This window comes from Allobosea caraganae, from assembly GCF_003351345.1.
Taxonomy (GTDB): domain Bacteria; phylum Pseudomonadota; class Alphaproteobacteria; order Rhizobiales; family Beijerinckiaceae; genus Allobosea; species Allobosea caraganae.
This window is the reverse complement of record NZ_QQTO01000042.1, coordinates 1-56333: the sequence shown is the minus strand read 5'-3', so window position 1 is coordinate 56333 and position 56333 is coordinate 1. Positions and strand designations below refer to the sequence as shown.

The following is a 56333-nucleotide window of genomic DNA, read 5'->3' as shown; positions in this document are numbered from 1 at the left end:
CTTCGTCCCAAGGCGGTGGATTTAATGATAAACTCGCAGTTACGACGGGAAAATCTGTGTCCCTCGTTAGAGAATAGGCGGGGGCTCAATATCAGATTTCCCTCCTCACGCTCCCTAATAAGCGTGACGAGGATTTGGTTCTGGCGTCTTAATGCAGCCCCGTGGCGAGCTTCGGCTCCGGGCTTTGCGAGCATTATTCGCGTCGTGCTATCAAGGTTCGTAATCTCATCGATGAGTCCAGCGATGGCCAGTTTAGCCACCTCGCTTAGGTGGTAAATATTATGCTCCGTCGAGTTAATTCGATCAACGCAGCGGCCATCACTCGAGGACATTAGCGATTCTCCCATTCGCTGCGGGGCCAATTTGCCTGCCCATTTTTGAGCCAATCGTTGATTTCTACATCGGTGGCCTCTGTGTAAATCTTGTGGCTGTGCGGACTTGTGTGATGCATGGCGGCTTGGATGAAGGGCCCGGGCAAGCCCATTTTCGCAAGTGTTGCACCGTACAAGTGGCGCAACCCGTGAGGTGTCGTCCCCGCTTTCTTTGATAACACCAGGCCTGCTTCCGGCCTGCGCTTTGAGAAGCGATTGAACGCTCGCTCCCAGGAATTTCTGAACGCAGAGGTCGTGTAGGGATCGCCGGCTGCTTCGTAGTCGTCGTTGTGCCGAGCGCCCCCAGCGGAGACGAAGAAAAAGGGGTGATCATCCTCTCCCCGGCCGGTTCGCTGTCTCATGAGGGCCGGGCGGATATTCGACGTATACTCCCAGTATAGATCCGTGAACATCTGGGATATGTCTTCTATTGGTAGCCAGTGCAGACGATCGCATGTGCCTTCCGACAATTTAATGTTCTTCCACCCCGCTTTATATTTTGTGCTTTCAAGATATCTTGGCTTCAGGCCACAGCGCTCTTTCAGGTATGTCTCGCGCGTGACGCTCCCGCCGTCCGGGGTCTCTACGCGTGAGAAGGCCGGATGATGAAGGAATACGCGTGGCTTGCCATCGACGATCTGGATGTCATTGACCCAGAAATGAAGCGGCTCACATTGACGCTTTCCAGTGCCAGCTAGGAGAATGCTCATAAGCCGTCCGACAACGTCCTGCCTTTGAAGAGCGTCTACTGCGCCAGAATCTTTGAAGAACGGCTCGGACAAGAATGGTATTACGTAGCGGTCCGGAAAGCGTTTTGCGGACTTGACGGGCGCGGGCCGAGCCAATCTTTCGATTTGCCCTATAAAGGGAACGCTCGGTGCCGAGCCCTTGGTCCGCTTGACATGCGCGAGTAGGCTGAACTCCCATGCATATTTCGCGGCATAAAGCCTACGCACCGTTTCTGCGGCCGAGAATGGGCTTTCACCCGTTCCATCCCAGGTTTCATAACCAGCGGGGAGCTTGGTTCCGAACCCATTTTGATGTTGCCACTTAATGTAGTCGTCCAGCGCTTGGACGAGCAGTGTGACTTGATCGGGTGACGCGCATGGTTGCCAGTGCAGCCCGGTCGGATCCTCACCATTTTGAACCGTCCCGAGGCGAATGTAGTTCGTAAACTCGACTAGGGCGTAGCGATGGATTGCGATGGGCGTGGCGTTCGCGGCTCGCTCGAAGTCCTGCCTCCGCTGCCGGAGGTAGTCGTGGATCAGGCCAAGACTGCGTGCCCGGAGCTTCATCCATGTCATCGAGCGTGCGCGGTGCGCCGTTAAATACTCGATGAGGCCGGGCACTACACGGAGTTGCTCAACGCCGTCGCTCGTTGGTTCCGAAATGTAAAGAACCGGGATCGCGATGCCGTCATCCGTTCGCTGCACCACGATCGTGTGATGGAGCGACCTAGTCATTGAGGGCATGCTTCTCAATCTCATTGTCGTGCCAAGGCTCGATCCTTGTGGATGTTGGCTGTAAGATCCAATGATAATTCTTAACGGATCGTTAAAATAATCGAGATCGTCCGCTAAATATTAAGTGCATCCCCGCCTATGCGTTGTAGCGTTTGCATTGATCGATGTGTTCTCTCAATTAATACGTAATTGTATTTCCGCCGTTCCCCCGTATCGCCATTCTATTGTTTCTGCGCTCCGCCGTTTTCCTACGGCGACGGGGCAACGATTTCCCAAAACGTCGAGGCGACGGTCTCCCGGAACGGAAATTGCTTGCCCCCGAAGTTGTGCGCTTTCTGGAGCCGGGCCGACGCTTGCCAATAAGGCGGGGTGCCGAGACCGAGAGGCGGCTTTTCGACCGCCCTCGATCGATCACATTTACCCGACCGAGGTCAGCGAAAATCCCGCGTCCTGACCTTGATGGTGTCGATGTGGAGGTCGGGAATGTAGATGTCCCGTGTCCTGAGACCTTTTGGCAGGAGGCCGCGTGGATCGGGCGTCGGAGAACCATGATGGAACTCGTCGCCGCGTCCGTGCGGCAAGGGAAAAGCCGTATCCCTCTCCCCGACGCTCGCCAGCTCCGCCGACAGATCGGTCATCCGCTGCGCGACTAGATGCACGACCTCGCCCTCGCGCTGGATCCTCCCACGAACCGCGACCATCCCGGCCGACAGGATCGTCCGTCGATGGGCCTCGAACACCTTCGTCCATACGACAAGATTGGCGATGCCGGTCTCGTCCTCGATGGTGATGAACATGACCCCCTTGGCGCTGCCCGGCCGCTGACGCACCAACACAATTCCGGCGGCCTCGAGCCAGCGCCCGTCACGCGCCTCCATCGCCTCCAGACAGGTGACGATCCGACGCCGCGTCAGATCCGCCCGCAGGAACGAGACCGGATGGTCACGCAACGACAAGGAGACGTGACGATAGTCCTCAACGACTTCGCCGCCCCCTGTCATCGGGCGCAGCAGGGCAGGCGGCTCGTCGAGCTCGGCGATGAATTCCCCGGCTCGACCCCGGCGCTGAAGAGTGCGGCGGCAGCTCCGTCGATCGCGCCGCTGCCGCCACTAGCGACCTCATGCAGAGCACCGAGCGCGAGTCCGCCCCCCGGGAGGCGCGTGTCGACCGTCGCGATCCCAAACGGAAGCACCGTTCGCTCGCGTGCGCCGCGACCCTCGATTCGCTCGATCCGGTCGCGCAACGACTGAAGAGCGGGCTGGGACCGCAATGGTGATGACCCGCATTAAATTGCCTAGTTCTCTCTTTGTTCTAATTCCCGCTGTCCGAGTCAAGCGCGTCTGCGGGTTCCAACGGCTCCCGGGGGCGCGCGGCACCGATCCAATAACGGTTTCACGCGTTGGATCGGCTGTGGATGAAAGGAAGGATCGATGTCCGAAGAACATTTCGAGGAATCCGACGATCTCGGTCGTTCGCTCGTGCAGAATGTCCGGCAGCAGGCCATCGCGGACGCCAAGCGCGCCTACGGTGACCGCGGTGAACGGACGCGCTGAGCGCCGGTGCGGATCGCGACCTTCAACGTCAACGGCATCAACGGCCGGCTCTCGGTGCTGCTGCGTTGGCTCGCCGAGGCGAAGCCCGATGTCGTCTGCCTCCAGGAGCTGAAGGCGGCCCAGAACAAGTTCCCGGAGAAGGCGATCCGGGACGCGGGCTACGGCGCCGTCTGGCACGGTCAAAAGAGCTGGAACGGGGTCGCAATCCTTGCCCGAGGCACTGACCCGATCGAGACCCGCCGCGGTCTTCCGGGAGACACGGGCGATACGAACAGCCGCTACATCGAGGCGGCTGTGAAGGGCATCCTGATCGGATGCCTCTACCTGCCTAACGGAAACCCGGCGCCCGGGCCGAAATTCGAATACAAGCTGCTCTGGTTTGAGCGCCTTTCCGTCCATGCCGAGGCCTTGCTCGCCCACCAGGTGCCCGTCGCGCTAATCGGCGACTTCAACGTTATCCCGACCGAGCTCGACGTCTACAAGCCAGAACGCTGGCTGGATGACGCCCTGTTCCGCCCCGAGGTTCGCGAAGCCTTCGCCCGGATCCGCGACCGGGGCTGGACCGATGCGCTCCGCGAACTGCATCCCGGCGAGCGCATCTACACCTTCTGGGATTACTTCAGGAACGCCTGGGGGCGGAATGCCGGACTTCGTCTGGACCATCTGCTGCTGAGCCCGGAACTGGCCGGGCGACTGAAGTCCGCCGGAGTCGACACCCATGTCCGCGGCTGGGAGAAGGCCAGCGATCATGCCCCGGTCTGGATCGAGCTGTCGAAACGGTGACGGTCGCGACCGTCAGCCTGTGATCATCTCATCCAATCTTCAGCCTCCCGGGCGCCGTAGCGTTCGACCGAACGCGGGATGGGGTGCTGAAAACTTCTGAGCAAAGTTCCCTTGAAGGCGAACGAAACACCCCGCTGTGCCGGGCAGTTTCGCAGCTATTCCGAGCCCTCGACGCCGGCCTGGCCGCCTCCGCGCAGGCGGTCGAGCCCTATGGGATCTCGCGCTACGGCCCGCTCAAGGCCTTCTGGAAGCCGTGTTTGAAAAGCAGGCTCGGCTCGTCTTGTCCTATGCCATGCCTGACGCCATTCTCAGATGGCTGCGGAGGCCAAGATGCGCGTTATCGGAAAACGGCGACTTCCTGAAGTTGGCATGAGGGCCCCCACTGAGGCCGAGATCGAAGCCAGCGTCGACAACTCGCGCCGCGCACCACGGGTCATTCGCAAAGGCATCTATCGCTATCGGTCGCATGAGGAGGCGAACGCCGATATGGAGCGATGGACCGTCGATGGCATGGTGGAAAGATCTCTGGAATTGGCTCGCGGGCCACGTTGACTCCGGGGCAAAGGCCCCTGCTGGAGCAATACCTCACGTTCTTAGGTGATCGATCCGCGTCATTTCTAGGAAATGAAAGCCCGGTCGAAGCCGGGCTTTTCGTGCGCTTTGGTGCGGCGGACTTCCGGGTACATTAAGGCGCACTTTGGGGTGAATCTGTCGCGCGGGCGGCTGGACGCCAGCCGCTCACGCGAGCAGCCCTAGGGATCGATATGCTCCGGCATCTCCTTCAACCGGTCCTTGGTCCAGGTCGTGACGGCGTGGACATCACCGTCCTCGTCACGCATGAACTCGAGCTCGCTCAAGGCAATCGCCACGGGCTTGGCGCCGATACCGAGAAAGCCGCCGACGTCCACGACAACCTTGGTCGTCGGTCCTGATCCGTGGATGTGAGATACCGAGCCGATCTTCTCGTCACCGGGTCCGTAGATTGTCGCCCCGTCGAGGACATCGGCGGTCAATTCGGTCGTCGTTAGGCGCGGATGCCGGGAATGGTCCATGGGCCTTCCTCCTCGTTGGAAACCTAATGAACGGGCGCGGTGCCTCGGTCGTTCCGCTGCGCTGCCGGCTTTCGCGATCGATCCGTCCGACGCGGTCGAGAAACTAGAGATGGCGCTGAAGAAAAGCTTGCGTTCGTCCGATTGCGTCGGGCCACGAAGCCAGCGAAAGGCCGTGGCCATCACCGGGATAGATATGGCTTTCGACGGTACCGCCCTGCGACCTGATCAGACGCTCGATCGACGCCGCATTATCCACCGGGACCACCCGATCGGAGGAGCCATGCAGGATCAGCGTCGGTGGCAGCTTGAGCCCCCAGCCGAGGCCGTCCGGCGCGAAGCCGAAGAAATCGACGACGGCTCGAACCCGGGGCGAGCGCGTAGCGAGAGCTAGCGCCAGGGCGCCCCCCAGCGAGAAGCCGACCAGCCCGATGCGCCCCGGCTCCGTCCCGGGCGAGGGCTCCGAGAGGATGCTCTCGAGCGTCCGCAGCCAGGTAGGGAACTTCGCCCGGATGTCACCGTAGCGAGCGCGGCTGTCGCCGGTCGCTTCGAAGTAGCGCGGCAGTAGCACCGTGTAACCGGCGTTGGCGATCGTCTGAGCCGCGAATTGATAACGACTGGCATTGGTCAGGCCATCGGAGCCATGCAGCAGGTAGACGGTCGATCCCGCCGAGCCGAAACGGTCTACGCCGATAGAGGACTGAGCCGTTGACCGGTCTGCCGTTCCCACCATGCAGACGGCGCCGAGAAAAGTTCGACGATCGATACTTCTCACTCGGCAGCCTCTGACCACCGCTCCTTGGCCTCGGCCGCCGGTACGATCAACCTGATCGTATCGCCCTCAACAGCCACGACCAGGCCAAGGTCGAGATAGTGGTGCGCGCCGCCGGAGTCGGGGTCGTTCTTCTTCAGCTTGAGAAGCTGTCCGCTCAGGCCGTCGATGGTGCCGACATGGCCGCCATCCGCGCCGATGACCTTCTGCCCTTCCTTGATCTGCTCAACGAACATCATGATCGGCTCCCGTGCTGAATGCTCCGCTGCGGCAACCGGAGCGGGACCGGGAAGTTCCGAGCATGAGACCGTCGAAGGCGTGTGCCGGTGAGTCTTGCGTGCATTCTCGAAGCCGCTGTCGCGTGTTTAAGCGAAGCCTGCTGACTTGTTCTGGTCGAACCGGATGCTGATTTAAGGCCGATGCCGAGTGAACGCGTCAGAGTGATCGACCTGGAGACCGCCGGAGGCGGACCGCACGACGTCTGCGAGATTGGATGGCAGGACGTCGCGCGCGGCCGGGACGGGCGCTGGCGCGTCGATGATCAGCGGGGTGCGCTCCTGGTCAATCCTGGTCGAGCGATCTCCGCCGACACGATGGCCGTCCACCATATCCGCGATGTCGACGTGGCAGGCGCTCCTTTCTGGAAGCAGATCGCTCCGTCCGTATTGCGCCCGGAAGGCGGCGTCGTCGCGCTGGCGGCCCATCGCGCCGGCTTCGAGATGCGCTACTGCACCCCATCGCTTACGGGAGGCGCACGCTGGATCTGCACCTGGAAATGCGCCCTGCGACTGTGGCCCGATCTGCCGCGGTTCTCGAACCAGATGCTGCGCTATCAGCGCATGCCGGAAGGGCTCATTCACGAGCTCGGCCTTCCAGCCCATCGCGCCATGCCCGACGCCTATGTCACCGCCCACCATCTGCGCGACATGCTGAACGAGGCACCTCTCGATCAATTGCTGCTTTGGAGCGGCGAACCCGGGCTCCTGCCGCGCGTCCCGTCCGGTCAGGACCGCGGTAAGGGGTGGGATCAGGTTTCCGAGGTTGCGCTGCACGCGCTGGCGAAGGATCGCGATATCGACATCCGTTTCAGCGCGGATACGGAGCTGAGGCGGCGGGGAGAACTCCGTGTTGCTGAGCCAGCTTCACCGATCCAGACGCGCTTGTTGTGATGAGCGCAGCGGGGTCGGCCCGGAACGCGGCTCGCTCTGTGCGGTTCAATACGAAACCCACCGGAGCTTAGGCGAAGCCGGCCCGCTGCACATGGCACATGATTCCTTCCCTTTGATCGCGGAATGGGCGCTTCCGTCCTCCGTGACGCTCGGCTCGTCGGTCAGGGCCAAGGGCATCGAACGGGAGCTGCGGCGCCGTCTTTCCTGGAACTCGAGAAAGCACCTGACGGTCGAAGCTGGACGCGTCGTGCTCTCGATGCCGGAAGGCGACGCCACTGCGTTCGCCAGCACCAGGGAACGCATTTCGACAGCGATGGACGCGCTTCCGGAACTGCCCCTGCTGCCGAGCGAGGTCGAGGACGTTCTGGCGATCTCCTCGCGCGAGCGTCACAAGTGGCTGGGCGATGGTCGGCTGCAAAGCGCCGGGACACGCACCGTCAAGCTTCGTGGACGCGCCAGGGCCGTGACCTTCCACGTCTTCGATCCGCGGCACATCGAGACGATCCTCGACGGCGACCTGCCGACCATCTGGCGGGAAGAGGACGCACAGGTGAGCGCCGAGAATCGTCGGCGGGCTGCGGGCAAGGCCGCGCTCGCGCGGGCCAATAAGGTCGATTCAAAGGTCAGCGATGCTGGGACCGACGGAACGGACAGTCGGTCGCCCGATCTGGACGGCTGGGATGCTTTCGACGCCGAGCGACTGCTGCGTTGAGGCTGCCCGACCCTTCGCGATTTCCGGTCCTCTCCCCGTAGCATGAAAAGCGTGGGAGACATGATTGCCAGCCGTACATCGTGCGGGTGGGCCGCTGGCCGGCGGCGGCACTGGGCGCGGCCCACGCGTGGTTCGTGGCTCCTCATCGATCGGGCGAGAGGGGGGCGATGCGAGCGCCTGAAAACTCATCAGACGCGGCTAAAATCTCGTCATTCCGCGCGGAACTACCGCCCTTTCCTCGGGTTTGCGGTGATTACTCGCGAGGACGTCTGCGATGGACATACGCGTCGGCTATCGGATCGAGATCGTCACCTACCAGCCGACGCCCGGGTTGTTGCTTCTCGACCCCCATCCAAGCCGCGATGGCGACCGGGGGAGCACTCCGAGAACGGCTGTGAAAGCCCTTAACGACGGCAGCGACGTCCCGACCGCCGAATATACGGACGGCTTCGGCAACCGCTGCCGCCGTCTTGTCGTGCCGTGCGGAGGCGTTCAATTGACCAACGACATGATCATCCGGGACCTGGGCGAGCCCGACCATTTCGATCACGACGCTCGGGAAGTGTTCCCCGCCGACCTGCCGTCCGAGGTCTTCGAATACATGCTGTCGAGCCGCTACTGTGAGGTCGACGAGCTTTCGGCAACCGCATGGGGCTTATTCGGCAACTACGCCCCTGGCTGGAACCGCGTCCAACAGATCTGCAACTACGTGCACGCCCAGCTACGGTTCGATTACCAGTCGGCGCGAAGCACACGAACCGCCGCCCAGGCATTGGCGGAGGGCGTCGGCGTCTGCCGGGACTTCACGCATCTCGCGGTCGCCTTTTGTCGCTGCATGAACATCCCCGCGCGCTACTGCAACGGCTACCTGGGCGACATCGGCGTGCCCCGCGACCCCGCACCAATGGATTACAACGCTTGGTTCGAGGCATACCTCGACGGCCAGTGGTACACCTTCGACGCGCGTCACAATATGCCGCGGATCGGCCGCATCCTTGTCGCCAGGGGCCGGGACGCCGCCGACATCCCAATGATCCACACCTTCGGTCCGCACATCCTCCAGCGGTTCGAGGTCACCACCGATGAGGTCGTCGCGGCTTGAACCACCGAGTTTGGCCGCATGCGGAATATGTTTCAGCGGCGTTACCCTCTAGAAGGCAGTTTCCGCAGCCCAGCGAGCGTACCGGTGCCAAAAAGCAATCCCCAGTCTTGGGACGCCAGCAGCCTGCGCCGCGCGATCAGCGCCGCTGGTGTCGCCCTGTGGTCATGGAACGTCGAGACCGACGCCTTCTCGATGGACGATCGAGGCTTCGAGCTGTGGAATGTCACGCAGAACGGCACCGTGAGGTTCGAGGACCTGTCGGCCCGCATCCACCCGGCGGACCGGGATAGGGTCCGAGCGGCCTTTACTGCGACCCGCGCTATCATCGGCGCCTATGAGATCGACTTCCGCATCATCATCGGCGAGGATATCCGTTGGATCTCGGCCCGCGGCATCGGCGACGACTCGGGGCTGCACGATCGACTGGCCTACGGCATCTTCCTCGATGTCACCGGACGTAAGCAGGCCGAGGAAGGCCATGAGCTCCTGGCTGGCGAGATGAGCCACCGCGTCAAGAACCTGCTCGCCATCGCCATGGGCCTGACGCAACTCACCTCCCGATCGACGACGACGGCCAAGGAAATGGCGACCGATCTCACGGGTCGCCTCGCGGCTCTGGGCCGCGCCCATGATTTGGTGCGGCCGCTTCCCGGCCATCAGGGCACGGCCGCGCTGCTCGGGGACCTGGTTGCGATCCTTTTGTCGCCATATGAGGACACCGGAGCCTTCAGTGGCCGCATCCGGGTGGCCGTTCCGCGCATGGGCGTCGGCGAGAACACCGCAACGACGCTCGCCCTCGTCATCCACGAACTCGCGACCAACTCCCTGAAGTACGGGGCGCTGTCGTCTGAACTCGGACATCTCGATATTTCGGGCGCCAGCGAGGGCGACGAAGTACGGATCATATGGACCGAGCGCGGCGGTCCGAAGGTCAGCGTCGGCGAACGGCCGACCGGCTACGGTAGCCGCCTCGTCGAGCGAAGTGTCGGCGGCCAGCTTGGCGGGTCGATAAATTACGACTGGTCCGAGGATGGCTTGATCGTCACGCTGCGCTTGAAGGCGGAGAAGCTCGCCAGCTAGTGGACTGAGGCGAGGACCTTGAGCAGGTCGTCCTGGCCATAAGGCTTCTTTAGAAACACCGTCTCCGAGGGCATGTCGTCGACGAGCGGCGAGACGCGCCCTGACGCGAGGATGAGGATGACCGGTGGCCATCTGCGTCGTACGAGGTGGATCAGCTTCAGCCCGTCCATCGATCCGGGCATCTCGATGTCGGAGAAGATGACTCGGATCTCCGGCCGGGCTTCCAGATGCAATATGGCATCGTCGGCATTGGAAGCCTCGATGACGACGAATCCGGCGTCCTCGATCATGGCGACAGCGTTCATGCGGATGATGGGCTCGTCTTCGACGACCAGAATGGTCTTTGTCATGGCGAGCTTTCGGTTAGGTCTAGGGTAGTGAACTGCCCCCGATTGGATTGGTTGCCTACAAATTGAACGGAACACACATCATTTGCGAAACTCGCCGCGAATGCTTGATGCGACATCCTTCGCGGCTGCGTCTGCATCCGCTTCAGCCTCGGCGATATCGTCCTCATTCCTCGCCGTGAAGTGCATCTCGGCCTGGTAGACCTGCTTGCCGTCCGCGTCCTCGACCTTTACCCCGAAGTCGGCCTGCTTGCCGTTGGGAAGCTTGTCCCGGACCATCTCGGCCAGGGCGATCTGAGCGTCGTCGGTAGCTGCCTTGATATCTGGAAACTCGATCGCTTCGTCGAACTGCTCGGGGCCATCGCCGGCGTCGATTGTTATCGTGAACTTGGGCATCAACGCTTACCTGATGGGCCCCCCATTTCTTCGAACCGTGGAATGGAGGAGCAGTTCCCGTCTGTCAGCGTACGAACCCACCGGGCCGTTGCAGACTACCTGCCCTGAAGGCGCATCGGTCGGTTGGAGATAGAGTGGAATCCTAGCGACCAGCCGCCACCGCCGGGAGCTTGGATGGCGGACCGCCGTTCAACAATGTTTCGTAGACCCCCTCTGGAACTCCGTAGGCATCTGCGGCGAAGGCTGCGAGGCCCGGGCGATCAACGATCGTGATGATCCCGCGCTCGGACCGTATAAGGGCGCGACCTTCGAGGGTATGCAAAGAGGTCGTCACGCTGGGGCGCCGGACCGACAGCAAGACGGCGAGGAAATCGTGCGTCAGCGAGACCGTGTCTCCCTCGCAACGGTCGTGGCACATGAGTATCCACCGCGCGAGGCGCTCGTCTACGGTGTGCACGGCGTTCGACAGGGCCGTATAGGCCGTCTGGACGGCGAGCGTATGAGCATAGCGCGTCAGCAGCATTAGGAACGCGGGCCGATCCCTAAGCACGCGCGCGAGTATCTTGCTGTGGATGCGATGTCCTGCGCCCGGGATCTGCATGATCACTTGGAACGGGCTTAGGCCGGCGTCGATCATCAGCCCAGATGGCGTCATGCCATCACTTCCGAACAGTCCAACCTCCGCTCGGCGCCCCCCGGGAGACACGGCGATGATCGATGCTACGCCTGTCTCGATGAAGTAGCTGTGGCCGTCTGTCTCGTTAGCCTCGGAGAGAGAGGTGAGCTTGGGCAGATCGACAAGTTCGAGTAGTTCGAAAATCTCAGCGAAATCGTCCTCGCTGAGGAATCTCAAAAGTCGATTTCTAGTGTATGGTCGGCTGGATTGCATTTTAGCTCTTCTCCGAAAGGACAAGAGCGTCATTTCTCTTGGAATATTACACACGGAATGTGCGCTACAACATATCACTACAATACAAAAGTGTTAAAATTGCAATTCGGTCCTTTACCGTACGGCGATTATACGATATTCTGTACGATAGATGACGAACGCGCCGACTATATCCTCGTGTCGAAACCGGCTGCGGCAAGCCCTGGACGGGACGGGCTTTCGATGGTGATGGGACCGAAAAGATCCGTGCTTGTCCTTGAGGACGAGCCGATCGTGGCAATGGATATCGAGGGGATACTCAAGGACGCCGGCTACGACGTCCCAGCGACGTTCGCATCCAGGGCCCAAGCCTTGGACTGGCTGAGCGCCAACACCCCCGACGTTGTCGTCCTGGACATCGGCCTGTCCGATGGATCGAGCATCCAGGTCGCGAAGCACCTGTTCGCGAAGGCCATCCCGTTCGTCGTATTCTCCGGGACGTCGCCCCTTGAGCCAGAGGTTGATTCCGTCTTCCGCAACGGCCTGTGGCTGGAGAAGCCCGCCGGAACGAGCCGCATCGTCAACGCTATCGAGCTAGCCTGCTTCTGAGCTAGGGGCGACCTGTTCTAGTGATCCGACCCTCGGTTCTCCATCGCCACGGCACGAAGCCTCCGCGCCGCGACCTGAACGGTCCGCGACTGCGCGATCATGACGCCAAACGCCAACAGGACGATGTCGTTCTTCTTGGCGTCGGGGGTGCGCCTTGCGGACTGCCTTGAAGAGATCGTTGGCGTTGCCTGAGCTGCGGACCAGGCGCAGCAGGGGCAAGTCGATCTGGTAGGGGCTGTCTTTCATAGGCGATTAAGCCGACCGCACAGGAAAAGCACGGCGGCGCCCTAGAAATATCGCAGCAGAAGGACTGGCACAAAATACCCGGCGGCTCCGAAAGCGGCGAGCGTCATGAGAAGGATTGTCCCGGCTCGGATGCGGCTGAGGGAAGACCGGGACGAGTCAGCCTCGACCATTAGCTTCAAGAAGCCGTGCAAAGGCCGATATCTCGCGACAGCCGGTTTGGAAATGTCATTGTTGCCGCTGTCCAACTAGATGTACCTCATCGGAGAAATCGAAATGGCAGTGTGTTACTCATCCGCCCCAAGCGAACGAATAGGTCGCTCCAACGCCGAAAGTGAACTGGTTCCGCTCGCCGATGGCTCGCACAATCGGTGAATTGTCAGCAGACCCGACCAAACGCTCGTATTTTACGAACGTGCGCGTCGTCCAAACCCGAGACCACTGATAGTCGAGCGCAGCGTCGGCGCCGACGGACTTAAGCCCACCCTTCGCCCGGAACGGGGTGACCACCCCGTTGATCGCTGCTTCCACTGGCGAGATGCCAAAGTTGCGATCCATGTACGAGCCGTTTGCTAATGAAAGCCGCGGACCACCCGACAGAGTAAAAGCGCCAATCCGCTCGACCCAATCGGCGGATGCGTCGGCAATAAGACCATGATGGCCGTGGAAACCCTGGCGAATTTCCAAGCGGGTGCGCAGCCTGTCCGTAATAGGCCAAAACTCGACAAAGGCGCCGGCCTCGACTGTCCAGGGCACGTCTCTTAGCCCGAACAGCTTGTTATCGCTGCCGCTGTATCGACCCGACTGGAATTTTGCCACCGGTCCGAAGCTGAAGGATTGGGTCTGTAGAAGCGCGTAGTCCAGGCCATCCTCAGGAGCGCTAAACGCTGGCGTCTCACCCTGACGACGGAAGCTCAGCGAGGGCGAGCCAGAGAAGCCAAACTTGCTTGAGCCGAGGTACTCAGGGCCGAGCCTTGCCGTCCCGCCGATCGACACAATCCAGCCAGAGGTTGGCTGAACGTACGGCAATGCGACCCGGTCGGCAGCGACAGCGCCCACGGAAGTCGCTGCGAGTGCTGCATAACCGGCGAACGGAATTCTCAAGAACTTCGACAAATTATCGGCTCCAGTGGTTGTATCGATGCCAATCGATATGTTTCCCAGATGGCTCCCAGGTAACATTGCCAGCATCTCCACTCATCAACCCTGGCCAATTCATATCGTTCCGGCAGGAACAGTAAGGCATAGGAATCGTTATCCCCGGTCTGTGAGGTCGAACTACCGTGAGAATGTTTTGGCGCTGTTGGACGCTCTTCATGATAAGCGCGGCGCTTACCATCGTGGCGGTCCTGGCCTTGACGTCCTAGTTGGCCTCCGCCGCATCGGAAACTGTCTCCAACTGCTTCATTATCGTAGATCGAGCTAGTCCAATTGATGCGAACACTCCGCTCTAATTCCCTACTGGCCTTGGCCATTTCACTCAGTGCCGCAGGCTGTGGCGGGGGTGCGATACCAACAACCTTCGACCTTTCGGCGCCGGGAGATTTCGGCAAGTTGAAGGGCACGCGCGCGGCGGTCGTCGTCAATGAGCCCACCACGGTGCAGGCGCTTGATTCCGACCGAGTGATTGTCAAAGATTCGACCGGGGCTCTTACGTTCCTGGGTGGCGCGCAATGGGCAGACCGGGTGCCCAAACTGGTGCAAACCCGCCTGATCCAGACCATCGAGAATGGAAGCCGCATTGCGTCGGTCAGCCGACCCGGCCAACGCATCGTGCCCGACTACCAACTCAATACGGATATCCGCGCATTCAACATTGAGGCCGCCTCCGGCAGTGCCATTGTTGAGATCACCGCCAAAATCGTCGCCGACAAGACAGGCCACATCCAGCGCGCGAAACTTTTCCAGGCGCGGGTGCCGGCGGGGGCCGCCGATGGCCCGGGGGCCGCACAGGCGCTTGACCGGGCGCTATCGCTCGTTCTCATCCAGATTGCCCGCTGGACCTCCTGATATCTCCCTGCCGGACGAACCTCATGGTCACGCCTCACAGGCGCCGCCCACTCATTTGCTGCAAATACTCATCCTGATTTTGCTTGCCCTCCGAGCCGCAATGAAAGATTGCTCGGCAGCTCTGTGCAGGTAGCGAAATGAAAACCCAGTGCCTTTCTGAAGTGGCAACGAGCGCAGCGCCCCCGCCAAAGCATGGGAACTACGCACATTTCGTGATCCTTCCTGCCCGCGACGGCTGGAAAGTGTGCTTCTTCTACGATGGCCGCGGGGATTTCGGATACATCGAGCGCTTCCTGTCGCCAAACGGGGAGCTCATAGAGCCGTGGACGCTCCCGGAGACGGATGCCAGGTCCGGGATGAGGTTATGGTCCCCCGCATCGCTGTCACTTCACTAGCGGACGTTTATCCGCGCCAAGCCTCGTCGTCATTATTCGGGATGATAGGGTCGCGGGGTCATGTCCCGAGCGTAAGGCTCGTCGATTGACGGGCACTGTCGAACCGTTGAGTCGGCCCGCCGAGTGCTGCTCGGCGGGCTTTCTTTATTGGATGATGATCATGCGGCCTTGGCGACGGCTACAGCCGCCGAATTGGCAGGCCCGCCGAGCTGCGTGAGCATCTTGTCGGTCTTGGTCTCCTCGGCAAGCGTCTCGTCGAGGAGCGTCACGGCGTCCTTGTGGCCAAGCTGGGTCGCCCAGGCCTTCAGGGTTCCGTAGCGAGCCATCTCATAATGCTCGACCGCCTGCGCGGAGGCGACGAGGCCGGCATCGAGGGCGGGGCTATCGCCGTAGTCTTCCATCACGGCCTCGCCTTCCTTGAGGATGCCTAGGATGGCATCGCAGGTCTTGGCGCGCGGGGCCTTGCCGATCAGCTCGAACACCTGACTGAGGCGCTCGACCTGCTCGGCGGTCTCGGCCTTGTGAGCCTCGAAGGCCTTCTTCAGCTCGGGCGACTTGGCCGCCTTCGCCATCTTGGGCAGGGCCTTCAGGATCTGCTTCTCGGCGTAATAAACGTCCTTGAGCATGTCATGGAAGAGTTCGTCGAGCGGCTTCGGGGAAGTGGTCGTGGCCATTGGTAATCTCCAGTGCTTGGGGGTTGTAGGCGTGGATCAGACGTCGAACTTGTCGCGGGCACGGCCGCCAACGGTGCCGCCGTAGCTTGAAGCGAGGGCGCCCATCAGCATCGCGATGAAGGTGGCCAATGCGAGGGAGGCAGCGCCCTTGCGAGCCGCATCGGCCGTCTCGCGTGCGGTCTGCTCGGCCTTGGCGGCCGTCTCCTTGGCCTTCGCGATGGCGTCGTTGATACGCTTCTCGGCGTCTGGCTGGCTGATGCCAGTCTGGGCCGCGATGACGTTGGTGACATAGGCCTTGTCAGCAGGCGTGATTTCGCCGTTTCGGATGCTCATGGCGATGATGCGGCCGACCTCGGCACGGGCCGGGGCGGCATCCGTGGACGACGGCGCCGGGCGATCGGTGCGGAACAGAGTATCGGTCAGGTAAGCGGAGGGGTCGAGGTTCGAGAGTTCGACGCGCCCCGCCACCTGGCTCGCTGCGCTGGATACGGCCGAACCGACGCCGGACGCGGCAGTGGCGCCCAGGCGAGCGGTCCCGCCGATGATCGCCGAAGCGGTAGAGGCAAGCAGCACGGCACCGACGATCGAGCCAACCGCCCAGGCGAGGAAGCCATGCGCGGTATCGCGAAAGGCGACCTCGTTGGTATGGAGGCCGACGCGCTTGGTGCGAAGGCGGCCGGCGAGGTAGCCACCTGCGCCCGCAGAGATGAGTTGGATGATGGCCAGCCAGATCACTGCGGCGATGCCGAACGTGGTGGCCGTGACGCCTGCGTTCGTCCAGGGCGAGATCGAGGTAAATCCGAGCCCGGCGCCTGCGGCGAGGAGCATCAGGGAGATAGACGCGCTGACGACGGCACCTCCCAGTACCGCACCCCAGGATACAGCGGAGGACGCGCGTGCGGTCGTCGCGTCGGCGACGCCCCGGGAAGTATAGTCTGTCATGAGGGTTTTGCTTTAAGGGCGACGCCAGCGTGGCGTACGCATTGCAGGCGGCCCTCTGGCCGCTCGATCTTAGTGCAACTGCCGGATTGCCGATCGGTTCCTAACGGTACAATTGGACGCGTCAGTTCCTAATCGAACCCCGACAACGAGCGGTGGGCCCGCAGGTATGCCTTGCACACACTGCGGTGGCAGTACGCGATGACGATTTTTGGGCTCAGTCGAGGGGCATCACCAAAGCCGAGCGTCCCTCCGCCGTGGGCACCAATCCTGGCTTCGCCAAAAGGCGCCCGAATGCCGGGATCCGAGAACTCAGCGATTGAGAGTAGCGCATGTGCCCAACAGCGCCCTGCCACCAGCGAGCGGCGCCACGCCCGTCAGCGCCCGCGGCACCGTTCCTGAGGTCAATCGCGTTGCCCTCTCGAAAGATTGGGAGCGTTCACCCTCACTCGCGACGGAACAGGACGAGAGACCACCCGTTAGGGCTGCAATGGCTTCGCTCTCGGAGCCATTCAAGGAGATTTCCATGGAAAACGGCCACGAATCGTCGCAGGCGACGGGCTTCAAAGCCATGTCTCAAAATGCCGAAAGCGGCGGCGGGGACAAAGAGAAACAGACCGGAGAGAGCGGCATCACGGCCAATCTGAAGGCAATGGGTGTCGATACAAATCAAATGTCAGAGGCAGCGGGCGAGCGCGTCGGCGAGTTCCAGGAAATGCTGGAAAGCGAGATTCGTGCGCGGCCGATGCGGGCGCTGGGATGGGCGGTCGGGATCGGTGTGGTGATCGGCTTCTGGGCGGCAAAGTAGGTCGTGGGCGGGCTGTTCGCATATCTGATGGCCGAGGCCACGACGGCCCTGAAACGCAAGGCGATCGTTTACGGCCTTATCAGCTTCAGCGGTCTGCTTGTTATCTTCGCTGGCCGCTACGTGCTAAATGCTGCCTATGCGTGGCTGCTGTTTCGATACGGGCCAACAGCGGCAAGCCTGACCATCGCCGGTGGCATGTTGGTACTGGCAATAGTGGCGATCGGAGCGGCGCGGATAATTGCAGGGCGGCCAAACAGACCGGCACAGTTCGTCAGCCGATCTGCCCCCTCGACCGCCGGACCCTATCGCAGCCGCGGTAAGCGCCGCTCGATGGCACTGGCGGCCGGAGCCTCTGGCGCGGTCACCGCAGCAGCAGCGGCGGCCGCCGTCTTTTGGTTTAGGGGCTCTCCGCGAAGATAGGGGATTGCGCTGTCGTTGCTGCGTCAGAAGAACACGCTCGAAGCAATAAAGGTCGGCCGGCTCCCCAATATGAGACGAATTGTAGACCGCCACTACTCCGAGGCTGGGGCTAACCGGAGAAATATCAATGTTTATGCGCATCGACAAACTACAGACAGAACTTCCCGCACCGAAGAAAAAAGAACCCAACGCCGCCGCCGCTCTCCAGGAATTGCTCGGCGGCAAATACGGGGAGATGTCGACGCTCGGGAACTACATGTTCCAGAGCTTCAATTTCCGTAGCAAGGACAAGCTCAAGCCGTTCTACCATCTTGTCGCCAGCATCACGGCCGAGGAAATCGGCCATGTCGAGCTCGTCAGCAACGGCGTGGCCATGCTGAACAATGGCCCAGACAACGACGGCGACGAGGGCGATGGCGGGGATATCTCGAAGGCGCCCTACAACGCGATGCAGGACATCCGGCTGGCCTCGGCCTTCCTCTCGAATGCCGGCGGCGCCACGCCGACGAACGGCAACGGCGCGTCGTGGAACAACGACTTCATCACGACGACCGGCAACCTCGTCACCGACCTTCTGCATAATTTCCATCTGGAATGCGGCGCCCGGCTGCACAAGCTACGCGTCTACGAGACGCTGACCGATCCGACCGGGCGGGAGGTCTGCGGCTACCTGCTGGTGCGCGGCTCCGTTCATGCCCATGCCTATGCGCTGGCCCTGAAGCAGATCACCGGCGTCGAGATCGAGAAGATGCTGCCGACGCCTAACATCAACCTCGACAAGATTCCGGAGTGCCAGAAATACCTCCAGGAGGGTTCGCACCGCAGGCTCTACACGTTCAGCCCGAACGACTACCGCGGCATCTCCGGCCTCTGGGGCAATGGCGAGACGGCGCTGCCCGGAGATCCGCCAGGAGAGCTCGAAGTCGTCGAGGGTGCTCCCGAAGGTGGCAAGATCCACCAGCTAACCGGTGTTCCCTCAGCCTTCACCCCCGACTACGCGCCGGAGGAAATGTTCGAGATCGCGACCAAGCTCTACAAGGCGTCGCGCTGAAGCTGCTGAGCGCTCCTTGCTCAGCTTGATTGCATAGAAGCCCATCGCATCGGTCAGCCTCGATCCGCTTCGGGGCTGGCCGATCTTCGCGTCCAGGGGTCCAAGATGGCTACATATGGGTTCGACTTCGACTTCGGCGCGCAACTCTCGCGGGACGAGACGAGGTTCCGGGTTTGGGCGCCTGGTTTGGATGCGCTCCAACTTGAGATTGCCGGTCAAAAACTCGTAGAGATGCGGCCCGCCGCGGACGGCTGGTTCGAGGCCGTCGAGCCTGTCGGGGCGGGGACGCGCTATCGCTACAAATTCCCCGATGGAACGCTCGCAACCGATCCGGCCGCGCGCGCCCAAAGCGCCGATGTCCACGGCTTCAGCGTCGTCGTCGATCCGCATGGCTATCAATGGCGCAACGCATGGCGAGGGCGCCCCTGGAACGAGACCGTGATCTACGAGGCCCATGCCGGGATTCTGGGCGGGTTCAAGGCGCTGACGGCCATGTTGGCGGACCTCGCCGAGCTTGGCATCACCGCCCTACAACTAATGCCGATCGCCGATTTCTCCGGCAAGCGGAACTGGGGCTACGATGGTGTGCAGATCTTCGCGCCGGCGGAGGCCTATGGCACGCCCGACGAGCTCAAGGAGCTGATCGACGCGGCTCACGGGCTCGGGCTGAATGTCTTTCTCGATGTCGTCTACAACCATTTCGGTCCCGACGGGGCCTATATTCGCGCCTTCGCGCCCGAGGCCTTTCGCAGCGACATCCAGACGCCGTGGGGCGAGGCCATCGATTTCCGCCGGACGGAGGTCCGCGATTTCTTCATTCGCAACGCCATCTACTGGCTCGAGGAATATCGCTTCGACGGCCTGAGGTTCGATGCGGTTCACGCGATCGCCTCGGATGATTTCATGGAATCCGCGACCCGAAATATCCGGGCAGCGCTGGAGCCCGAGCGCATCATCCATCTCATCCTCGAGAACGAGGACAACGACGCGGCCTTGCTGGCGTCGCGCAACGTCACAGCCCAGTGGAACGATGATTTCCACAATGCGCTACACGTCATCCTGACCGGCGAGACCCACTCCTACTACCAGGATTTCGCCGAGCGCCCGATCGATCAGCTCGCGCGCGTCTTGGCCGAAGGCTTCGCCTATCAGGGCGAGATTTCAGCTTCGCTGGGCCGCCCTCGCGGCAAGCCGAGCGCCGACCTGCCGATGACGGCCTTCGTCAGCTTCCTGCAAAATCACGATCAGGTCGGCAACAGGGCACGCGGCGACCGGCTGACCACTTTGGCCCGCCCCGATGCGATCCGGGCTGCGATCGTCCTGCTCCTCCTCGGCCCGCAGATCCCGCTGATCTTCATGGGCGAGGAGCAAGGCAGCACGACGCCGTTCCTCTATTTCACAGACTATCACGACGAACTCGCCGAAGCGGTGCGGGAAGGACGCAACAGGGAATTTGCCCAGGACCCGGTCGTCGCGGACGGCGTCACGCTCGAAGCCGTGCCCAATCCGAATTCCCGCAGGACCTTCAAGACGAGCATTCCCCAGCCGGCCGCAGATGGCGACGCCTGGCGCGCCCTGTTCAAGAAGCTGCTGGCGCTCCGCCTCGAGCATCTCGTTCCACGCCTCGAAGGCGCGCGGGCGCTCGGGGCCGAGCCGTTGGGGGAGGCCGCCCTGCTCGCCAGATGGAGGTTGGCCGACGGATCGCAACTGTCGCTCGCGATCAATCTGGGGGAAGTGGAGGTCCCGTCGCCGCAGCTTTCGGGTACGCTGATCCACGCGACAGGGTCCGGCGTCGGACAATCCTTCAGAGACGAACTTCTGCCGGGCTACAGCGCCGCGGCGTTCATCGCAGCGGCCGGCTGAGCGCGACCCAACTCGGAATCTCCGGCATCGCCATGCGGAGATGCAGCAGGTCGCTTGCAGGCGCCGTGCCCCATAAAGGCGCCCAACCTCCCTTCGACGGTGGCAGGCACACGGCGGTGTCGCCCCACCACTCGGCCGCCGGAGCAAGCGAGCCGTGGCCCAGGACGGCATGGGCACGGATCGGTACGACGCAGACCAGAGCGCGGTCGCCATGCCGTCGAGCTAAGGCGATCAGGCAATCGCGACGATGGCCGGTGATTTCGAGCGGGATGTAGCTTCCGCTCAGGAAAAGCTCCGGCAGTTCTTGGCGTGTCCTAAGGAGCGCCGAAAGAATGGCCTGCTTGAGCCGTCCGTCCCGCCAGGAGGCCGCGAGGACTGGTATTTCGTCCGCCGATGACCGAGCCGCTTTGCGCGCCTCGAAATCGACCGGCCGCCGGTTGTCGGGGTCGACGCCGCTGAAGTCCCAGAACTCCGCGCCCTGGTAGGTGTCGGGAATGCCCGGAGCGGTACATTGCAGGACGAGCTGAGCCAATCCGTTCACGGCGCCCGCGGCGGCGATGCGATCGACGAAGCCGCCGATGGAAGCGAGGAAGGGCGCAGATATCGAGCGGTCGAGCAGCGAGCGGGCAAACGCCTCGGCGAGGCGCTCGTAGGATTCATTGGGCGCCGTCCAGTTCGTCCGCAGTTTCGCTTCCCGCAGCGATTTGATCCACCACGCCAGCATTCTATCGGCGAACTCGCCTTGCCCATCGGCTGATAGGTCTTCGAGCGGCCAGGCGCCCACGAGCATCTGGTAGAAGAAATACTCGTCGCCTGCGTGCAGACCCGCGGGCCGGACGGAGCCGTTGAGATCGAACCAGAGATCGGAGATCGCGCGCCATTCGGTCGGGATTTCGCTGAGCACCGCTAATCGGGCGCGCGCATCGGGACCGCGCTTATGGTCGTGCGTCGCCAGCGCCAACATCGAGCGCGGCTGCGCGGTGGCCCGGCCAGACATGAGATCGTGAAAGCGCTGGGCCGTCATCGTCAGGCTGCCCGCATCGAACCCGACATCGTTGCGCGAGAGCAAACGCCCATAGCGATAGAAAGTCGTGTCCTCGACTGCGCGCGCCGCCAGCGGTGAACTCAGTTGATTGAAGCGGCGGATTGCGTCTGCCCTGCCGTCGCGATCGAGGGCGGCATCGGTTCCCCGCATGACGCTCTGGATGAAGTCGAGGGCGAGCAAATCCGCCAGCGGCTCGAGCCGGGCGGCTTTCAACGCGTCGTCGAAGAACGGACCCGGCTCCTCCGCAGCGCTCCGCCCCGTCACGTAGGTCCGATAGGTGCGCAGGTTGCCAATGAGGGCGATGACCGCGCGGCGCATTGCGCCTCGAGGGATATCCTCGATACGCTCCGCCTGCTCGGCGAGCAGCAACAGCCGGTCGACCAGGTATTCGCGCTGGCCCTCGAAGCCCTTCTCCAGAACCTCCCGGCGGGCCGCATGCTCCTCGTCGGCGAAATCGGGAGATCTCGCGCTGACGAGCGACCAGTGGGCCGCGAGTTCCCGTTCCGAGGCGCCGTCATGCTGCAAGGCCGAGACCTGATCCATGAAATCATAGCCGGTCGTCCCGTCGACGCCCCAGCCGATCGGGAGCTCTTCGCCGGGAGCCAATATCTTCTCGACGATGATCCAGGCTGGGCCCCGATAGGCGCGTTCGGGGCTACGTGAAGCGAGGTCGGACAGGCGATCCCGCAACTGCCGGCAATAGGCCGCAGGATCGGCCAGACCGTCGACATGGTCGACACGCAGGCCGTCGATCAGTCCATCGGCATAGAGTTCGAAGGCGATCCGGTGCGCGGCGTCGAAGGCAGCAGGATTCTCCATCCGAATCCCGGCGAGCTCGGTGACCTCGAAGAAGCGCCGCCAGTTCAGCCGGTCGCTGGCGCTCCGCCACCAATCCAGCCGGTAGTTCTGCCGCCGCGCCAATCCATCCAGCAGGGCGAGATCGCCGTAGGCGGCGATCCCTCGCCGGCGAACCTCCTCATCATCCTCCGGCCGGACCGGAAAGAGATGCTCGCCCGCGCGCAGCGCGTAGCCGCCTCGCGCGGCATCCTCGACCAGCTCGATCTTTCCCGCCGACAGCGCCTCGCGATAGGGAGCGCCGAGGAACGGGGCGTGGACCTTGCCGGTCAGGAGCGGGTCCTTGCTGTCGAAATCGACGTCGAACCAATCCGCATGGGAGCTGGCCGGACCGTGCTTCAGCAGGTCGAGCCAGAGCGCGTTGCCATCGCCGCCGACCGCCATGTGATTGGGCACGATGTCGAGGATGATGCCGAGCCCGCAATCCGCGAAGGCGCGGGCCATGGCCCGGAAGCCCTCTTCCCCGCCAAGCTCGGGATTGATGCGATCGTAGCTGACCACATCATAGCCGTGCTGCGACCCCGGCCTCGCCTCCAGGATCGGCGATGCGTAGACATGGCTTATCCCCAAACCCGCGAGATAGCCGGCCAGACGGGCACCGGCGCTGAAGGGAAAGCCCTTGTGAAACTGGAGGCGGTAGGTCGACAGAATATGCGAGTGCGTGCGGCTCGGTCCGGCGGTTGCTCGTGCCATTTGCTTTCCGTGAAATCAGCGGCACCAGCTTGAGGGCAAGCAGCGTCCTTTCCGCCAACGGCTGAATGAGGTCGGCGTTCCTTCGGGAAGCGTTCTCGGCGAATGGATTTGCGCCAAGCTGCCGATGTGATGCGGCGAAGGCTGGGCTGAAGTCAGATTAATGGGGAACGAAATACTGGTGCCTCGGTTGGATCGCCGGGAACATCGGAGATCACCATGAAGCTCACTGCATCGGCCGAGCTCGTCTACAACTTCACTGCGCCGACGCAGGTCATCGGACTCCTTCAAGCCTCACGATCCGGCGATCAAACCATTCTGTCGGACGAGCTGGTGCTGGGTCCCGACGCACAGTTGATCGAAGACGAGGATTCGTTTGGGGACCGCCGCTTCCGGGCCTGCCCGTCGAGCCAGACCTCGATCACCTATACCGCAACGGTCGACAACGGCAGGCGAAGCTGCTGCCGACGTCCGGTCGGCAGCATCTTTGGAACGAGCTGCCGGCCGACGCGCTTCCCCATCTCTTGCCCAGCCGGTTCTGTCCGAGCGACAGCTTTCAGCGCTTTGCCTAGCGCGAGTTTGGCCAGGCGGGTGATGATGTGAGCCGGGGGATGGCCATTCTCGATTGGATCGCCGCCGAGGTCGACTATGTTGCAGGCGTCAGCACGCCGGAATCAACGGCGGCGCACACCTTCACGGTGAGGGCCGGCGTCTGCCGCGACTTCACACATCTCGGCATCACCTTTTGCCGCGCGCTGTCGATCCCGGCACGGGCCGTCAGCGCGTACTCCCTCGATGTGCAGCCGCCAGACTTCCACGCCGTCATGGAGGTCTACCTGGAGAACGCCTGGTGGCTCGTCGATCCGACGCGGTTTGCCCCCATCGAAGGCATCATTCGGATCGCCCACGGTCGCGACGCCTCCGACACGGCCTTCCTGACCACGGACAAGGCCTGCACTGTTGTGTCGCAGAGCGTGCAGGTGTCGCGCGGCGACATGGCGGACTGAGCGTCAGCCATGCCGTCGCTGGCGCTCCCGCTATCGCATCAGGCCCGCCGCCCGCAGCGCATCCTCGATCACCTTTCCGACGCCTAAGGCGGGGCCTCGCCCCGGCGTGAAGGCTGCGGCGCGCCTGCCCCCGAGCCGTTCGGAGCCGGGTTCGGGGGTCGCCCTCTCGGCATGGCTGGGCAGCGAGAGTTCCGATCCGGTCTCGGTCAGTTGCCAGAAGCGGGCGATATGGCGGGTGGACGAGATTCCCGCGTCGAGCATGAAAGCTCCGGGAGCGCCGATATCGTCCGCACCGCTGAGCGGCGTGCCGTGCCCCATGCCCGCAACGCTGAACGCCTCGATCCGTGCGGCGCCGGCCCCGTCACGCCACACCCCCCGGGTGTGCGGGCCGATGGCATTCTGCTCAGGCTTGGTGTGCTGCATCCCGTGCACGCCGCGCCATTGGGCGACGATAGCCTCCATGTTGGCGTGCGCAACGGTCTGATCGGCACTGCGATGCCAAATCGAAAGCGTGGGCCAAGGCCCTTGGTGGCCCGAAGCCCCGCGTACCCGTGCCTCGAGCTCGCGCTCTGACGGGATCCCATGCCCACGCATGCGGTCAAATGCTTCGGGGATCGACGTCGCGCATCCATAAGGGAGTCCAGCGAGGATCGCGCCGCCAGCGAAAAGTTCCGGATAGGTGGCGAGCATAACCGAGGTCATGGCACCGCCGGCAGAAAGCCCGGTGACGAAGACCCGCCTCCGGTCAAGGCCGTGGAGCTCGACCATTCTGCCCACCATCTGGGCGATCGACAGCGCCTCGCCGGCATTGCGTCCGATGTCCTCGGGCACGAACCAGTTGAAGCAAAGGTTTGGGTTGTTTGCGCGCTGCTGCTCGGGATAGAGCAGCGCGAAGCCGTGCCGGTCGGCGAGCTGCGACCAGCCCGAGCCGTGGTCGTACCCGGCCGCCGTTTGCGTACAGCCGTGCAGGACGACGACCAGGGGCGCATGTCCCGGCAAATCCTCCGGAATATAGCTGTAGGCCCGAAGCGAGCCGGGATTGGTCCCGAATTCGCCGAGTTCAGACAAGCGCGAAGCCGGCGCCGGACCCCGCGCGTAGGCGATACCTTGGGCTGATTTCAGGCGTGCGATCGTGTCGGAGATATTGCGCATCGCGGCTGTCCTTTGCGGGTCATGCCGAGATGGCGCTGACAAGACCCCAACTGCTGCGATCCGATTATGTTGCAACGCACAATAAATGGGCCATCCTAGCTCACAGACAGCGCTGAAGCAGGCGTGCACTTCGAACACCGCGGAAATGCGGCGATCTTCGATTTCGGGCGTTGTCCAGGTTACCGCTTTGCGTCGCTCCTCTTTCAAACGACTATCGATTGGATCCTCATGTCTGATCAGCTCGATTGCCTCGTGATTGGCGGGGGACCTGCCGGCCTGACGGCGGCGATCTACCTCGCGCGCTTTCATTTGAGCGTCGCCGTGATAGACGAGGGCAGTAGCCGGGCCCTGCAAATAGCCTGCACCCGCAATCACGCGGGCTTCCCTGCTGGAATTTCGGGTCGCGACCTCTTGGGGCGCATGCGCATGCAGGCAATCAAGTATGGCGCGTGCATCATCGATGGCCGGGTTCGACAATTGGATCGTCATGGCGCCGGGTTCTTCGCTCAAGGGCAGGACATCGCGCTCGACGCGCGCGCGGTTCTGATCGCCACCGGAGTCACCAACCGGCGGCCTCCGATCGATGAGGCGCTTCATGCCGAAGCGCTCCAATCGGGACGCCTGCGCTATTGCCCAGTTTGCGATGGCTATGAAGTCACGGGCCAGCACGTCGCGGTGATTGGCTCCGATGCTCGCGCAGCGAAGGAATGCGAATTTCTGAGGTCGTTCACGGACCGCATCAGTCTCATCCTCGACGGGCGCGATGGCCTCGCGGAGCCGGTCGCCAAGCGTCTCGCAAGCATCGGCGTCCGCGTCATCGGGGGCCCGGCCGAGCAATTCGCGCTGGAAGCGAATGGCTTGAGCTTGTCGACCGCGGCTGGACGGCTTTGTTTCGAGGCTGTCTATCCCGCGCTCGGGTCGGTTATCCACTCGGAGCTCGCGACGGCGCTGGGAGCGGCAGTGACCGAAGAAGGCTGCATCAAGGTGGACAGTCACCAACGCACCAGCGTGGCCGGGCTGTACGCTGCCGGCGACGTCGTGATCGGGCTGGATCAGATCAGCCACGCGATGGGTGAGGCTGGCGTCGCCGCTACCACGATCCGGAATGACCTGGCTTCGTCCTGTCCAAGGTTTCGTTAGAAAAATATCGAGCCGACCTTGCCTTGATCTGACGCATCTCAGTGTCCGGCCCGGGCTTTATGGAAGATAATCGGCGCGGCACCCACGCGCCATTGGGGACGAAACCTCTCGCGCTTCCAAACCCGCGAGGACGCAGTCTCTCGCTTCACGAACCGACAGTGCGGCACTGAGCACGGGCACCCAAGCGGGAATTCGCTCTTCGTCGTGCCACCAGCGAAGAATGCGCCGCCGCCCTACACCAGTAATGCGAGCCCAGTCGTCAACGCCCAGACCTAAGCGCACGAGACTTTCGCGAAATCGCCGCGACGTCATGCGGGCAGGCACCATCATCGCTTCCGGAGCTGTTGGAGGCGGTTCCTGATTGCCGTGCAAGCTGATGCGATACGGAGGAGAAAATCGCGATGGCCAAAGGCGGGATCCGCAGCCGCGATTTCAGGACACGGGTACGGCCACGGCGCTTTGAGCGCGTCCCCTTGCGGTCTGGTGTCCGACGGTCATGCCCGCAATGTGAACAACCACTGCCATTTTTGCTTTTCCGGTCACTTCAGAGGCTAATTCACAAGCGACGGGACTGGCTTCTTCTCCGCCCGGTCGGGCGCTTTGCGGGCGCTGAACCAGCCGCCTCAGGATTCTTCGCCGCGGCTACGCCACGACTTGGAGATCTGCGATTGTCACAGCGCCAAGCTGGCTCCGGAATGCCAGCGTTCGATCGGAGCTTTGCTGCTGCGAGACACCCGTAATCATGTGCTCGCCCGTATCGTAGATTGTCCTCTTCCCTCGATCCTCGATCACCAGGCGGCGTGCGCTCGGGAAGAATGCATAGCGCATGTCGTTCTGGCTGCCGGCGGCTGCCGAGGGGCCAAACTCCACAGGCCAATCATCGGTGCCGGTCAGCTTGTCGGCGCCCTCGGCGGTCGTCAGCACCTCCATCGGAAGGTCGCCTCGCCGAAGCGCGTCCGCAAGGTCCTGGAGAACGCCGTCCAGCTTGGCTTTCGTTGCGGCGTTGAACATGTCGCCGACCATGCTCATTCCGCCGGCCGACCATTGTGCCATGCCCCCAAAGTCGGGATGAGAGAACTGCGCCATCGATCCGCTTCCCCGACGAAGCGCTGCCAGCGCGGCCTCTACGGCATCGACAGCAACACCATGTTCCTGCGCGATCTTCGTCACCACCGCGGGCATCGAGGCCATATCGAGAGCGTCCGTATCGGGCCGAACTCCCTCCCTGATCTCCGCCTCCTGCTCGGGTGGAAGTCGATTTCCGTGTCCGTCCCTCATGGCATGCTCCCCGTTGAGCTGGCTTCAATCTCTTCCGCTCCCGGCGGTCACGGTCGCAGGATGACCTTGATCACGCCGTCCTCCTTGTCGCGGAATTTTTTGTACATCTCAGGCGCGTCCTCAAGGCTCGCCGGATGGGTGATCACGAAGCTCGGATCGATCTCTCCGGCCTCGATCTTGGCCAGCAGTGGCTTGGTATAGGCCTGAACGTGGGTCTGGCCCATCTTGAAGGTCAGGCCCTTGTTCATCGCCGCGCCGATCGGGATCTTGTCGCCCATCCCGACATAGACGCCCGGGATGGAAATCGTTCCACCTTTCCGGCAGCACATGATCGCCTCTCGGAGAACGTGGACGCGATCGGTCGCGAGAAACGTCGCGGCCTTGACCTTGTCCAGGATGGCGTCCGCCGCACCGTGACCAGACGCTTCGCAGCCGACGGCGTCGATGCAACTGTCGGGGCCGCGGCCCTTCGTCCAAACCATGAGTTCGTCGTAGACGTCGAGTTTCGAAAAGTTGATCGTCTCGGCGCCGCCAGCCTCGGCCATCGCCAATCGCTCTGGCACCTCGTCGATCGCGATCACCCGGCCTGCGCCCAGCATGAAGGCCGAGCGGATCGCGAACTGGCCCACCGGCCCGCAACCCCAGATCGCGACGGTATCGCCATTCTGAATCTGAGCGTTCTCGGCAGCCATGTAACCGGTGGGGAAAATGTCGGAGAGGAAGAGCGCCTGCTCGTCCGAGACATTGTCGGGGACTTTGATCGGGCCGATATCCGCCATGGGCACGCGCAGGTATTCCGCCTGCCCACCGCTATAGCCGCCCATCATGTGACTGAAGCCGAACAGGCCGGCCGGTGATTGGCCCATCGCCTCGGCCGCCATCTTCGCGTTGGGGTTGGTGCGATCGCAGGCGGAAAACATGCCTTGGCGGCAGAACCAGCAGTCGCCGCAACTGATGGTGAAAGGAACGACGACCCGGTCGCCAATCTTCAGGTTGGTCACCTCAGAGCCGAGCTCGATCACCTCGCCCATGTTTTCGTGACCCAGGATATCGCCGCTCTCCATCGTCGGCTGATAGCCGTCGAGAAGGTGAAGATCCGAGCCGCAGATGGCGCAGCAGGTGATCTTGATGACCGCATCGCGAGGGTGCTCGATCCTCGGATCCGGCACCGTATCGACGCGGACATCTCCTTTGCCGTGCCAGCATAATGCGCGCATTGGGTCGCCTCTTCTTTTTAGATCAGGTCGGGCAACCGAATACCGACCACCATGCCCCAAGAGCCAAACAGGCTGCGAAGGCAAGGGTTCCGGCAGAAGCGGACGAATATTCCGACGAACCTTATAGATATCGGTCGACTTTTATCTCGGGAAACCGCGAGCCAATACGCCGCAGGAACAGTCGTAAGCTTTTCCAGTTGGCGTAGATGGAGGAAATATCATGTCTGACAAATCAAAGATCTCGCCCGTAAGCAGTTCCCCGGCCAGTTACGAAACAGCACGGCGGCCGGGACAACCGGGCAATCAGAACGAGCGCAGACCCGGTCCGAGTCCGCATTCCGGCCATCCGACCGGTCCACATGCGCCTTTCAGTGCGGACGACACCGAAGGCGCTGCCGCGATCAAGCACGATGCCGAAGGCCAGTATGCCAAGTCGCGAGCCAAGCCGAACCCCTGCGGGTTGGTCAGTGCCAATTCGGTCGTTCTTTCCAAAGACGGTGAGGCCTCGCCAGAGGGCGGACACGGCCGGGAGAGGGATCCGGAAACGCAGCGCTGACAATGGAAGCCGCGGGGGTTTTCATCCTGCTCGGTATCGGATGCGGGGTGGCAATCTGGATGATTTTCATGGAAAGGCCGCTCTAGGGTAGGGCGCAAGAGATCCATCCCTGCGCGTTTTTGAAACAGTGCGCCTAGAAGGCGTGACTTTGCCGCACCGATTGTGAAAAGCGAATCCTCAGGAATTTTTTCGACCGTTGGCCCAGATGTCCGGCCGCGGCGAGGCGCTGTGGCATCGATCGCATTTGAACCAAATCAGAACGTCATCGTAAGGCAACGATGCCATCCCTCACGCGAGAGGGTTCGACCCATCCGCAGGAACTCTATCGCGAAGCGTGCGAGGATGGGGGCGGCACCGCTACACGGTCATCGTCTGGCGACCGTATCCCGGCCTCAGCGAGACCGCCTACACGCTCGACGACGGACGCCCGGTAAAATTCGTCGACGACTGCACGTTCGAGGTTGTGGAGACCGGGCTGAGCATCTCCCGCTGCCCCTGAGCGGGCGGTCCAAGAGGCAAGCGTCGAGATTTCAATTTGCTCCTGATCAATTAGCGAGGGACGCCATGGCACTGACCGGCAGACAAATTGCAGTCGAGATGGCTCAGAAGTTTCAAGGCCGTGACTGGATCGCCGCGCTGGCTGAACTGTGCGGCCAGCCTCGTGATTTCGTTGAGTGGCACCTCCAGGAAGATGTAACGCCCCCGACCGAGCTCGGCGACGCTGCCAGCGGAATGCTTGAGCGCGCCGACGACGATTTTGCCGGGTTGCCAGGAAGCCCACAGAATTAATGCTCGGAGCAAGCTCCCGGCGTTTGCCGCGAGCTAATCGTTTCGCAGATTTCATACTGCGCGTCGGGGCGACATGCTTCCCTGGAAGGCTTTCGCCGCACGGGGCATTACTGATCACTGCAACGGCGCCGCCGCAACTCGCTCTTCCGCAGCCTCACGGTAAGCGGCGTCTACGAAGAGTTGCAGGCTTTTCCTGACGGCCGTCGTTAGCTCGATATCCTCTCCGTTTTCCGCCGCGCCGCGCACCATGAGGCGGGCAATTTCGCGCTTGAAGGCTTCACGAAGCTCGCGCATCTGCGGATCGCCGGGCGCTTTTTCTCTCTGGTGGACAAACGCCGCGACAAGGAGCCGACGCAGGCCCGCGTTCAGCGCCATGGCGATGACGACATCTTGGTTGGACATCGAGTTGTCTCTTTCCCAGGGCTCACGCTCGCGTGGGGAACCATCATCGTCACCAGCTAGTTCCTCGCTCGTGTCGATTCATCGATGTGTTCCTGGGGAACGGCCATGGCTCCACGCGCTGTCTGGAAAGGCGTTCTCAAGATCGCCGAGGTCACCTGTCCGGTGTCGCTCTATACGGCGGCCTCGACGTCCGAGCGGATCTCGTTCCACACGCTGAACCGCAAGACCGGAAACCGTGTCCACCGCCAATTCATCGACGAAGTCTCGGGAAAGCCCGTGGAGAACGAGGATCAGGTCAAGGGCTACGACAAGGGCGATGGGGTTTACGTCATACTTGAGCCGGAGGAGATCGCAGCCGCCATCCCCGAAAGCGACAAGACCCTCACCGTCGAGACGTTTCTGCCCTGCGACGAGATCGACGATATCTTCTTCGACAAGCCATATTACGTTTCGCCGAGCACCGCTGTCGCCTCTGAGGCCTTTGCGCTGATCCGGGAGGGCATGAAGGGCCGAAAATCGGCCGCGCTCGCCAGGACAGTGATCTTCCGCCGGATGCGGTCGATCCTGATCAGGCCTCACGGCGACGGCCTCCTCGCTACGACATTGAACTTCGATTACGAGGTTCGCTCGGCAGAGGACGCCTTCAGCGATGTGCCCGCCGTGAAGATCGACGACGAGATGCTCGAACTGGCCGAGCACATCATCAAGACGAAAGCCGGCGAGTTCGATCCCAAGGAATTCGACGACCGCTATGAAAGTGCGCTGGCCGAGCTGGTTCAGGCGAAGGTCGAAGGGCGGAAGATCAAGCCGCAGAAGCGGCCCGAGCCCACCAAGGTCGTCAGCCTTCTCGACGCGCTGCGGGAAAGCGCAAAGGCGAGCGATGGCAAGAAGTCGGCGAAGGCGCCCTCCTCTGCGAAGCAGGCTCCGCGCAGGAAGGCGAGCTGATCACTTCCGCCGGGGCTCGAGGCTCTTCTTGAGCGCATCCATGATGTTGACGACGTTGCCCTCGGTCGGCTGACGCGCTGCCGCCTTGGCGGGCTTGCGGCCCTTCTGCTTCGCCTTGATGATCGCGAGCAATTCGTCCTGGACAGGATCCTTCGCAAGCTCAGGCGACCAGTCCTTCGTCCGGGTCGTGATGAGCTTGTCCATGAGCGGACGAAGGTCGGCTTCGGGCTCCGCCTTGTCGATCCCTCCGAAGTAATCCTTCTCCGGCCGTACTTCGTCGCCATACCGCAAAGTCCAGAGAATGATGCCATTATCGCGGGCGTCCAGCAGCACGGCGCGTTCGCGGCGGTAGAGTACGACACGGGAGATGCCTACCGTATTGGTTCGCTTCATCGCCTCGCGGATCACCGAAAAGGCCTCCTCCCCTACCTTGGCATCGGGCACGAGGTAATGGGGGGTATCGTACCAGATCCAGCCTACGGAGGATCGGGGAGCGAAGGTCTGGATATCGATCGTCCGCGTGCTTTCCAAGGCAACGGAATCGAGTTCGTCATCCTCCAAAACGACGTACTCATCGTCGCCCTTCGGATAGCCTTTGACCTCATCGTCGTCAGCGACCGGCTTGCCGGTAACCGCATCGACGAACCGACTCTGGATGCGGTTTCCCGTCTTGCGGTTGAGCGTATGGAAGCGGACTTTATCGCTGTCGGAATGTGCCGGCATCATCGCCACGGGACAGGTCACGAGCGACAGCTTCAAGTAGCCCTTCCAGAAGGTCCGCGGCGCCATGGTCAATCTCCCAATCGTCCCGGAGAACGCCCCGCCGCGCACGATCGTTCCTTATCGAGGACTTTCGGTAGTCGTCACGCAGCCTCGGCGCGCTTGCCCAGCTTCTTGATGGCGTCAGCGATCGATCCGGCCGCGGCGTCATACTCTGCCCAGGCCTTGGTCTTCTTGAGCAGGCCAGGCACGGTTCTGACGGTGTAACGGCTGGGGTCGAGATCAGATTTTACCTGCGGCCAGGTCAATGGCATCGACGCGTGCGCGCCCGGCCGCGCCCTGGGCGAGAGCGGGGCGACCGCCGTCGCCATCCGGTCGTTGCGCAGATAGTCGAGGAAGATGCGGCCGTTCCTCAGCCGCTTGGCCATGTTGACCACGTAGCGCGTCGGCTCCTCGCTGGCCAATTCAGCACAGACCCTGCGCGCGAAATCCTTCGCCTTGGGCCAGTCGACGGAGGCGCGTTTGCCGGATGCCAGCGGCGCGACGACGTGAAGGCCCTTGCCACCCGTGGTCTTGCAGAAGGTGACAAGGCCAAGCGCCTCGAGCCTCTCGCGCATCTGCTTCGCCGCGGCGATCACGTCGCCGAAGCTGACGCCCGGTCCTGGATCCAGATCGAAGACCAGGCGCCCGGGGGTCTCCGGATCGCCTGGAGCGCAGTTCCAGGGATGGAGCTCGATGCCCCCGACCTGAGCAGCCGCCGCCAGCGCTTCGATCCGGTCGATCTGGAGGTAGGGCTTCTTGTCGCCGAAGACGCGGACGAGTTCGAACAGGTTCGATGTGCCCATGCCGGCATGGCGCTGAAAGAACATCTCACCGCCGATTCCGTCGGGCGCGCGAACGAGGGAGCAAGGTCGACCCTTGATATGCGGCAGCATCCATTCGCCGACCGCTTCGAAATATTCGGCCAGGTCCTGTTTGGAGACAGGCCGGCCGTCTTCTGCATCGGGCCATAATGGCTTGTCGGGATGGCTGATGCTGACGCCCATGACATCGGCTCTGCCCCCGCGCCCGCGAGCGCGAGTGGGCCGAGGTGCCGGCGTTTCGGTCTCCGCCGGATCGGCCGGCAGCTCGGTTTCGACTTCTTCCGCCGGCTTGTCCTCGCGCAGCCCCTTGAACGCCGCCTGGCGGACCATGCCATCGCCCGTCCAACCGGCGAATTCGATCTCGGCGACGAGTTCCGGTTTCAACCAGGTCACGCCCGGCTCGCGCTTCGGAGCGCCCGCCCCGGTGAAAGGCGATTTCGGCGCAGCGACAGCTTTCAGCCTTGGCAAAAGCGAAGCGACCTTGGAGGCGCCGTAGCCGGTCCCGACTCGGCCGACATAGATGAAATGCGAGCCGCGGTTGACGCCGACGAGCAGCGACCGGAACTTGCCCGCCGTGGTTGACCACCCGCCGATCACGACCTCATGGCCGGCACGGCATTTCGCCTTCGTCCACGTGTCGCTGCGCCCCGAGACGTAGGGCGCGCCTACGGCCTTCGACACGATACCTTCCAGGGACAGCTTGCAGGCCGATTTCAGGACAGCGTCGCCGCCGGTCTCGAAGTGCGCGACATAGCGCAACACGACCCCGTCGGCGTGCTCGTCCAGATAGGTCTTGAGCTGTTCCTTTCGCCTGAGGAGCGCCAGCTCACGCAGGTCGGCCCCCTCCTCAAAGAGCAGGTCGAAGGCGAAGAAGACCAGGTCATCAGTCTTGCCCTCGGAGAGGGCAGCCTGGAGCGCGGCAAAGTCGGGAGAGCCGTGGCTGTCGAGCGCGACGATCTCGCCGTCGATGATGGCGTCCGGCAGGCTTCGGGCAGCCTCAGCGATCGCAGCGAATTTCGAGGACCAGTCTAGCCCCTTGCGCGTCTTCAACGTGACCTTGCCGGCTTCGATCCGCATCTGGATGCGGTAGCCATCAAACTTGATCTCGTGCACCCAGTCGTTGCCGTTCGCCGGGCGCTCCACGCTCCGACAGAATTGCGGCTCGATGAATGATGGCATTTTGACTGCCACGGTCTTTCGCGACGAAGTGGGCTTGGCGGAGCGCCTCTCCTTCGCGGCAAGCCCCTTTCGGCTATCCCATTCCGCATCAGGCGCCAGTACATTCTCCGCAAGCAAAAATGGCTTGGGCGAGCGGCCCTTGCCCGCCGCGATCGCTGACATGCTCCGGCCCGATGCGATCGACGTGTCGGCCTTCAAGATGGCTTCCCCTTCACCATCGACCGCGTGTGCGTCGCGGTGTTTGATCAGGAGCCAATTCGTTCGCTTGCCGCCTTCCCGGTCGCGCTTCATCCGGACGAGCACGAAGCTGCCGTGGAGTCGGTCCCCGTGCAGGGTGATTTTCAGGTCCCCCTTCTCAAGCTGGCGCTGGGGGCTGAGCTTGCCTTCCGGCTCCCAAAAGCCGCGATCCCAGAGCAAGACGGTGCCACCGCCATATTCTCCCTTTGGGATCGTGCCTTCGAAGTCGCCGTAGGCGAGTGGATGGTCCTCTACTTCTACGGCGAGGCGCTTATCGCCGGGATCGAGCGAGGGGCCCTTCGTCACAGCCCAGGACTTGAAGACCCCGTCGAGTTCGAGGCGCAGGTCGTAATGCAGCCGTGTGGCGTCATGCTTTTGAATGACGAAGCGCAACCGATCCGACGGCGCCACGGCGACGTCGTCGCTGGGCTCCCTCGTCTTCTCGAAATCCCGCTTGGCGCGATAGGATTGCAGCTTTTCTGACACTGATCGTCCCCTCTGCGATCCATCAACGTCAGGCAATTTTTCCTGTTCCATCCCGCAGCAGCATCGTTTGCGCCTCGAATACCGACTGGGGGCGTCCCCGCGCGCGACCTTCATCAATCATGAGTTCAATGGAACATCGGAGAAGTCGACCACGTTAGATTTCTTCGAACGACTCTCAGAGGGCGTGATGACAAACAACAATAACGACACGCAACGTAGGGCTGAGTTTCAAAGTGAAGAAGGCGGCGGTGAAAAGATTCAGCCGATGCTGCCACATTCTCACTCATCAGCGCACCGAGCAGTCGAAACACCTGTCGAGGCCCGACAAGGTTTCCTAGGTCGGCCAATGCTGGTCGTCTTGATAGGTGCGCTCGCTCTGTCGGGGGTTGCTTGGATGCTGGTCCACTACGCGGTTCGGTAGTCGGCCAGATTTCCATGGATCCTCTGGGATCTCTTCGTGATCCGTCATGAAATTCGACGGCATTCTCCAGCTTGAGGCCTCACTAGTGAGCAGCTACTTCGCCGCCTTCCTGCGACGCATCACCCCGAACGAAGCATCGACAGCAGCGATCAGACCCGGCGAAACGATCGGCCGATTTGTCTGGCGAGCCAGCGGCGCGCACCAATTCTCCGTGGGTTTGATCGCAATGGCTGTGGCCTTGCTCAACTTCGTGCCCATCGATCTCCAGCGGCGGATTGTTGACGTGGCGATAGCCGACCGGGACGTAGAGACGTTGCTTTTTCTTGGCGTAATCTATCTTGCGGTGATCATAATTCAGGGGGCGCTCAAGTACGCACTTCTCGTTTATCAGGGCTGGGTCGGCGAAAGTGCAGTGAAATTGTCGCGCGACCAGTTGGCTGTCGTTGCGTCCGACAGATCTTCAGAGGACGCCACCAGCGGACAGGCCGTTAACGTGATCGGTCGAGAAATCGACGGCGTAGGCGGTTTCGTCGGGGTGAGCATCTCAGAGTTCGTCGTGAACTTGACGTTCTTGGTCGTGATTTTCACCTACATGCTTTACATCCAGCCCGTGATTGCCCTGATCAGCGGAATTTTTCTCATTCCGCAGATATTGCTTGCGCTCTTTATGCAAGAGCAACTCAATACTCTGGTCGAACGGCAGGTCGGGCTGGTGCGAAAGCTCGGCGATGAAACCGTCAACGGAAATTCGAGCAATTCTGCAACGGATGGCGAGAAATTTCCAACAATTAGTGCGATTTTTTATAATCGACTGAGGTTCTATTTTCTGAAGTACGGACTCAAGACGCTGCTGAACCTCGTGAACGCGCTAGGTCCCCTAATGGTTCTGGTTCTCGGTGGTTGGATGGTAATTCACGGCCAGACTACCCTCGGGACCGTCGTCGCATTCATATCGGGATTGGAACGACTGTCCAATCCGATGAGAGACCTGCTCAATTTCTACAGGGAATACCAACAAGCAAAGGTCCAGTACGAGATGATCGTCAAGTGGGTAGAAGGCACGTCCTGACAGGCGACCGAGCCGGTTAGCGAACGGAACTAAAACGCGCATGAGACCGTTTTCCCAACAAGGCGCAACCGTCGCCACCCCCTTGGGAGAACCACAATGAAAACGCTGGTCATCGCATCGTTGATCGCCACGGCCACCTCCTTTGGAGCAATGGCCCAGACCTCGACGACCTCACCGACCCCGGCGCCTGCGCCGGCCGATGCTAACGCACCTCTGCCCGGTGCGAACAGCTTCACCGAAGGCCAGGCCAAGAGCCGCCTCGAGGCCAACGGCTACACCAATGTCTCCGGTCTAAAGAAAGACGACAACGGCGTCTGGAAGGGCACGGCCACGAACGCCGGCGCCCAGGTCACAGTCTCCGTCGATTACCGCGGCAACATCACCCGCAACTGATCGATGCCCCTCTCGCCCCGACCTTTGGAGACCAGCATGACCCGTATGATCACCCGTTCCTACGACAATTACGATGCCGCCGCGGACGTCGTTCAGGATCTCGAAGACGCCGGCATTTCCTCCACTGACATCAGCGTCGTCGGCCGCGATGAGCGTGCCAAGGACAGCAACGCCGCCGAGGGCGCCGGGATCGGTGCCGGCATCGGCGGCGCGGCCGGGCTTCTCGCGGGCATTGGCATGCTCGCGATCCCGGGCATCGGCCCGGTGGTGGCCGCGGGCTGGCTCGCTTCTACCGCCGCTGGCGCCGTGGCGGGAGCGGCCGCTGGCGGTATCGTCGGCTCGTTCACCAGCGCCGGCGTCGACGAAGACGAGGCGCACTACTATGCCGAGACGGTCCGCCGCGGCGGCACGGTGGTCTCCGTGAAGGCGCCCGACGAGCACGCCGCGACGATCGAAGGGATCATGGACGGAGCCGCTCCCATCGATCGTGAGAGCCGCACGGCGCAGTGGCGTCAGGAAGGCTGGACCCGTTTCGACGAGAAGGCCGATCCGTACAAGCATCCGGTCGTCTGACGGCAGTACGCTAAGATCAGCCTCCGGAGTCCCGTTCCGGAGGCTGATTTGTTTGCCGCCTCGCGCCGCAAGAGCGGGAGCTCGCGCCGGAAAGGTTCGTGCCGTGACGAAAGGTTCTGTCGGGAAGCGGCGAGCCGTATTGAGGATGATCAAGAGTGTAGGAAAACACCGGCTCGCGCTTGAGCGCGCCGAAGCACTAAGCGGGTGCCTGGAAGACACGCCGGAAGCGGAAGAGCTGTCCGGTCTCGTGTTCAAACTGGAGGTGTGGGAAGCGAAGCAGCTTTATTCCGCGGCGAAAATATTGCCCGAGCCATGAGCTGGAGCCGTCCACGCGGCGGCGCCGAGTCGCGAGAGCGGCAAAGTCCTCGTTTGAACTAACGAATGCAGATACCGCTTCGGCGGACGATCGCATTCGCGCGTCGTCCAGAACTGGCATTGCACTGCATCGCGACCCCGGGGCAGGGGAGTCATCTTGCCAGCGGCTTGTGACGCTCCCTATCCAACGCTGGTCTACAGCCGCGGCACCCGTCCCTCGGGCAGATGGTAGGTGTAGGGAATTTCGTTTGTACCCTCTCCGCGGCGCTCGATTTCGCCATTAGCCATAAGCATCTCGCACGTCGCCGACACCCGGCGAGGGGCTATCTCGGGAGATGCGCAAACGGCGGCAGCCAATTGGTCTTCGCGCAAGCCGTGCTCTCCGCCGTCCGCCAACGCAACCAACATCAGGTCTCTCAAGGCTGTCATTTGAACCTCGCTACGCTACAGTGCTATTTTGGCGAGCGCTTCCGCGAGGATGTCGCACTTGGCGCCCGGCGACTAGGGGTCCGTGGCCGCGGCGCCCTTGGTGTGACGTCCTTCGCGCGTCGGGCTCTTCGGTCGATCTCCAACCGGTGGAGAGCGTAGCTGAGCGCACCGACCATCAGGATAGCGGTGCGCAGTCTGGAAATGAGAAAGGTCAAAGGGCACCGCCAATTTCGGCGGATATTTGCCCTCGCCGATCTCGCGCGCAATCCAGATTCCGGCCAGATGGACAAGTGACGCCCTGATCATTGGCGCTTCTTCGGGGCACCCGGCTTGACCGCGACTTGAGCGGCAACCGGATCGCTTGCGGGAAACGTGTCCTCCAGCGCCTTGTGAAGCTGCTCATCGTGAGGTGTCTCCCGATCGTCCCTGCGCTGCTGCTTCTGCTCCTGGCGAAGGCTGTCTTTCGCGGGGTTCTTGCTCGTCGGCACGTGCGCGCTCCTGAATTCGGTCGTCGACGCAAATGCGCGACGTAGTCCCAACGTCATCGGCGCGAACTCGTTCCAAGTATTGCGGCCGGCGCCTCCGGCTCCGAGCAACGGGATGCTGTACCCGCTGTGCTCATCACGCGATGAGCGGGATCCGCGCCGCTAAACATCAAGATTCAGGCGTGCGCGGACCGCCAGTGTGGATAGGTGACGTAGGCCGTTAACGCCCCCTCGTCGTGCGATCGGATGGGGCATGGCCTCGCCTTTGGGCATGTATACGATCTCTCCGGGGCCTGCGGTGACCGTTTCGGCTTTTCGCCGAGACCGAGAGCCGCCCTTTCAGGACGATCATCACGTCGTCGACCGCCATCGTCTCGGAGACCTTCGAGCAGCCAAGTTGCGCATCGCGGAATTATCGGATGTCAAACCGAACTCGGTGGATTGGGCAGTACGCGCCGGGCTTAAAGCCGCTGTCGAAAAAGTGGCGGGCATCAAGACCCGAACCGACTATGAATCCGGCACGATAACGGCCGTGTTCATGACCACCGCAAGCATCTCACGAATTTTGCGCGCGAGTTGCTCAAGGTCGAACGGCTTGGAGATCATATCCATACCGTCGGCAAGAAACTCGTTCTTGTTGATCGCATTAGCAGCATAGCCTGTGATGAACAGAACTTTCAGACCCGGATGAATATCGCGTGCCACTTCGGCCAATTGCCGCCCGTTCATACCCGGCAAGCCGACATCTGAGATCATCAGGTCGAAATGGTCGTTCTGGCGAAGCTTTTCTATGGCTAAATCGGCATTAACCGCCTCGATAGCGCTGTAGCCGAGATCCCTCAGCACTTCGACTACGAGCAGCCGGACAGACGAATCGTCCTCCACTACAAGTACGCTTTCGCCCGCACCTTGCGGTACCGGAGAACCCCGGCGAACGTCGATTTGGCTCTCTGCGGGACTGCGCGGCAAATAGAGTGTGATTGCCGTCCCTTGGGCGGGCTTGCTTTTGATATCGACCCCGCCCCCCGACTGCTGGGTGAAACCATACACCATGGATAATCCTAGTCCGGTACCCTGGCCGATAGGCTTAGTCGTGAAGAATGGCTCGAAAACCTTTTCCAGCACCTCTGCCGACATGCCGACGCCGGTGTCCCGAACCGTGATCGCGACGAAATCTTGCTTTCCCTGAATGATAAGGCCCGGCATCTCGCCGGCGACAAGCGCGATGTTGTGGGTTTCGATACTGAGCTGGCCGCCGTCGGGCATCGCGTCGCGGGCATTGATGGCGAGGTTGAGCAATGCGTTTTCGAGCTGGTTTGCATCGGTGACCGCGGCCCAGCAGTCTGGTGACGGCTGCACGCGCAACTCAACTTGTTCCCCGAGGCTTCTGTCGAGGAGTTCCCGCATGTCGAGGATAAGCTGCCGAACATCGACCGGCTTGCGGTCGAGTGGTTGCCGCCGCGAGAACGCGAGCAACCTGTGAGTCAGCCCCGCGGCGCGCTGCGCGGACGCTGTAGCCGCGTCCATGAAACGCTCGACGCCCTCGAGCCTGCCCGATGCTAGCCTGCGCTTGATGATGTCGAGCGCGCCCATGATGCCGGTAAGCATGTTGTTGAAATCATGAGCGATACCTCCCGTGAGCTGCCCGACCGCCTCCATCTTCTGGCTTTGTCGCAATTGCGCTTCCGCTTCACGCAGTGCGCTCTCTTGCTCCTTCTCCCGCGTGACGTGTCGCCCGTACAAATAGATCGTCTCGCTTTCGCGCGAGGCCGTCCAAGAAACCCACCGCGGCGTACCTTCCGCGTGCTTGATGCGGCTCTCGAACGCCGCGCTGCCTTCGCGCAGAGTATCGACGAAGTTTCCCCTGACGAGCTCGGCGTCATCGGGCCACGCAAGCTCTGACATGCCCCTGCCGACGAGGTCCGAAAATTCAATACCGAGAATGGCCGGCCAAGCTGGATTTGCATCAAGAATGCGCCCGTGCTGGTCGGTGACCGCCAGCATGTCCCGGGAATTCTGCCAGATGCGGTCGCGGTCGCGTGTCCGCTCCTTGACGCTTTCCGAAAGTCCCTCGTTGAGGCGCTTCAGCCTCTCCTCGTTCAGTTTCGAAGCGGTTATGTCATAAGCGACGCCGATGTAGCGCAGGCCCGGCCCGGAGAGATCGCGGACATACTCGCCGCGACGGGTGAGCCATCGGTGTTCCCCGGTGTCAGCGCGGGTAATGCGGAACTCGATATTGGAATCGGGTCTCGGCTGCTCCGGCAGGATCGGCTCGATGATCGGGCGATCCGCTGGGTGAACCAATTGATTGACGGTCGCGACAGGCAGGATACGGGTCGGGTGCAGGCCGAGCAACCGGCAGAACTGTTCCGAGACCGTTACAGTCCCAAAGCCTCGCGCGTGCTCGAAGGTCCCGATCGCGCCGGCGGATTGCGCGATGCGGAGCTGTTCCTGGACACGCTTCTGCTCCGTAATGTCGACAAGGTCGCCGATGAATTTGAGGGGCAAATCATCCTGAGACAGGATCGCTTTGCCGCTGGCATGGACCCAGCGCATCGTCCCGTCACCCTTGACCAGGCGATAGTCCTTCGAGAACACCTCCGCTCCGGCAAGGATGCCGGCAACCGCGAGGCGGATTCGTTTTTGATCATCAGCGGCGATGTTGGCGAAGAACCGGCTGGTCGGGACGCCCCGCACCATTTCCGCGGGATCCTGTGACGTCAGCGCAGCGAAGCGCGCGTCGCCGGTCAATACCTTGTTGGGGATGTCCCATACCCATCCGCCGGTCGCGCCTGCTGCGTCCAGCGTAAGGTGTAGGCGATGCTCCGCATCGCGGATATCCGATCTGAGACGTGCGAGCTCGGCAGCGAGCCGGTCGCTCGTTTCGCCCGCGCCATTGCCATCGCGATCAGGTCTTTCAACCTCAGACATCTTCCGTAACCCGGTCAATGAAATCGGCGATCAAAACCTTTAGAGCCGCCATGGAAGGCAGATCCATCAGCATCGCGATGTAGCCACGAATATTGCGATCCTGAACCGAAAAATTGATGTAAAGAAACAGAACGAGCGCGCCCTCGTCGGGTTCTCCCGTCTCGCTGAAAAGCCGTTCTCCGGTCCCCCGGATGATTTCCGGCAGAGACATCTTGAGCGACTGCTTGAGCATATTGGCCATGGTGCCAAGGCAATTATTCAGGATGACGTTGCCGGTTTCGGCAAGCGCTTCGCTTTCCAGTTCTGAGACCTGCTCCGCACTAGCTTCATCGCCCATGACAGCGCGTGCCAATTCGCGGCTCTTGGTTTCCGGAAAGATCAGCAGGGCGCGTCCTGAAAATGCGCCTTCGAACTCCTGCTTGACCGCAACGAGGTCTTCGCTCTCGCGCTGTCCGATGAGAGCAGCGGCCGCGGCCTGCGTGACGATCTCGACGGAGGGCACGGACAGAAGGACCTGACGGCCGACCATCTTGCGCAAGCTCGACGCAGCCCGGCTGACACCGATATTGACGACCTCGGTCAGTGCATCGCGTTCAAGCTCATCCAGGCTGATATTAACTCCGGTCATCCCCGCCCCTGCTTGAGGCGCAAAGCGGCCCCTTCGAGAAACCCCGACATACCGTCCTCAGTCAGCGGCTTGCTCACGAAAGTCGCGTTGACTGCCCGGGCGCGTGAAATGATCTCATCCTGGATGTTGGCCGTGATGATCGCGATCGGCATGGTCGGGTGCGATGCGCGCAGGTCGGCAGCCAGTTCGAGCCCGTCGCGGCCAGGCATGTTGAAATCGAGGACCGCGACATCGATTTTTTGTTCTCCAAGGAGTTGGAGCGCCTCTTCCGCATTGCTCGCCTCGACCCTGATCCAATCGGGCTGAAGCGCCGCGATGGTTTTGCCGGCGACGATGCGTGCGAGCTTGCTATCGTCGACAACCATAATTGTAACCGCCATTTGAAGATTCCAGATTGCAATTTTCGGGAGAGATATTTGTTCCTTATCGCAGGAGCGACCTTCGAACTTCGATCAAGTCTTCACAACGGGCTCATCCTTTCGAGCGATCAACGGCAGGATATACTCGGCCGAGAATCGATCCGGCGCTTCGCCGAGGACGGAAGGGCGCAAGGCGACCAGTACCTGCCAGAGCGCCGTGTGAATACGCTCTGCGGCCAGGACGACACGGTTCTGCGGAGATTCGGACAAGGCCGCGAGCAAAGCCTCCGCTTCATCGACGCCGCATCGCCCGGTCAGCCTGATCTCGTGGTCGGTGACCGTGATCGTCATGCCAGTAGGGCCTCCAGGTCGAGTACCATGACGATCCGGCCGTCGCCCTGCACGGTGGTTCCAAGGACACCGCTTACCGACTTCAACAGGCCGGCGGGCGGGCGAAGCAGCGTCTCGAAGCGCTCGCCGACGCCGTCTACCACTAAGCCGACCACTGCTGTCCCCAGTTCGAGAATCAGCACCAGCTCGTCCAAGCGCGCTGCGGCGGCGCGGCCCAGGATGTCTCCCAAGCGCACAATAGGAATTGTCCGATCCCTCAGTACGAACGCTTCACCCGATCGAACGCGGACAATAGCATGTGCAGGGATTTTGACCGTCTCCGCGATCGCCTGCATGGGGACGCCGTATTGCTCTCCTGCAATATGCACGAGCATCACTCGGCTCATCGTGAAGCTGGTAGGAAGCGACAGCGTGATCGTCGTTCCTTTCCCCGCCGTGCTGGAGATTGCGACCTTGCCGCCCAGGCGATGAACTGCGGCGCGAACCGCGTCCATGCCGACCCCACGGCCCGATAGGTCCGATACGGCGTCCGAGGTCGAAAAGCCCGGGATGAACAGGAGCTCGAGACTATCTTTTTCGGCGAGCGTCGCCGCAGCGTCAGCCGAAATCATTCCTCGCGCGAGCGCCACGGACCGAATGCGCTCGGGATCGATCCCACGCCCATCGTCGCCGACCTGAAGCTCGATGCGGTGGCCAACTTGTCGGGCGCTGACCGAGATCATGCCTTTTGCAGGCTTGCCGGCGACCTGCCGCTCGTCCTCGGGTTCGATGCCGTGATCGACGGCATTGCGGATGATATGAAGCAGGGGCTCGTAGAGACCGTCGACGATTGTCTTGTCCGCCTCAATCTCGCTGCCCGCGACGTCGAGTTGCAACGGCTTGCCGGTCTGCCCGGAAATCTCCCTGGCGAGGCGCGCCAGTCGCCGCAACGTACCGCCCAATGGTACCATCCGGACGTCTGTCGCAGCACGCTGAAGCTGGTTGATCAGGCGGCCGAGATCCTGCTGTGCGGCGGCGACGTTGCGCGATAGCGCGAGGCCGCCCTCAAGCGCCTCCGCTTGGGCGGCAAGAGCGGACATTCCGTTCTTGGCGGTCACGAGCTCGCCAACCAGCGCGACGATATCGTCCATGCGCGCGAGATCGACGCGTATCGTCCGCGCGGTGGGCTCTCCGCTTTCCGCCGGAATCTCCCTCGGAGCGGGGGCCGCGTCCTGCGCGATCGCGATCTGATCGGGGATGAGGCGAAATACCGCCTCGATATCGGCGCGCTTCGCCGTGGATATCCCTTCAAAGATAAGATTGCTGCGAAACGGATCGAGCTTCGTCGGGGCCGGCCAGTCCTCCCTGGTCACAACCTGCGCGTAGATGACCCCTGGCACGGCGGCCATGAGCGCGACCGGGTCGTCGCCGTTGAAAAAGCATTCCGGCGCAGGCGCGTACCGAAGCGCGATGGCTCCCTCGCCCCGACTTGGTGGATGGGCTTCGAACAATCTCGCTGCCCATTGGGGAAAGGCACCGCCCGTCATCGTCGGGGGGAGCGGCGCGACGGCTCGTCCGGAAGCCAGCGAAAGAACCAAGTTCGCGCCCTCGTCCGCCGCCGTCGAAGGAAGGACGCCCACGCCCCGAAGCTGCTGAACACAACGATCGATCCATTCGATGACCGCGAGCATGGGGTCAATGCGCGCTGGATCGAGCTCAGCATCGTCCTTGATCGCGACGCCAAGCACATCCTCGGCAGCGTGAAGCGCGCTCTGCATCGGGGCAAGGTCAAACAGCCCGACCGACCCCTTCAATGTGTGGATGGCGCGGAACGCGCTGTCGAGCTTAGCGCGATTGCCCGGCTCTTGGTCGAGCGCCAGCAGATCCTCGGCCGCCTGTTGCGTCAGCTCGGTCGCCTCGATCACGAACTGGGCCAGCAGGTCGTCCACTTAGTTCTCCCGCCCGCGGCGATAGACGATAGCATCATCAAAGCGAGCGACCTCGAAGCGTTTCGAGATCCGGCTCATCGACTCGGTGTGCCCCAGGCAGAGATAGCCTCCGGGAAGGAGCGCGTCATAGAGGTTGTCGACGGTCCGCCGGCGCGATTCGTCGTCGAAATAGATCAGAACGTTGCGGCAAAAGATGATGTCGAACTCACCTTCCGATCCCGTCCGCTCGCGGTCTATGAGATTGGCCGCGCGGAAGCTCACCGACTCGCGCAGATCCTGAATGATGCGCCAGCGATCATCGTCTAGGCGCTCGAAATAGCGCTGCCGGAGTTCGCTGGACAGGCGCGCGACGGAACGCTTGCCGTACTCGCCGAAGGCCGCATCTCGCAGCACCGCGCTGTCGATATCAGAGCCGACGATCTCGACATTATAGGCATCGACGAGGTTCCAGTTCTCCAGCAACCAGATGGCGATCGAGTATGGCTCTTCCCCCGTGGAGCAGGGAACCGACCATACCCGGATCCGGTCCCCGGGTTGCTTGCCAATGATGCGGTCGGGAAGCAAGGAGCGGCTCAAACAGCGGAGCTGGTGCTCCTCCCGGTAGAAGTAGGTCTCGTTGACCGTAAAGCTGTTGATCAGGCGTTCGGCCTCGCCGGGTTCACTCAACAACAGGTTGAAGTAGGAGGCGAAGGAGGTCACTCCCGTCGCGGCGACGCGGTCTGCGACTCGTCGGTCAATGTAATATCGCTTGGTCTCCCCGAATAGCATTCCGGTACGCCGATACAGGAACTCACAGAGTCGCAAGAGATCGCCGGCAGAAAGGTAACGCGGCGTTTCGCCTATCGCCATTGGGCGAGCTCCAGCAGACGCCCGCCGATATGAGGCAGCCCGATGACATCGGCCGCGCCACCGAGTTTGACCAGTTCCCCCGGCATGCCCCAGACCACGGCGCTCTGTTTTGCCTCGGCGATAGTATGCCCGCCCAACGCCCTCAACTCCGCTATCGCGGCTGCCCCGTCATTGCCCATGCCGGTCATCAAGAGGCCGATCAAGCGCTCGGCCGGGACATTGTCGATTGCGCTGCGAACCAGCCGATCGACGCTCGGATGCCAACGATGCTCGGGGTCTGCCGGCGCGGAGATCGCCGTGAGCACCTTGTTTCTGCGGGTCAGAAGAACGTCGGCATCGCCCCTGCCGATATACACCGTTCCTGCTTCGATCGGGGTCGGCCCGGTCACCTCGACGACTGAGAGCGCACAGAGCTTGTCGAGCCTTCGGGAGAGCGGGCCGGTGAACGCGGCCGGCATATGTTGGGCGACGACGATAGGCCACGCGAAGCCCTCTGGCAGGGCGGACAGGACCGCATCCAATGCTGGCGGGCCGCCGGTCGAGGCGCCAATCAGCACCACGCAGTCGTCGGGCAGACGAGCGTCGGTGCGGGAGGAGCTGGTCACAGCGCGGACTGAAGGCGAGCGTGGCGTCTGCGGCCCCGCGCGAAAGCGAACGCGCTCGGCCAGCCGGCGGCTTGTCCGAACCTTGATCGAGGCCGCAGCGCGTATCCGCTCGACGATCAAAGGCGCGAGTTCCTCGGCATGCAAAGAAATCGTCCCCTGCGGCTTCGGAATGAAGTCGACCGCGCCCATCTGAAGCGCACGCAAGGTCTCGTCGGCCCCGTGCTCGGTCAGCGCTGAGACCATCACGACCGGACAGGGGTGCTCCACCATGATGCGGTCAAGGCAAGCCAGGCCGTCCATGTTCGGCATGGCGATATCCAGCGTCACGACCTGGGGACGGAACTCGGACATTGCCTGCAAGGCTTCTGCGCCGTCGCGCGCGGTGGCGATCTCGAAATCGGGCTCGGCCTCGAAGATCCGGCCGAGAAATCTGCGCATCAGGGCGGAATCGTCGACGATAAGGAGGCGGATCACAATGCTCGTGCCGCACCGGGCGCCGGCTTGAAGCGCTCGAGGAGGTCGCGCTCAGCCTTGTCCAACAGCTCTCTCGGATCGACGAGCAGGATCATCGCACCGTCTCGAGCGGCGACCCTGTCGAATACATGACCGCCGTTTCCCGGCAGTTGCGGCGCGGGCCCGATCGCAGAATCCGGAACCGAGAGTATCTCGGAGACAGAATCGACGATGAAGCCGGCGCGAAGCCGCTCGATCGTCACCACGATGACACGCGGCCGTTTCGCCGTCGCGCTCTGCGCGGCGTCGAAGCGCAGCCGTTGATCGATGACCGGCACGGCCTTGCCCCGGACATTGATAACGCCGGTAACGAATTCAGGCGCGTTGGGAACGCGCGAGATTGCCTCTGGAAGCTGGACGATCTCGTCGACGGACCCGATGGGCAATCCGAAAACGTCGTCGCCGAGTTGGAAGACAATGAACCGCTGATTTGCCTCGGCCGTCGAGACATCCGTCATGGTCTTATTCTCCGCGGCCTGGCCGGCAAGCTCCACACTGACCGCCCGGTTGCGAAACAGGCCCGACGGCGACAGGATCGAGATCAATGGTCGCCCGTCGTCGCCCCGGGCAATGGCATCGATTTCGGCATCGCCATCGCCGCGTTGCAGGATCGAAGGAACAGGCTCGACCGAACTCTCCGGAATGCGCACGACACCCCGCATAGTATCCACGACAAGCCCGACGCGCGCCTCTTCAAATCGGACGATCACGACGTGACGGCGGCCATTGGCATCGCCTGGAAGCCCGAGCAGTGCTGCTAGCGAGATGAGCGGCACAAGTTCTTCCCGAAGCGAGATCATTCCGACGGATGTCACCTCGCTTCGCGGTAGACCGGTCACGTCGACTGGTAAGGTCAAGACTTCGACCACGCTCTCCAGCGGCAGTGCGAAATATTGTCCGGACACTTGAAATGAGAGCAGTGCGCGATCGCGATCATTTATCGGCGCCCCCTCCCTTGGAGCCTCGTATCCCGACTGCACTACATTTCGTCTTGAAATCCGTGCGGTCGTGAGAAATGTGTCCGCGAGCAATCTACCGATGTTCAGCGACTGGGCCGACGAATCCGCTGACAACTGCACGACGTCGTCGATGAGCAGCGCGACCGCACCGCCCTCGTCATAAACGATGATCTTGGATTCGCTGGAAGACGCGAAATCGTTGCTCTCCGGCCCAGCCACTAGTGCGGACACGCGAACGACGGGGGTTGCCACGCCGTGGAAATTCATCAGACCGGCCAAGGCAGCCGGAGCGTTGGGAACACGCGTGATCGTCGGCCGGCGTCCAACCTCCAGAACATGTTCGGCCGGCAGTGAGTACCCTTGACCGCTGACGGCGAACACCAGTTGCCGTGTGGCCTCGTGGGCTTTGCGCGCCTTCGCCATCGAACTCAACCGGCCGCCAATTGGAGTTCGTCCGCCAGGGACGCAATTTCTTCGATTGCGGCGGCAAGATCCTCCGCACTACGCGACTGCTCCTTGGCCGCAGAGGCGGCAGCCGTCGCAGCCGAACTTGCGCCCTGCGCGGCCAACGCGATCTGTTGCGTACCCGACTGAACATCGCGCACAGCCAAAAGCGCGCTCACCGCACTGTTGAGCATTGCGTCATTCCCGGTAGCGATCCCAGCGACATCCAATTCGATGGATTTTACGCGCTCGATGATCGCCAAAATCTTGGTGCGCTCGGCATCCGCGATGCTGAGAACGAGTTCGAGATCTCGGCGAACGGCCGCGATCTGAAGCTGCATCAGACGAACGACATCCTTGACGCTTTCAATATACTCGCTGCTTTCCTGTGCCAACTTGCGGATATCACCCGAAACCTGCGCGAAGCCTCGCCCGGCATCGCCGGCCCTTGCCGCCTCGACAGAGCCCGATACCGACAGCATGTTGGTCTGAACAGCGACCAGAACGATGCGGTCGATGCTCTTCTCAACTCTGCGCGAGACGTCCTCAAGAGAATCGAGAGCAGCGAGCGACGTCCGCATTTCAGTGACCGCGGTCGCGAAGCTCTCCCCAATGGCGTGGAGCCCTGCTTGTGTCTTCGCGAGAAGCCCCGAAATCGAACGGGTACGCTCCGTGGCAAGCTTGGTCGCCCTTTGAGTTTGATCAAGGTTCTTCTCGATCTGAACCAGCGCGGCATTCGCCTCCTGTGTCGCAGCGGCCTGGGTCTGCGCGCCCCGGCTGATCTGATCGATCGCGACGAGAATTTCTCCGGCGGCGCCGGCCAATTCCTGCACGGTCGCTGACAGCTCCTCAGCAGCCGTGCTCAATTGTTCACTGCCACCCGCAGCCGAGCCATCCGCTTGCAGATCCTCCGCCAAGCTGGCGAGCGCCTGAGCCGCCTCCTGGCTCTGATCGAGAGCCTGACTCTGTTGCTGTACGGAACGTTGTGCCTGCGCTACGGCGGCCGACTGTTCTTCGGCCGCGCGAGCGACCAATTCGGCGCCGCGCCCAGCTTCCCGAACCGCAATGTCGGCCTCAATGGAGGAAGTAAGTATCGCTTGGCTGCCCTCTGCCAACGCGGAAAGATCCGCGCGCACGGAGGATAGATCGGAGGTGATGGCCAGTGTCGTAGACGTCTGCTGCTGCGCCGCTGTCGCAGTCGCTCGGATCTTCTCGGCGAGCGTCTTAACCTCGCGCTCAATGGTGCCCGATTGCTCTTCGATCTCCCGAGCCGTGCGCTCAGCCACCTCCGCGAGGGCGCGAACCTCGTCCGCTACGATGGCAAAACCCTTGCCAACATCGCCCGCACGAGCGGCCTCGATCGCGGCGTTCAATGCGAGAAGATTCGTGCGATCCGAAATATCAGCGACTGTTTGTGTGGTGGCCCCTATTCCAGCCGCCTGCTTCTCGAGCCGCACCGCAATTTCGACCGACGCAAGCTGACGCGCCGCTGCACTCGCCAGCGACGCACTGGCATCATCAATCTGCGTGGCACTTTCAAGCACGCCGGCATGCAGGGCATCGGTCTTTCGGCGCGAAGCCTCGGCTTGATCACGCGCTTGGGCGAACGTCGCACCGAGCATCCCAACTGCGCCTTGCGATTGCTTGGCCGCGCCCGCTGCCTCCTCCGCGCCTGCCGATATCTGCTCAAACGATTGGCGGAGCTGCTGCGCAGCGGCTGCCGCCTCCAGCATCCCGCTCGCTAGCTCCTCGGTCGCGGCGCCGATCCTCTCCGCGACCTTTTGCTGGCGAGCCCGAGCCCGTTCCTGCGAACGGCGCGCCGCCGTCACCTTGTTCGTTGGATTCACTGCATCCTGCTTGGGAGGTGAGGAAGTGGTGCGGCGTTTTGCAATTTCTGTGGTCTTCACCAGCGCCATTTAATCCCCCAGGTAGGCAGGTATAACTGATACTCTCCGGCGCTTCCGGAAACTATAGACGGCGCGATTCCGAGCAGAAACTACATTAAAGGCTTTGTTCAAGAGTAAACTCACTGCCGAGGGCAAACTTCAAACTCTTGAGGAGTTCGGGATAATGAAATGGTTTGTTGAGTACCATTCTTGCCCGATGCTCCTCTGGCAGCGAGTTAGTCCCGAAGCCGGATGCGAACATGAATGGAATTCCGCGGCTCGCCAGAACATCCGCCACGGCAAACGACGACTTCGAGCCCAGACTAAGGTCTAGAATGGCGACGTCCAGGTCCACCGTTTCGGCCAACGCGAGTCCACTGGCGAGATTCTGAGCCGTGGCCACGACTTCACAACCTGCGTCCAGGAGGTGCTCCTCAAGCATCATCGCTATGATCGGCTCATCCTCGACGATGAGCACTCTTGGCTTCGAACTTGACACAAAATCCCCCCGCTGCGGCTCGCGCCAACACATGCAAACGCGCCGCCTGGGGCTCAGTTCCATAGATAGGAGCGTTTCTTTTCATTGGCCGAGATCGGCCATATTTTGCAGTCGCACTCATCAACCAGTAGCCGCTCCTGAGGCGAGCACCAGCCGCGTTCTCGGCGTGGATATCGCGCTGCCAACGGAGAAGAGCGTTCGGCGACGAAGCGCGGCTTGGGCCGAGATCGCACATTAGAAGCGGAATGAACTGAGAGACGCTTCAATCGTTGTCTCCGCAACGCAGCATCCTGCCGAGCGGCATGCGCTCACGCTGCAACCCGACATCCACGCCAAGTCACGGAGGCGGATATGCCAAATCCCGGCGATCTCGAATGGAACAGGCGCGACCTGATGGTCGCCGCCGGCACATGCGCCGCGTTACCCGTAATCGGTGAGGGTGCGTACTCGCAGCCGACGCCGGTCGGAACGCCTGTGCTCAATGATGTGTCGTTCGAGGTGAACGGCGAGCAACGCACGCTTGCGATCGACACCCGCACCACCTTGCTCGACGCGCTGCGCGAGCATCTGCATCTGACCGGTACGAAGAAGGGGTGCGATCATGGCCAGTGCGGCGCCTGCACGGTGATCGTCGACGGCCAGCGGCTCAATTCCTGCCTGACCCTCGCCGTCATGCACCAGGGCTCCAGTGTCACCACGATCGAAGGTCTGGGTACGGCGGACAAGCTGCATCCCATGCAGGCCGCCTTCATCAAGCATGACGGCTTTCAGTGCGGCTATTGCACACCCGGCCAGATCTGCTCGGGCGTCGCCATGCTCGACGAAATCAAGGCGGGTATCCCCAGCCATGCCACCGTCGACCTCACCGCGGCGGCGGCCGTGACGGAGGCAGAGATCCGCGAGCGCATGAGCGGCAACATCTGCCGCTGCGGCGCCTATTCCAACATCGTCGAGGCAGTAACCGAGGTTGCGGGGAGGCAGGGATGAGGGCTTTCACCTACGAGCGCGCGAGCTCGCCCGCCGCAGCAGCTACCGCAGCAGCCAGGAACCCGGAGGCGAAGTTCATCGCAGGCGGCACCAATCTGCTCGACCTCATGAAGCTGGAGATCGAGACCCCCACCCACCTCGTGGACGTCAACGGCCTGAAGCTCGACACCATCGAGGCGACACCCGATGGCGGCCTGCGGATCGGCGCGCTGGTCCGCAACACCGCGCTGGCGGCCGACGAGAGCGTCCGGCGCGACTATGGCGTTCTATCTCGGGCTCTGCTGGCGGGCGCTTCCGGCCAGCTCCGCAACCGCGCGACGACCGCCGGCAATCTGCTGCAACGCACGCGCTGCCCCTATTTCTATGACACGGCCCAGCCCTGCAACAAGCGACAGCCGGGAAGCGGCTGTTCCGCGCTCGGCGGCTTCAGCAGGCAGCTAGGCGTCATCGGCGTCAGCGACGCCTGCATTGCGACGCACCCGTCCGATATGGCGGTGGCGATGCGCGCGCTCGACGCAATGGTCGAGACGGTCAAAGCCGACGCATCGACGCGGACCATCCCGATCGCCGAGCTGCATCGCTCGCCAGGCTCGACACCCCATCTCGAGACGACCTTGGCGCCCGGCGAGCTGATCACGGCCGTGACATTGCCGAAGCCCATCGGCGGCACGCAGATCTACCGCAAGGTGCGCGATCGGGCGTCCTACGCTTTCGCGCTCGTCTCAGTCGCGGCCATCGTCCAGCGCGACGGCTCGGGCCGCATCTCGCTTGGCGGCATCGCGCCGAAGCCGTGGCGGGTTGAGGCAGCGGAAAGGGAGCTGCCGCGGGGGGCCAAGGCGGCGGCAGCAGCAATGCTCGACGGTGCCAGGCCGACCCCTGAGAACGCGTTCAAGCTGCCGCTGGTCGAGCGCACGCTTGGCGCAGTCCTGTCCGAAGCGAGGGCCTGATCATGAAATTCGACATCCCCGCAACACAGAACCCGATCGATCGACAGAGCATCGTCGGACAGCCGCGCGACCGCGTCGACGGCCCGCTCAAGGTCACGGGCGGAGCCCGATATGCCTATGAGCAGCACGATGTCGTTCCGAACCAGGCCTATGGCTATGTGCTGGGAGCGACGATCGCCAAGGGGCGAATTGCGTCCATGGACCTCAAGGCTGCCCGGGCTTCGGCAGGCGTGCTCGCCGTGGTGACGGCGAAGGAGGCCGGCAAGCTCGGCAAGGGCAAACGGAACACCGCCAAGCTTCTGGGCGGCCCCGAGATCGCGCATTACCACCAGGCCGTCGCGCTGGTGGTGGCGGAGACTTTCGAGCAGGCCCGCGCTGCTGCGAGCCTCATTCGCGTCGAGTATGCGCAGACGAAGGGCGCCTTCGATCTGGAGGCCGCGAAAGGACGGGCCATCAAGCCGACGGGCGAGGATTCCAGCCCGGCAGACACGCAGGTCGGCGATTTTGCCGGCGCGTTTGCGACGGCACCGGTCGCCCTCGACCAGACCTATACGACGCCCGACCACAGCCACGCGATGATGGAGCCGCCCGCGACGCTCGCAGCATGGGATGGCGACAAGCTCACGCTCTGGACGTCGAACCAGATGATCGACTGGGGCGTCGGGGACTTGGCGCAGACGCTGCGCATTCCAAAGGCGAATATTCGCCTGGTCTCTCCCTTCATCGGGGGCGGTTTTGGCGGCAAGCTGTTCCTGCGCGCCGATGCGGTCCTGGCGGGGCTGGGCGCGCGCGCCGCGAAACGTCCGGTCAAGATCGCGTTGCAGCGGCCGTTGATGTTCAACAACACCACGCACCGTCCCGCTACGATTCAGCGCATCCGGATCGGGGCGGATCGGGACGGCAGGATCACCGCCATTGGCCACGAAAGCTGGTCCGGCGACTTGCCGGATGGCGGGCCCGAACTCGCGGTCCAGCAGACGCGCCTGCTCTATGCCGGAGCAAACCGGATGACGGCGATGCGCCTTGCCGTGCTGGATCTGCCGGAAGGCAATGCGATGCGCGCCCCGGGCGAGGCGCCGGGTCTGATGGCGCTCGAAATCGCCATGGACGAGATGGCCGAGAAGCTCGGAATGGACCCGATCGCCTTCCGCGCCCTCAACGATACCCAGGTCGATCCGGAGAAGCCGAAGCGGCCCTTCTCGATGCGCCGGCTCAACGAATGCTTCAAGATCGGCGCGGAGCGCTTCGGCTGGGACCGTCGCTTGGCACGGCCCGGACAGTCGCGCGACGGGCGCTGGCTCGTCGGGATCGGCGTCGCCGCCGCCTTCCGCAACAACCTCGTCATGAAATCGGCGGCGCGCGTCCGCCTCGACGCGCACGGCACCGTCACGGTCGAGACCGACATGACCGATATCGGCACCGGCAGCTACACGATCATCGCCCAGACGGCGGCCGAGATGCTGGGCGTCGGCCTCGACAAGGTTGTGGTGCGGCTCGGCGACTCGCGCTTCCCCGTCTCGGCGGGCTCAGGCGGGCAATGGGGTGCCAACAGCTCGACCGCCGGAGTCTACGCGGCCTGCGTCAAGCTGCGCGAGACGGTGGCGCAGAAGCTGGGGATCAACTCCGCCGAGGCGGTCTTCGCCAACGGCGAGGTACGCGCGGGCAACCGCAGCATGCCTCTCGCGAGCGCGGCCGAGTCCGGCCCGGTGGTCGGCGAGGATACCATCGAGTACGGCGATCTCGACGAGACCCATCAGCAATCGACTTTCGGCGCGCATTTCGTCGAAGTCGGGGTCGACGTGGCTACCGCCGAGACGCGCATCCGGCGCATGCTGGCGGTCTGTTCCGCCGGGCGAATCCTCAACCCGAAGACCGCGCGCAGCCAGGTCATCGGCGCTATGACCATGGGCGTGGGCGCTGCCCTGATGGAGGAACTGGCGGTCGACACCCGGCGCGGCTTCTTCGTCAACCACGATCTCGCCGGCTACGAGGTGCCGGTCCATGCGGACATTCCGCATCAAGAGGTGATCTTCCTAGAGGAGACGGACCCGATGTCTTCGCCCATGAAGGCCAAGGGCGTCGGCGAACTCGGCATCTGCGGCGTTGGTGCCGCGGTCGCCAATGCGATCTACAACGCAACCGGCGTGCGCGTGCGGAATTATCCGATCACGCTCGACAAACTGCTGGAGCACATGCCCTCGGCCTAAAGCCACGGTCACGTTCTTAGGCCGCAATTCAGGTCAATCTTAGGTCCGCGGGGGAATTTCCGTCCGTTCCGGACATTCGGTGGACTACGTCTCGCAGTCCGCGTTGGAGCCAGACCATTAGGCTCTCGATGAGCGCCTGAAACTTAGGCTTTGACGCCCACGACCCGAAGCGTCGCTCCAAACGAAGCCAGCTTGCGGCTGCTCGAAGCCGTCGCGCCGCGCTTCGACCAGATCGAGCCGGAGATCGCAGCGCGTGGTGGATTGCGCGGCAAGCCCGCCGGGACGATCCGCATCACGGCCGGCGAACATGCCGCGGTCGCGCCTTTGCAGCGCGCTGCGCCGCTTGCTGCCGGACCATCCCCACATCAAGGTCGAGATCATCGTCTACTAAGGTCTCGTCGACATCGATGGCGGCGGGCTACGATGCGGGAATGCGCTGGGGCGAGCAGGTCGTAAAGGACATGATCGCCCTCCGGATCGGGCCCGAGATGGCGTATGGCCGTGGTCGGATCGCCAGCCTATTTCAAGCGCTAAGGTTTTCCGGAAACGCCGCAGGACCTGACCGCTCATAACTGCATAGCGACTCCCCACCCATGGCGGGCTGTTTCCTGGGTCCTTGAAAAGGATGATCACGAGGTCAAGGTCCGCGGCGAGGGGCAACTTGTGTTCAATGGTCTCCACTTCGGGTGAGTTCAGCGCTCAACGGCGCAAAAAAATGGATTCTAAAGGCAGGCTGGAAAGCAGACGTAAGGAAGTTACGTAATGTGTTGCGAAGCGAACCTCGCGACCTCAGCATTGGTCAGCCAGCGAGTCGAGGCGACGTCGGATCGCGCAAGGCCATCAGATTTGCGACCGCGCAAGGCTTGAGAGCCAATCGGAGAGTTTTTCGTTCGCTGAGCGGTTTTGCCAATCTGCAAAGGTGTACGGCTTGGAGGCCGCGGCGTCCTTGTCGAACGTGGCAATCTGGGTGCTGGCAAAACGCTGATCGAACAGATTGACGTTCGCTTCGTCGTTGAGCCTCAAAGCGCGGTCATCGATGTTCGTCGAGCCGACTGACGTCCAGATGTCGTCGACAATCACCAGCTTACAGTGGAAGAACGTAGGCTGATACTCGCTGATCTTCACGCCCGCCTGAAGCAGATCGCCCCAAAGGTGCCGGGATGCTTTCCTGACGATGCGCGCATCGGTCTGAGGCCCGGGAATGATGATCTGAACCTCCACACCACGCTTGCGGGCCTCGAGGAGCTGTTGCCTGATCAGGTCGTCGGGAACGAAATAGGGCGTGGCGATCCGGATATTCTTCTGAGCGGAAGCAAG

The 56333-nt window shown here is 62.4% G+C and carries 56 protein-coding genes and 3 pseudogenes; 27 read left to right on the top strand and 32 right to left on the bottom strand.

The annotated features are described in order from the left end of the window. Positions 1-331: 331 nt before the first annotated feature. From DWF00_RS28540 to DWF00_RS29955, 3 genes and pseudogenes are all read right to left on the bottom strand, one after another. A complete protein-coding gene (locus DWF00_RS28540) occupies positions 332-1834 on the bottom strand; it encodes a tyrosine-type recombinase/integrase (RefSeq protein WP_181832772.1) in 1503 nt (500 codons plus the stop codon). A 431-nt stretch (positions 1835-2265) separates the two neighbouring features. Beyond that, on the bottom strand, positions 2266-2835 hold the full coding sequence (locus tag DWF00_RS28535) for an OB-fold nucleic acid binding domain-containing protein (protein WP_114830906.1): 570 nt from the start codon (positions 2833-2835) through the stop codon (positions 2266-2268). Positions 2836-2888: 53 nt separating this feature from the next. Continuing rightward, positions 2889-3104 (bottom strand): annotated as a pseudogene (locus tag DWF00_RS29955) (damage-inducible protein); the annotation flags it as partial. Between the two features lie 160 nt (positions 3105-3264). Here DWF00_RS29955 and DWF00_RS30030 point away from each other — a divergent pair. The 3 genes from DWF00_RS30030 (at position 3265) to DWF00_RS29635 (ending at position 4722) form a co-directional block, all read left to right on the top strand. Continuing rightward, complete coding sequence (locus tag DWF00_RS30030) at positions 3265-3387, top strand: hypothetical protein (protein WP_281270201.1); 123 nt, start codon at positions 3265-3267, stop codon at positions 3385-3387. 6 nt (positions 3388-3393) lie between these two features. Continuing rightward, positions 3394-4170, top strand: coding sequence for an exodeoxyribonuclease III (gene xth, locus DWF00_RS28525; protein ID WP_114830907.1), 777 nt, complete (start codon positions 3394-3396; stop codon positions 4168-4170). A 330-nt stretch (positions 4171-4500) separates the two neighbouring features. Then, positions 4501-4722, top strand: coding sequence for a hypothetical protein (locus DWF00_RS29635; protein ID WP_181832781.1), 222 nt, complete (start codon positions 4501-4503; stop codon positions 4720-4722). Positions 4723-4922: 200 nt separating this feature from the next. Here DWF00_RS29635 and DWF00_RS28515 read toward each other — a convergent pair whose 3' ends face one another. The 3 genes from DWF00_RS28515 to DWF00_RS28505 form a co-directional block, all read right to left on the bottom strand. After that, entirely contained in the window at positions 4923-5222 is a 300-nt protein-coding gene (locus DWF00_RS28515) for a PRC-barrel domain-containing protein (protein WP_114830909.1), read from the bottom strand. A 103-nt stretch (positions 5223-5325) separates the two neighbouring features. Next, entirely contained in the window at positions 5326-5994 is a 669-nt protein-coding gene (locus DWF00_RS28510) for a dienelactone hydrolase family protein (RefSeq protein WP_147283749.1), read from the bottom strand. Further along, positions 5991-6230 (bottom strand): DUF2171 domain-containing protein, encoded by a 240-nt coding sequence (locus tag DWF00_RS28505; protein WP_114830911.1) that lies wholly within the window; start codon positions 6228-6230, stop codon positions 5991-5993. The genes DWF00_RS28510 and DWF00_RS28505 overlap by 4 nt, the downstream gene beginning before the upstream one ends. A gap of 201 nt (positions 6231-6431) precedes the next feature. On the opposite strand from DWF00_RS28505, the gene DWF00_RS28500 reads away from it, so the two are divergent. The 4 genes from DWF00_RS28500 to DWF00_RS28485 all read left to right on the top strand — a co-directional run bounded on the left by DWF00_RS28500 (position 6432) and on the right by DWF00_RS28485 (position 10054). Then, complete coding sequence (locus tag DWF00_RS28500) at positions 6432-7160, top strand: DNA polymerase III subunit epsilon (RefSeq protein ID WP_245974387.1); 729 nt, start codon at positions 6432-6434, stop codon at positions 7158-7160. Beyond that, positions 7117-7872, top strand: coding sequence for a hypothetical protein (locus DWF00_RS28495; protein ID WP_342769149.1), 756 nt, complete (start codon positions 7117-7119; stop codon positions 7870-7872). Before DWF00_RS28500 ends, DWF00_RS28495 begins: the two co-directional genes overlap by 44 nt. 274 nt (positions 7873-8146) lie before the next feature. Continuing rightward, complete coding sequence (locus DWF00_RS28490) at positions 8147-8974, top strand: transglutaminase-like domain-containing protein (RefSeq protein WP_114830914.1); 828 nt, start codon at positions 8147-8149, stop codon at positions 8972-8974. Positions 8975-9058: 84 nt separating this feature from the next. Further along, entirely contained in the window at positions 9059-10054 is a 996-nt protein-coding gene (locus DWF00_RS28485) for a sensor histidine kinase (RefSeq protein ID WP_245974385.1), read from the top strand. Here DWF00_RS28485 and DWF00_RS28480 read toward each other — a convergent pair. The 3 genes from DWF00_RS28480 to DWF00_RS28470 form a co-directional block, all read right to left on the bottom strand. Continuing rightward, positions 10051-10404 carry a response regulator gene (locus DWF00_RS28480; protein ID WP_114830915.1) on the bottom strand — a complete coding sequence of 118 codons (354 nt, stop codon included), beginning with the start codon at positions 10402-10404 and terminating at the stop codon, positions 10051-10053. The two genes, DWF00_RS28485 and DWF00_RS28480, sit on opposite strands and share 4 nt — an antisense overlap. Before the next feature lie 78 nt (positions 10405-10482). Continuing rightward, positions 10483-10797 (bottom strand): DUF6894 family protein, encoded by a 315-nt coding sequence (locus DWF00_RS28475; RefSeq protein WP_114830916.1) that lies wholly within the window; start codon positions 10795-10797, stop codon positions 10483-10485. A 142-nt stretch (positions 10798-10939) separates the two neighbouring features. After that, positions 10940-11650 (bottom strand): Crp/Fnr family transcriptional regulator, encoded by a 711-nt coding sequence (locus DWF00_RS28470; RefSeq protein WP_245974383.1) that lies wholly within the window; start codon positions 11648-11650, stop codon positions 10940-10942. A gap of 93 nt (positions 11651-11743) precedes the next feature. Between DWF00_RS28470 and DWF00_RS29630 the strand changes: the two genes are divergently transcribed. Further along, positions 11744-12274 carry a response regulator gene (locus DWF00_RS29630; RefSeq protein WP_114830918.1) on the top strand — a complete coding sequence of 177 codons (531 nt, stop codon included), beginning with the start codon at positions 11744-11746 and terminating at the stop codon, positions 12272-12274. A 534-nt stretch (positions 12275-12808) separates the two neighbouring features. Here DWF00_RS29630 and DWF00_RS28460 read toward each other — a convergent pair. Then, positions 12809-13633 carry a MipA/OmpV family protein gene (locus DWF00_RS28460; RefSeq protein WP_181832774.1) on the bottom strand — a complete coding sequence of 275 codons (825 nt, stop codon included), beginning with the start codon at positions 13631-13633 and terminating at the stop codon, positions 12809-12811. Between the two features lie 438 nt (positions 13634-14071). Here DWF00_RS28460 and DWF00_RS28455 point away from each other — a divergent pair, with 438 nt between their 5' ends. Beyond that, complete coding sequence (locus tag DWF00_RS28455; protein ID WP_245974381.1) at positions 14072-14527, top strand: ABC-type transport auxiliary lipoprotein family protein; 456 nt, start codon at positions 14072-14074, stop codon at positions 14525-14527. 553 nt (positions 14528-15080) lie between these two features. Here DWF00_RS28455 and DWF00_RS28445 read toward each other — a convergent pair. Both DWF00_RS28445 and DWF00_RS28440 read right to left on the bottom strand, forming a co-directional pair. Then, complete coding sequence (locus tag DWF00_RS28445) at positions 15081-15596, bottom strand: YciE/YciF ferroxidase family protein (protein WP_114830922.1); 516 nt, start codon at positions 15594-15596, stop codon at positions 15081-15083. A 36-nt stretch (positions 15597-15632) separates the two neighbouring features. Further along, positions 15633-16538 (bottom strand): hypothetical protein, encoded by a 906-nt coding sequence (locus DWF00_RS28440; protein WP_114830923.1) that lies wholly within the window; start codon positions 16536-16538, stop codon positions 15633-15635. 523 nt (positions 16539-17061) lie between these two features. Here DWF00_RS28440 and DWF00_RS28435 point away from each other — a divergent pair. From DWF00_RS28435 to treZ, 4 genes are all read left to right on the top strand, one after another. Then, a complete protein-coding gene (locus DWF00_RS28435) occupies positions 17062-17343 on the top strand; it encodes a hypothetical protein (RefSeq protein WP_147283751.1) in 282 nt (93 codons plus the stop codon). A 3-nt stretch (positions 17344-17346) separates the two neighbouring features. After that, positions 17347-17763 carry a hypothetical protein gene (locus DWF00_RS29245; RefSeq protein ID WP_147283752.1) on the top strand — a complete coding sequence of 139 codons (417 nt, stop codon included), beginning with the start codon at positions 17347-17349 and terminating at the stop codon, positions 17761-17763. A 127-nt stretch (positions 17764-17890) separates the two neighbouring features. Then, complete coding sequence (locus tag DWF00_RS28430) at positions 17891-18814, top strand: manganese catalase family protein (protein WP_114830925.1); 924 nt, start codon at positions 17891-17893, stop codon at positions 18812-18814. A 105-nt stretch (positions 18815-18919) separates the two neighbouring features. Further along, positions 18920-20677: a malto-oligosyltrehalose trehalohydrolase gene (gene treZ / locus DWF00_RS28425; RefSeq protein ID WP_114830926.1), complete on the top strand. Its 1758-nt coding sequence runs from the start codon at positions 18920-18922 to the stop codon at positions 20675-20677. Here treZ and treY read toward each other — a convergent pair. Then, positions 20658-23270, bottom strand: coding sequence for a malto-oligosyltrehalose synthase (gene treY / locus DWF00_RS28420; RefSeq protein ID WP_114830927.1), 2613 nt, complete (start codon positions 23268-23270; stop codon positions 20658-20660). The two genes, treZ and treY, sit on opposite strands and share 20 nt — an antisense overlap. Positions 23271-23486: 216 nt before the next feature. Here treY and DWF00_RS29745 point away from each other — a divergent pair, with 216 nt between their 5' ends. Both DWF00_RS29745 and DWF00_RS29740 read left to right on the top strand, forming a co-directional pair. Then, a complete protein-coding gene (locus DWF00_RS29745) occupies positions 23487-23870 on the top strand; it encodes a hypothetical protein (RefSeq protein ID WP_210207911.1) in 384 nt (127 codons plus the stop codon). An 8-nt stretch (positions 23871-23878) separates the two neighbouring features. After that, entirely contained in the window at positions 23879-24274 is a 396-nt protein-coding gene (locus DWF00_RS29740; RefSeq protein WP_210207912.1) for a transglutaminase-like domain-containing protein, read from the top strand. A gap of 30 nt (positions 24275-24304) precedes the next feature. Here the strand turns inward: DWF00_RS29740 and DWF00_RS28410 are convergent, their stop codons facing one another. Then, positions 24305-25426, bottom strand: a complete 1122-nt coding sequence (locus DWF00_RS28410) for an extracellular catalytic domain type 1 short-chain-length polyhydroxyalkanoate depolymerase (protein WP_114830928.1) — start codon at positions 25424-25426, stop codon at positions 24305-24307. A gap of 123 nt (positions 25427-25549) precedes the next feature. On the opposite strand from DWF00_RS28410, the gene DWF00_RS28405 reads away from it, so the two are divergent. Continuing rightward, positions 25550-26566, top strand: a complete 1017-nt coding sequence (locus DWF00_RS28405) for an NAD(P)/FAD-dependent oxidoreductase (RefSeq protein ID WP_245974379.1) — start codon at positions 25550-25552, stop codon at positions 26564-26566. Between the two features lie 642 nt (positions 26567-27208). Here DWF00_RS28405 and DWF00_RS28400 read toward each other — a convergent pair. Both DWF00_RS28400 and DWF00_RS28395 read right to left on the bottom strand, forming a co-directional pair. Beyond that, positions 27209-27844, bottom strand: a complete 636-nt coding sequence (locus tag DWF00_RS28400) for a hypothetical protein (protein ID WP_245974377.1) — start codon at positions 27842-27844, stop codon at positions 27209-27211. Between the two features lie 47 nt (positions 27845-27891). Further along, positions 27892-29061, bottom strand: a complete 1170-nt coding sequence (locus tag DWF00_RS28395) for a zinc-dependent alcohol dehydrogenase (protein WP_114830929.1) — start codon at positions 29059-29061, stop codon at positions 27892-27894. A 220-nt stretch (positions 29062-29281) separates the two neighbouring features. Here DWF00_RS28395 and DWF00_RS29240 point away from each other — a divergent pair, with 220 nt between their 5' ends. Both DWF00_RS29240 and DWF00_RS28390 read left to right on the top strand, forming a co-directional pair. Then, complete coding sequence (locus tag DWF00_RS29240; RefSeq protein ID WP_147283753.1) at positions 29282-29617, top strand: hypothetical protein; 336 nt, start codon at positions 29282-29284, stop codon at positions 29615-29617. 564 nt (positions 29618-30181) lie between these two features. Continuing rightward, on the top strand, positions 30182-30406 hold the full coding sequence (locus tag DWF00_RS28390) for a hypothetical protein (RefSeq protein ID WP_114830930.1): 225 nt from the start codon (positions 30182-30184) through the stop codon (positions 30404-30406). Positions 30407-30520: 114 nt separating this feature from the next. Here the strand turns inward: DWF00_RS28390 and DWF00_RS28385 are convergent, their stop codons facing one another. After that, positions 30521-30808, bottom strand: a complete 288-nt coding sequence (locus tag DWF00_RS28385) for a hypothetical protein (RefSeq protein WP_114830931.1) — start codon at positions 30806-30808, stop codon at positions 30521-30523. Positions 30809-30913: 105 nt separating this feature from the next. Between DWF00_RS28385 and ku (DWF00_RS28380) the strand changes: the two genes are divergently transcribed. Further along, a complete protein-coding gene (ku, locus tag DWF00_RS28380; RefSeq protein WP_114830932.1) occupies positions 30914-31753 on the top strand; it encodes a non-homologous end joining protein Ku in 840 nt (279 codons plus the stop codon). Here the strand turns inward: ku (DWF00_RS28380) and ku (DWF00_RS28375) are convergent, their stop codons facing one another. Together ku (DWF00_RS28375) and ligD are read right to left on the bottom strand one after the other, a co-directional pair. Next, the gene (gene ku / locus DWF00_RS28375; protein WP_114830933.1) at positions 31754-32542 is read right to left on the bottom strand and encodes a non-homologous end joining protein Ku; all 789 of its coding nucleotides are present in this window, start codon (positions 32540-32542) and stop codon (positions 31754-31756) included. A 74-nt stretch (positions 32543-32616) separates the two neighbouring features. Further along, positions 32617-35238 (bottom strand): DNA ligase D, encoded by a 2622-nt coding sequence (gene ligD, locus DWF00_RS28370; protein ID WP_181832775.1) that lies wholly within the window; start codon positions 35236-35238, stop codon positions 32617-32619. Positions 35239-35705: 467 nt separating this feature from the next. Here ligD and DWF00_RS28365 point away from each other — a divergent pair, with 467 nt between their 5' ends. The 4 genes from DWF00_RS28365 (at position 35706) to DWF00_RS29625 (ending at position 38010) form a co-directional block, all read left to right on the top strand. Next, positions 35706-36728 carry an ABC transporter transmembrane domain-containing protein gene (locus DWF00_RS28365; protein WP_114830935.1) on the top strand — a complete coding sequence of 341 codons (1023 nt, stop codon included), beginning with the start codon at positions 35706-35708 and terminating at the stop codon, positions 36726-36728. A 96-nt stretch (positions 36729-36824) separates the two neighbouring features. After that, a complete protein-coding gene (locus DWF00_RS28360; protein ID WP_114830936.1) occupies positions 36825-37121 on the top strand; it encodes a PepSY domain-containing protein in 297 nt (98 codons plus the stop codon). Between the two features lie 36 nt (positions 37122-37157). Then, positions 37158-37694, top strand: coding sequence for a general stress protein (locus DWF00_RS28355; RefSeq protein ID WP_114830937.1), 537 nt, complete (start codon positions 37158-37160; stop codon positions 37692-37694). Between the two features lie 145 nt (positions 37695-37839). After that, positions 37840-38010 (top strand): hypothetical protein, encoded by a 171-nt coding sequence (locus DWF00_RS29625; protein ID WP_181832776.1) that lies wholly within the window; start codon positions 37840-37842, stop codon positions 38008-38010. Positions 38011-38740: 730 nt separating this feature from the next. On the opposite strand, the gene DWF00_RS28345 is transcribed toward DWF00_RS29625, so the two are convergent. The 12 genes and pseudogenes from DWF00_RS28345 to DWF00_RS28290 form a co-directional block, all read right to left on the bottom strand. Then, positions 38741-38926 carry a hypothetical protein gene (locus DWF00_RS28345; protein ID WP_147283754.1) on the bottom strand — a complete coding sequence of 62 codons (186 nt, stop codon included), beginning with the start codon at positions 38924-38926 and terminating at the stop codon, positions 38741-38743. 173 nt (positions 38927-39099) lie between these two features. Then, positions 39100-39305, bottom strand: a pseudogene (locus DWF00_RS29950) (ethanolamine utilization protein); the annotation flags it as partial. Positions 39306-39430: 125 nt separating this feature from the next. Beyond that, entirely contained in the window at positions 39431-41854 is a 2424-nt protein-coding gene (locus DWF00_RS28335) for a PAS domain-containing protein (protein WP_114830940.1), read from the bottom strand. Further along, positions 41847-42482 (bottom strand): chemotaxis protein CheX, encoded by a 636-nt coding sequence (locus DWF00_RS28330; RefSeq protein ID WP_114830941.1) that lies wholly within the window; start codon positions 42480-42482, stop codon positions 41847-41849. Before DWF00_RS28330 ends, DWF00_RS28335 begins: the two co-directional genes overlap by 8 nt. Beyond that, positions 42479-42847: a response regulator transcription factor gene (locus tag DWF00_RS28325; RefSeq protein WP_342769147.1), complete on the bottom strand. Its 369-nt coding sequence runs from the start codon at positions 42845-42847 to the stop codon at positions 42479-42481. The genes DWF00_RS28330 and DWF00_RS28325 overlap by 4 nt, the downstream gene beginning before the upstream one ends. A gap of 87 nt (positions 42848-42934) precedes the next feature. After that, positions 42935-43192: a hypothetical protein gene (locus DWF00_RS28320; RefSeq protein ID WP_114830943.1), complete on the bottom strand. Its 258-nt coding sequence runs from the start codon at positions 43190-43192 to the stop codon at positions 42935-42937. Further along, on the bottom strand, positions 43189-45120 hold the full coding sequence (locus tag DWF00_RS28315; RefSeq protein ID WP_114830944.1) for a chemotaxis protein CheA: 1932 nt from the start codon (positions 45118-45120) through the stop codon (positions 43189-43191). Before DWF00_RS28315 ends, DWF00_RS28320 begins: the two co-directional genes overlap by 4 nt. Next, positions 45121-45969, bottom strand: coding sequence for a CheR family methyltransferase (locus tag DWF00_RS28310; protein ID WP_114830945.1), 849 nt, complete (start codon positions 45967-45969; stop codon positions 45121-45123). Beyond that, a complete protein-coding gene (gene cheB, locus DWF00_RS28305; RefSeq protein WP_114830946.1) occupies positions 45960-47048 on the bottom strand; it encodes a chemotaxis-specific protein-glutamate methyltransferase CheB in 1089 nt (362 codons plus the stop codon). The genes DWF00_RS28310 and cheB overlap by 10 nt, the downstream gene beginning before the upstream one ends. Further along, positions 47045-48469, bottom strand: a complete 1425-nt coding sequence (locus tag DWF00_RS28300) for a chemotaxis protein CheW (protein ID WP_114830947.1) — start codon at positions 48467-48469, stop codon at positions 47045-47047. Before DWF00_RS28300 ends, cheB begins: the two co-directional genes overlap by 4 nt. Before the next feature lie 5 nt (positions 48470-48474). Next, on the bottom strand, positions 48475-50406 hold the full coding sequence (locus tag DWF00_RS28295; RefSeq protein WP_114830948.1) for a methyl-accepting chemotaxis protein: 1932 nt from the start codon (positions 50404-50406) through the stop codon (positions 48475-48477). A gap of 85 nt (positions 50407-50491) precedes the next feature. Further along, positions 50492-50854, bottom strand: a complete 363-nt coding sequence (locus DWF00_RS28290; protein ID WP_245974375.1) for a response regulator — start codon at positions 50852-50854, stop codon at positions 50492-50494. Between the two features lie 372 nt (positions 50855-51226). Here DWF00_RS28290 and paoA point away from each other — a divergent pair, with 372 nt between their 5' ends. From paoA to DWF00_RS29945, 4 genes and pseudogenes are all read left to right on the top strand, one after another. Then, positions 51227-51862, top strand: a complete 636-nt coding sequence (gene paoA / locus DWF00_RS28285; RefSeq protein WP_114830949.1) for an aldehyde dehydrogenase iron-sulfur subunit PaoA — start codon at positions 51227-51229, stop codon at positions 51860-51862. Then, on the top strand, positions 51859-52809 hold the full coding sequence (locus tag DWF00_RS28280) for an FAD binding domain-containing protein (RefSeq protein ID WP_114830950.1): 951 nt from the start codon (positions 51859-51861) through the stop codon (positions 52807-52809). Before paoA ends, DWF00_RS28280 begins: the two co-directional genes overlap by 4 nt. 2 nt (positions 52810-52811) lie before the next feature. After that, positions 52812-55016 carry an aldehyde oxidoreductase molybdenum-binding subunit PaoC gene (gene paoC / locus DWF00_RS28275; RefSeq protein ID WP_114830951.1) on the top strand — a complete coding sequence of 735 codons (2205 nt, stop codon included), beginning with the start codon at positions 52812-52814 and terminating at the stop codon, positions 55014-55016. Between the two features lie 124 nt (positions 55017-55140). Further along, positions 55141-55694: pseudogene (locus tag DWF00_RS29945) on the top strand (LysR substrate-binding domain-containing protein); the annotation flags it as partial. Positions 55695-55856: 162 nt separating this feature from the next. On the opposite strand, the gene DWF00_RS28270 reads toward DWF00_RS29945, so the two are convergent. Beyond that, the coding region (locus DWF00_RS28270; RefSeq protein ID WP_245974372.1) for a phospholipase D-like domain-containing protein at positions 55857-56333 on the bottom strand (477 nt) is incomplete at its 5' end.

Excerpts from the sequence above, each read along its gene's own strand:
- DWF00_RS28540 (WP_181832772.1), bottom strand. The coding sequence starts at position 1,834 with ATGACTAGGTCGCTCCATCACACGATCGTGGTGCAGCGAACGGATGAC.
- DWF00_RS28535 (WP_114830906.1), bottom strand. The coding sequence starts at position 2,835 with ATGACAGGGGGCGGCGAAGTCGTTGAGGACTATCGTCACGTCTCCTTG.
- DWF00_RS30030 (WP_281270201.1), top strand. The coding sequence starts at position 3,265 with ATGTCCGAAGAACATTTCGAGGAATCCGACGATCTCGGTCGTTCGCTC.
- DWF00_RS29635 (WP_181832781.1), top strand. The coding sequence starts at position 4,501 with ATGCGCGTTATCGGAAAACGGCGACTTCCTGAAGTTGGCATGAGGGCC.
- DWF00_RS28515 (WP_114830909.1), bottom strand. The coding sequence starts at position 5,222 with ATGGACCATTCCCGGCATCCGCGCCTAACGACGACCGAATTGACCGCC.
- DWF00_RS28505 (WP_114830911.1), bottom strand. The coding sequence starts at position 6,230 with ATGATGTTCGTTGAGCAGATCAAGGAAGGGCAGAAGGTCATCGGCGCG.
- DWF00_RS28490 (WP_114830914.1), top strand. The coding sequence starts at position 8,147 with ATGGACATACGCGTCGGCTATCGGATCGAGATCGTCACCTACCAGCCG.
- DWF00_RS28480 (WP_114830915.1), bottom strand. The coding sequence starts at position 10,404 with ATGACAAAGACCATTCTGGTCGTCGAAGACGAGCCCATCATCCGCATG.
- DWF00_RS28475 (WP_114830916.1), bottom strand. The coding sequence starts at position 10,797 with ATGCCCAAGTTCACGATAACAATCGACGCCGGCGATGGCCCCGAGCAG.
- DWF00_RS29630 (WP_114830918.1), top strand. The coding sequence starts at position 11,744 with ATGTGCGCTACAACATATCACTACAATACAAAAGTGTTAAAATTGCAA.
- DWF00_RS28445 (WP_114830922.1), bottom strand. The coding sequence starts at position 15,596 with ATGGCCACGACCACTTCCCCGAAGCCGCTCGACGAACTCTTCCATGAC.
- DWF00_RS28440 (WP_114830923.1), bottom strand. The coding sequence starts at position 16,538 with ATGACAGACTATACTTCCCGGGGCGTCGCCGACGCGACGACCGCACGC.
- DWF00_RS28435 (WP_147283751.1), top strand. The coding sequence starts at position 17,062 with ATGGAAAACGGCCACGAATCGTCGCAGGCGACGGGCTTCAAAGCCATG.
- DWF00_RS28430 (WP_114830925.1), top strand. The coding sequence starts at position 17,891 with ATGTTTATGCGCATCGACAAACTACAGACAGAACTTCCCGCACCGAAG.
- treZ (WP_114830926.1), top strand. The coding sequence starts at position 18,920 with ATGGCTACATATGGGTTCGACTTCGACTTCGGCGCGCAACTCTCGCGG.
- treY (WP_114830927.1), bottom strand. The coding sequence starts at position 23,270 with ATGGCACGAGCAACCGCCGGACCGAGCCGCACGCACTCGCATATTCTG.
- DWF00_RS29745 (WP_210207911.1), top strand. The coding sequence starts at position 23,487 with ATGAAGCTCACTGCATCGGCCGAGCTCGTCTACAACTTCACTGCGCCG.
- DWF00_RS29740 (WP_210207912.1), top strand. The coding sequence starts at position 23,879 with ATGGCCATTCTCGATTGGATCGCCGCCGAGGTCGACTATGTTGCAGGC.
- DWF00_RS28410 (WP_114830928.1), bottom strand. The coding sequence starts at position 25,426 with ATGCGCAATATCTCCGACACGATCGCACGCCTGAAATCAGCCCAAGGT.
- DWF00_RS28400 (WP_245974377.1), bottom strand. The coding sequence starts at position 27,844 with ATGAGGGACGGACACGGAAATCGACTTCCACCCGAGCAGGAGGCGGAG.
- DWF00_RS28395 (WP_114830929.1), bottom strand. The coding sequence starts at position 29,061 with ATGCGCGCATTATGCTGGCACGGCAAAGGAGATGTCCGCGTCGATACG.
- DWF00_RS29240 (WP_147283753.1), top strand. The coding sequence starts at position 29,282 with ATGTCTGACAAATCAAAGATCTCGCCCGTAAGCAGTTCCCCGGCCAGT.
- DWF00_RS28390 (WP_114830930.1), top strand. The coding sequence starts at position 30,182 with ATGGCACTGACCGGCAGACAAATTGCAGTCGAGATGGCTCAGAAGTTT.
- DWF00_RS28385 (WP_114830931.1), bottom strand. The coding sequence starts at position 30,808 with ATGTCCAACCAAGATGTCGTCATCGCCATGGCGCTGAACGCGGGCCTG.
- ku (WP_114830932.1), top strand. The coding sequence starts at position 30,914 with ATGGCTCCACGCGCTGTCTGGAAAGGCGTTCTCAAGATCGCCGAGGTC.
- ku (WP_114830933.1), bottom strand. The coding sequence starts at position 32,542 with ATGGCGCCGCGGACCTTCTGGAAGGGCTACTTGAAGCTGTCGCTCGTG.
- DWF00_RS28365 (WP_114830935.1), top strand. The coding sequence starts at position 35,706 with ATGAAATTCGACGGCATTCTCCAGCTTGAGGCCTCACTAGTGAGCAGC.
- DWF00_RS28360 (WP_114830936.1), top strand. The coding sequence starts at position 36,825 with ATGAAAACGCTGGTCATCGCATCGTTGATCGCCACGGCCACCTCCTTT.
- DWF00_RS28355 (WP_114830937.1), top strand. The coding sequence starts at position 37,158 with ATGACCCGTATGATCACCCGTTCCTACGACAATTACGATGCCGCCGCG.
- DWF00_RS29625 (WP_181832776.1), top strand. The coding sequence starts at position 37,840 with ATGATCAAGAGTGTAGGAAAACACCGGCTCGCGCTTGAGCGCGCCGAA.
- DWF00_RS28335 (WP_114830940.1), bottom strand. The coding sequence starts at position 41,854 with ATGTCTGAGGTTGAAAGACCTGATCGCGATGGCAATGGCGCGGGCGAA.
- DWF00_RS28330 (WP_114830941.1), bottom strand. The coding sequence starts at position 42,482 with ATGACCGGAGTTAATATCAGCCTGGATGAGCTTGAACGCGATGCACTG.
- DWF00_RS28325 (WP_342769147.1), bottom strand. The coding sequence starts at position 42,847 with ATGGTTGTCGACGATAGCAAGCTCGCACGCATCGTCGCCGGCAAAACC.
- DWF00_RS28320 (WP_114830943.1), bottom strand. The coding sequence starts at position 43,192 with ATGACGATCACGGTCACCGACCACGAGATCAGGCTGACCGGGCGATGC.
- DWF00_RS28310 (WP_114830945.1), bottom strand. The coding sequence starts at position 45,969 with ATGGCGATAGGCGAAACGCCGCGTTACCTTTCTGCCGGCGATCTCTTG.
- DWF00_RS28300 (WP_114830947.1), bottom strand. The coding sequence starts at position 48,469 with ATGGCGAAGGCGCGCAAAGCCCACGAGGCCACACGGCAACTGGTGTTC.
- DWF00_RS28295 (WP_114830948.1), bottom strand. The coding sequence starts at position 50,406 with ATGGCGCTGGTGAAGACCACAGAAATTGCAAAACGCCGCACCACTTCC.
- paoA (WP_114830949.1), top strand. The coding sequence starts at position 51,227 with ATGCCAAATCCCGGCGATCTCGAATGGAACAGGCGCGACCTGATGGTC.
- DWF00_RS28280 (WP_114830950.1), top strand. The coding sequence starts at position 51,859 with ATGAGGGCTTTCACCTACGAGCGCGCGAGCTCGCCCGCCGCAGCAGCT.
- paoC (WP_114830951.1), top strand. The coding sequence starts at position 52,812 with ATGAAATTCGACATCCCCGCAACACAGAACCCGATCGATCGACAGAGC.